The organism is Caballeronia sp. GAWG1-5s-s, assembly GCF_023631445.1.
GTDB lineage: Bacteria > Pseudomonadota > Gammaproteobacteria > Burkholderiales > Burkholderiaceae > Caballeronia.
Genome location: NZ_JALQDC010000012.1, coordinates 1 through 57,178, shown reverse-complemented (window position 1 = coordinate 57,178; position 57,178 = coordinate 1). Strand labels below are relative to the sequence as shown.

Below are 57,178 nucleotides of genomic sequence, written 5' to 3'. Positions count from 1 at the left end.
CTTCGTGGCGTCGACGCTATCGGCCTGCGCCATCGTCGTGAGAAAGCCTTGCGACAGCAACGCGCGGCGCGCGGCTTCGCAGGTTTCCTTCACCGTGGCGTCGAAGTTGTGCGCGTAGGGGCTGGCGCCGGTGTTGAACAACTCCTGCTGATAGCTGGGCGTGGTGGCGGTGCGGCCACCGCAGGCAGCGAGCGCGAAAAAACCGAGTGAAACGAAAGCGAGGCGCAACGACGACGGGATAGGCATGGCAGGCGGCAGAAACGAAACATGTGACAAGCAGACACACATTTTAGTGCGGTCCGAGCCTCCGATGAAAAAGCAGAATCCGAAAACGTCGAAAAATCCGAGGCTTACAGCGAGATGACCGTCGTAAAGCGCTTGTCCTGGCGCTCACGAAACGCGGACATGAACGCGAAAAAGCCCGGCGCAGGGCCGGGCTTCGCATTGGTCAATACCGCTTACGGACGATTGAAATCGACCGGGTTGACCTCGGCAGCCGCGCGATTCGCGCGTCCGGACGCCGACGCGCCGCCGTCCGAGCCGCCGAACGACGTCGCCGCAGCACCTTGCGACTCGTGAATGCGGGCTTCCGCCGCCTGGATCGCGGCCGGGTAGGTCGTCCGGTCGCTGGCGGGGTTGTAACCGGCGCGCTGCAGTTCGACCAGTTGCGCCTTCACTTCGGCGCGGGTCAGGGCGCCGTTTTCGTCCGCGTGGGCGAATGCCGGCGCAGCGAGTGCGGAAGCGATGACGATGGCGGGAACGATTGACTTGAACATGATGAACCTCCGTATCTCGTTGAGCGGGACGCCGCAGGAGCTTGGGGCTCGCACTGCGTTGTCGTTGAGAAGAAGTGTAGGCCTGTCACATATAGGTATAAACCCTGATCCGAAGAAGGCACCATTGATGAATCAGCATTAATCGATTCAATCGGTTCCGGGAGACCGATTGATTGATTGACGAGTTGTAAGGGACGCGGCAGCTTCACCGGGCGCGTGCCGACGCGAGCTTCTGCATATTTTTTGTCGCACCTCGCGTGTTATTGTCGTCTGCGTAGAGCGCCGGCCACTGACCTTTACGTCTGATGAATCGTTCGGTCTGCTTAGTGATGCGCACTGCGCGCCGAGCAGATTCTTGGCCATCGCAGCTTCAGCCATGAGAAACATCGCCTATGACGACGTTTGAACTCATCTCGCCGCGCATCCGGGCCTTTCGCGCCCGCGCCTCGTCTACACGCCCCCATCCGCACTGCACGCCGACGACTTCTGCCAACGAGGGACCGCGCGCGCGTCCCACCATCGGGGAGACGCCATGAACTTTCCGGTCGATCGCTCCGCGCCGGCGAGCGCGAACCTCGATGCGGCAGCCGCGCCCGCGCCGGGCTCGCGCGCCGGCCCGCTAGCCGCGATGCTGCCGCGCGTGCTTTTTTTCGCGACCGTGCTGTATGGCGCAGCGTTGTTCTGGATCTCGCCGCGTCCGCCGCTCGCCGATTTGCCTCAGCACGCCGGCCAAGTCATGTTGCTGCGCGATCTGCTCGAACATGCGTCACCGTGGCAAAGCCTCGTGCAACTCAATCTGCTCACGCCGTATCTCATCGGCTACGGGCTGGCTTTGCCGCTCACGTATCTGATGCCCGTGGCGGCCGCGCTCAAGTGCCTGATGACGGTCGCGTACCTCGGGTTCGTCGCATCGTGCGTGGGCTTTCGACGTCATCTGCATGGCGATGCGCGGCTCGACTGGCTCTTCGTTCCCGGATGTTTCGGCTTCGCATTCGGATGGGGCTTCTACACGTTTTTGGTCGCCGCGCCGCTGGGCATCCTGTTCATCTGGCTGACGTACGGTTACGCGACGGCGTTGTCGGTGGAGAAGGGTGTTGCCATCGCGCTGGCCGGCGCGGTGCTCTTCTTCTGCCACGGGCTCGTGTTTCTGTTCGCGTGCGCTGTCGGCGTCGGCTTCGTGCTTTTCAAGCAGAGGCCGCTCGCGCACGGCGTGAAGGCGCTCGCGCCGTTCGTGCCGCTCGGCCTGCTGTGCATTGCGTATGTGCTGCGCAGTCGCGCGACGGATCCGCTGCTCGGGCAAACCGTGCCGGACATCGTCGTATTCAAATGGGGCTGGAATCTGCACCGCGTGCTCTCGCTGCCCGTCTATGTCTGGGGCATGAGCAAGAGTGCCGCCATGTATCTGCCACTCGTCGCGTTGATGTTCGCGGCGCCGTGGCTTTGGCGCGACAGGATCAACCGGGACCGCGCGGTGATCGTCCCGATGCTGGCCGTCACCTTCATATGGTTCGCCGTGCCCGACGCGGCGCTCAAGACCGGCTATCTGTATCACCGGTTCGCGCTTTTCCTGCTGCCGGCCTATGCGCTGATGTTCTGTCCCGCGCCACGGTCGGCGAGCGATGGGCGCGCATCGGCGTCGGGTTCGCCTTGGACCGCATGGCGAGGCGTCGGCGTGCAGGCCGCGATCATCGCGGGATGCTGGATTTTTCTCACCGATCAAGCGGTCCGCCTGCATCGCTTCGCCGCCGAGAACGCGCCGCTCGAAAAGCTCCTCGCGCGAGCGGAGCCGGGCCAGCGCGCGCTGAATCTCGTGTTCGATCGAGACAGTCCCGCGTACGGAAGCATTGCCGCTTACATGCATCAGGCGCTGTGGTATCAGGCTGAGAAACACGGGTTCGTCGATTTCAACTTCGCGACGTTCGTGCCGCAGATCGTCCGTTTCAAACCGGGGATGCTGCCGCTGCAACCCCCGGCGCTCGAGGGCGATCCCCGGCGCTTCGACTGGACGAGAGACAACGGCCGGCAGTATCGATATTTTTTCGTGCACAAGGCCGGGCCCCTGCCAGCGAACTTCTTCGCCAACAAGGAATGCGACGTCGTTCAGGTCGTGCAAGAGGGCGAATGGTCGCTATATGAGCGGCGCGATTGTCGCTGAGGCGGGGCGCCGAGTCGCGCGATGTGGGGTGGTATCGCGCGCGTGGTTCGGCTCGCCAATGTACCGTGCGTTGTTGATGGCGTGAGCAGACGACGCAGAATCAAGCGACGCGATGTTTTGCTCAGAGATCGGCTGGCGCGGCAGCGCCGCGTCTGGGGTTGCCAAGCCGATTCCCGTGCTCACGCCGCAGGCGGTTCGGGAACCCTCCAGTCGCGTCCGACGGATGCAGCGACCGCACCCACAGGCTCGACGACAGGCGCCATCAGCGACGGCCGCATGGCGGGCAACCTCCATCCGCGCAAGCGAACGCGCGGTTGCCGTGCCGAAGGCGGCGGCGTTTCTTGGAGAACTCGCCGCGATGAAACACTTCTAGTTCTTCGGATGCGCTAAAAAGAAGCGCAGCATCTCTGCGCTGGCGTCCGGTCCGCTCGGGTCGGTGTAAGTTCCGCGCGCGCTGCCGCCGGACCACGCGTGCGGTGCGCCGTGAAGCGTCCACAGTTCCGCAGGCACGCCATCGGGCGATACGAACTGCTGCACTGAATGCTGCCGAGTTCCCGCCACGCCCGCTATGCGGCGCTCCGGCCCGCTAGCGCGGAAGCCTTCAAGGACTCTGCGCGCGTTGACGTGATTCACGGTGGCGTCCGCATCGCCGTGAAAGACGATCAGCGGGCAACGCGGCGCGCCGGACGCCGCCGCTTTACCTTCGCCGCCGCGCATGAGGGCAAGCGCGGACGGCAGATCGTGCGCGCGTCCGGCAGGCAGCCCTGAGTGAACGCCCGCTGCCGCATACAAGTCGGGGTAACGTTGCGCCAAGATCGCCGCCATCGCGCCGCCCGCCGACAAACCGGCGACGTAGACGCGCTTCGCATCCACGTTGTGAGTGGCCATGATTTCGCGCGTGATGCCGGCTATCAGCGACGGCTCGCCCGCGTCCCGCTGCTGGTCGGACGGCTTGAACCAGTTCCAGCATTTCGATGCATTCGCGCTTTGCGGCTGAATCGGATAGGCGACGATGCACGACTGCCGTTCGGCGAGCGCGTTCATTTGCGTGCCGGCCGCGAAGTCGTCGGCGTTCTGCGTGCAGCCGTGCAGCATCACGACGAGCGGCAATGGCTCGTTGCGATAAGCGCTCGGCACATATAGTTTGTAGTCGCGCTGCCCGGCGGCATTCGCGTAGCGGCGCGTGCTGAAGTGCCCGCGATCTTCCACTTCGGGCTGCGGTTCGGCGCGCGGCGGTGTCTTGAAGAGTTCGCTAGAGCGCGAGGGGCGGGATTCGTGCGAGGCGGGCGCTGCGTCGGCAGCGTCTCCGCGCATCGCGCGCTTGACGATGTCGGTGGCGGCGTCGCTATTGCCGTTCTGAAAGAGTTGAAAAGCCTCTTTCATCGAGTCGAGAAAACCTTCGTTCAGTTTCATGTCTTGTCCGGTTTCGGATGCGCGGCGGTCGAGCCGCATTCAGCGGATCCGGTCTGCAAGCGCGGCTTTGACGGCCGGCGATGCGTGGAGGGCACCTCGAACCAGAATCGATTCGATGGTGGCAAGCGCGAGTTCGGGCGAAACGTCGGCGGCAATACTCGCGAGGCCGAGCACCTGAATCTTCAGCCGCTCATTGGCTGCGCGCACCGCTTCCAGGTCCTGTCTGGAGAAGTATTGAAGCCCGAGCACGAGCGCACGCCGGGTCGCCGTTTCCTTGACGACGGACGCGTGCACCGCGAGCTGATTGCGGATGGCCGTGCGGATCAGGTCCGTGCGGTTTGAGTAAAAGCCTTCTTCGACGAGCAGGTCGATCTGGCCGAGATCGACGGGGCCGAGGTTGATCGTGATCTTTTCGGTGTCGCCGCCTTTGGGGCGGGTGAGGTCGGGAAGCGGTGCGGTCATGTGATTCTCCATCCTGTTGCCATCTAGCTGGATGGTAAAGGCTGCGTTTCAAGAGGCAATGCCCTTTATTTTTTTGAAACGCGCGGTCGCATCGCACAGCGGGCATTGGGGCGCGAGTGCGCTCCTGCGGCGAGGGAAAACTCGTTTTCTCGCGATAACAGCTAGCTTTTTCGGCGTCGTGCGGCGATCTGGGTTTCGGCTCGAGCGGCGCGGCGCACATCGAGATTAGTTCCAAGCGCCTGTTGCATCGCGGCGCAACAAGGCTGTCGACGCGAGGCCCGCATTGCGAGCAGAGGAAACGCTTGTCGGTTGCGGGCTCGTGCGGCCGTACACGAAACAATCGGCCGCCAGCGAATGGCACTCGTCAGTTCGGAGACGCATCGTGCAAACGCTCTTGCCGGCCGCGATACCGGATTCCCAGCGCGCTCCAGCGCGCTTTAACGTATGCGATTCCTCAACGCATCGTCGGTAATCAGGCGGCGCATCGCGCTGGCGAGTTCCTCGTCCGCTTCGACCGCGAATTCAGTTGCCAAGCGCCACTCGCGTGGCGGCGCGGCAAGGCTGTCGACGCGAGCCGCATGGCGAGCAGAGGAAATGCTCGTCGGTAGCCCGGCCCGTGCGGCCGTACAGAAAGCAAGCGGCGCTAGCGCCTCGCACTCGTCAGTTCCGACACGCATCGCGCAAAACGCTCGTTGCTGGCTGCAATGCCGTACTCTTCAGCGCGTTCGAGCGCACGCGCGCGCATGCGATGCATCAACGCTTCGTCAGTGATCAGGCTGCGCATGGCATCGGCGAGTTCGTCGTCCGCTCCGATCGGAAACAGAATCCCGAAGCGGCCGTCGCCGAGAATCTCGCGCGGGCCGGTCGGGCAATCGCTCGCTATCACGGGCGTGCCTAGCGCGAGCGCCTCGAGCAGCACCATCGGCATGCCCTCGTAGCGCGAACTCAGCACCTGAAGGCGCGCGCCGGCGACCAGCGCGTGCGGGTTGTTGCGATAACCCGCGAAGTGCACGCGCGCGGCGATACCGAGCTCCTCTGCGAGCCCTTCGAGTTCGCCGCGAAAAGCGCCATCGCCGACGATCACCAGATGTTCCGCGATATCGCCGGCACTCACGAGCCGCGCGTAAGCCCGCAGCAATGTGCGATGGTCCTTCTGAATTTCATCGAGTCGCGCGACAGATACGATGTACGGCGCATCGCAAAGCGGCGGTTCGGTCGCCAGCGCATCGCGGCGAATGCGTTCGATATCGATGGCATTCGGCAGCACGGACAGTCGCTGCAACCCGTCGCCGAACATCCGACGCGCTTCCTCGGCCATGTGCTGATTCAGCGCGGCCACCCCGTCGTAACGCGCGAACTGCGCCGCGAGCCGGCGTTTCTTGCGCGGACGGGCGCCCAGCCGCGCATCGAAGCTGAAGTGGTTGACGCCGAGCCACGCCGTGCCGAACTGGCCGGCGAGGCGGCGCAGCGACATGTCGAAATCGACGATCAGCGCATGCCGGCGTGCCAGCGCTTCGATGCGTCGCTTCACATAAGGCCGCACGGCGAGCGTGTTGAAGACGTCGCGCCCCACGCGCCCGAGCTTGCTCAGCTTGCGCGCGTAACGCCGGGTCTGGAAGTAGTTGAGCCACTCCTTGTCAGCCAGGATCTCGATGCCGACATCGGGTGGCACGAGCGTGCGAAACCGGTTTTCGAACGCCGGCGAGGAATGCATCACCGAGAGCGTGACGCTGAAGCGCTCACGGTCGAAGACGCGCAGCCACTGGATAAGCGACGATTCGATCCCGCCGTCGTTGAAGTCGACGATATGGAAAAGCACCGGCACGGGTTCGCTCGCCGGCGGGGGCGCGTTGGATTCCGTATCAGCTTGATTTGCGGTTGAGCTTCGAGCTGGACAGGCAATTGGCACTGAGGGACATCCTCCTTTGAGAGAGCGTAATGAAGTTTCGAAATGTTCTAACGCTACCGCAGTCGCCCGGCAGTGCAAAGACGACGGAGTGCGTGCGTTCTGGCGGACGCACTTGTTTGCATGGGCCTGTTGCTGTTAGGAGAGCGTCGATCCCGACCGCTTGTCAGCGCGGCCGAACCTAGTCCGCGGAGCGTTGGTCTTTCACCGTTGGTGCGGTGTCGCAACCTGACGCTGCGACGTCGGAAAGGTGCCGCCACCCGGCATTTTATTAATTCCCTCGAGGTCAAGACTTCGGCACCGGCTCCTCGCCAAAGCAAATGTCTAAGTTCATCAAACATTGAATCCGGCCGGCAAGCCAGCACGAGTTTACGAGCGACAGACCGTCTAGTTTTGAACTGCGTTCATCTACTCTTTTTATGTTATCAAAGCTCGTTGTTTCAACGTTGACTGACAGTTGAGCAGGCGCGACGTACCGCCGCCCGCAGTTCGCGGCTTAGACGAGCGAGCACCGTGGGCCCCGACGAGCGGTGCCGGCAATCTGGTCTCAGCGAACGTCGGAGGGGGCTGTCTGGGACGACAGTGACACTAACAGCTTCCCCTGCTGTACCGGGCCGCGGCCAATGGACGCGAATAACTCTGAGCCCCTGGCTTTGGATCCTCGACAATGGCGCCGCGTGTCGCAAGCTGAGGAATAGATGCACATACTTGGGTCGCTTATCCGGGAGGCTAGCAGACCACCAGTGTGTCTGCGGACAACGATCGTTGCGACGTGCGCAGGCGCAACTGCGTGCTCGCGCCATCGGGGGCTACTTCGAACATTGTCCGAAACAGCCGCCGCCAGCGCCTCAGCCCAGTTTCGGCCAGTTGTCATTCGCGTGGTGCGCGAACAGGAACGCCTAACGGCCCCGCAGGATCGGAACGTGTCGGTCGGCTGCCAGTTGACGCGACCAGATGAGCGGCGCCGCATGCATCCGAGCAGAGGGAGGAGGGGGCGTAGCCGCCCAAGCGGGGCGTTCTACGGCGAGAGTTCAACTGGGCAGGGCCGTCGTCGTCGACGTAAGACAGATGACAGCCTACAAGCAGATCAAGAATTCCAACCAGGCGGCATGCGATGTAAAGCGCTTCGCGCAGAGCGCGAGTCCGGCGAGCATCAGCGCGCTCCGTTCGCCGCCAGCGTGCGCCCCCTCACACGCAAGCCGATGCGATGTCCCGCATCGATCATCGGTCGCTCGACAGTCACGTGAATTACGGCGGCGACCGCGCAGAGCGTGAACATCCCGAAGCAGGCGGCGAGCCAGAACGCAGCAGTCGATTGCACGATCACCCGCGCGATCACATGGTTCGCGAAGCCGAGCGAGAAGACGAAGCCTTGAAACAGATAGATGCCGTAACTGATGTGCCCGAGGCGTACCGCGGGCCTCGATGTTAGTAGCCCGAGGAGGGTGGTTCCATTGCAGAGCAGAAAGAAGACCAGCCCGAGAATTAGGCTTTGTTCACGCGCGTACGGAAGCGGCCGTAGCTCAAATACGAGCACCAGAAGCACGATGACAGCGAGCGACCGTGCCACATCGGGCAGGCGCACAATTGGGCTGACCTCGCCGATCGACGCGTTCAGCATGCCTATCGCGAACAGCAGCCAGAGCGGCGGCGCTTCGGCTGTAGAGACGCTACTCCAGATGAGTGCACCGATGAATGCAACGCCCGCAGCGGCGAGATGCAGCTTCGGCCGTGCAAACAGCGCCGCTGGCAGCAGCGCGATATAAAACCGCCACTCATACTTCAAGGTCCACACGACGCCGGCGAGAATGATCCAAACGTTTGGATAGGCGTTGAAGTCGTGGCCGACTAAGAGGCCCACGCCATACCAGTGCACGATCTTGTCGAGCAGCGGGCCGACTGGCTCGCGGGTCTGGAAGCCGGAACGCCACATTACCACCAGTACCATCCCGGTGACAGCGATCCAGTACACTGGAGCGATGCGGAACACGCGACTGATATAGAGCGCAACAAAATTGGGCCTACCGTGGGCCTTGATTAACTTGCCCCAGAACAGGTAGCCGGTAATCATGAAGAATATAGCGACTCCCGCGCTGCCTAGCCGGCTATAGAAAAAGTCGGGCGGCAAGGCCCAGACGCCCGTTTTGATCCACAGGCCCGCTACCACCGCGTGATGCACCATCACGCTCAACGCGAGATATCCGCGTGTGCCGTCGAGGGAATTAGTGCGCCGTGCCTGCGCCGCTTTAGATTCGTCGATGAAGCGCCAGAACGGCAACGCGAACACGACGGTCACAAGGATCATCAAGACGAAATACGGAGCGACGAGCAGCATGGCGACTTAGACCGGCGGGAACCTACGTAGCCCGCGATCGTAGCAGACCGCGCGATCCCCGGTCATTGATGAGGCAATCTACTGTTCCGCGCAATATTTCCTCTCGCTCGGCGAGCGCCCTGTCAGCTCGCGCAGATGTGTTGCATCGGCCGGTTGTATCCAGGATGTAGCACATGCATTCTCCCAAATCGACACGAGGCGCACGCATACCCGACGAAGAATTTCCCTCCTTTCTTCGCATCGAGAGTATCAGCGATGTCATGATTTACGGGCCGGGTATGTCGCTCGAGGCCGAGCTATTCGCCGGAACAGACGAAGGTGGCCGTCGATCATCACCTGAGTCAAGGCTCCTGCGCTGCTGCAACTTTGAGGGCTCTGGGGTAACCGAGTCGCGAGATTCTTGCAGCACGGATCGAAGAACTGTGCCCAGACGTCAGAAAAGCGTAGCCACGCCCAGCCTTCGCCGCCACAACGCCGATCGGCAACTGCCGCCATGACGCTGGAGCGTCGCAATAACTGCAGCACGTCACCGGGAAGCGGTGCATCGCATCACAAGCGCACAGAGATCTTAAGGCCCGTACCGCCGACGTTTTCGTGCATCGACACGCTTCGAGAATTAGGGCTTTTACTGAACGAGGTGGACGCAAGTCGACAAAACAACACTGATAAAGCCAGAGGCTCGATTGTTAACATGCTTATCTTTTTGATAAGTAGAATGAGGCACAGCCCGCGGTGAAGGCCGCCGCGACGTCTCACTACTCGCCTTTGCACCGGTTGAAGTCATGCGTCCAAAAAAAATCAAGACTGTTCCCAGCATCGTAACTACCGTCATATTTTCGGCAACCCTTGGTGCCTGCGGCGGAGGTGGCTCGTCTAGCACCGCAACGTCTTCCAACCCTGGAAGCGGTTCCGCGGTCCCTCCGGCAGCACCGACGTCATACACTATTGGCGGGACCGCCATTGGACTCAACGGGGGCGTTCTAAAGCTGCAGAACAACGGCACAGACACGCAGACACTGACTTCTGAAGGGGGGTTCCAGTTCTCGTCGATAACGTCGGGCAGCCCATATAGCGTTGCGGTTAGTCAACATCCAGCCGCGAGGCAATGCAACGTCGCAAACGGATCGGGCAATGCAACCGCCAATGTCAACAACGTGAGCGTCAGTTGCAGCCCAGGTCAGGTCAGCACCCTGTACTCCTTCACCGGCGCGAATGGCGATGGCCAGTATCCCGAGGCGGGCCTAGCACAGGACAGTGCTGGCAACCTTTTCGGTACCACCTATGGCGGCGGAAGTGCAGGACCTGGCACGGTATTCCAGTTGAAGCGAAACGCCGACGGGACATATGCATCGCCCGTCACGCTGTATGCGTTCACCGGCGCAGGTGCCGGTGGGACCACATTGAACGCTGGGTTAATTGTCGATCGCGCAGGGAACCTCATCGGCACAACCAACACCGGCGGCAGCTCAAACGCCGGGACAATATTTGAGCTAACCCGAAACGCCGACGGGTCATATTCCCCGGCTGTGACGCTTCACTCCTTCACGGGCGTCGGCACCGATGGTGCATATCCCGATGCAAGCCTCGTCCAGGACGGTGCGGGCAATCTATTCGGCACGACCATCCAAGGGGGAAGTGCCAACGCAGGCACGGTTTTCGAGCTTGCGCGCAAAAGTGACGGGACGTACGCGACGCCGACCACACTGTATTCGTTCACCGGTACCGCCTCGGACGGGAAGGCACCAGAGGCAGGGCTGGTTCTAGACAGCGCCGGAAATTTGTTCGGCACAACAAGCGCGGGTGGTGCCGCCAACAGCGGGACCGTCTTTGAACTTGTGCGCGGCAGTAACGGGACGTTCGGTCCGGCGGTCGTGCTTCACTCATTCTCAGGCACGGGATCAGACGGCGCGATTCCGAACTCCCCCCTCGTCGCTGACGCTGCGGGAAATCTGTTTGGCACAAGCAGTGCGGGCGGCGCGGCGAGCCTCGGTACTGTATTCATGCTTAGGCGAAGCGGCGACGGAACATATACGCCGGCGACGACGCTTCACTCGTTCGCGGGCGGCTCGGCAGACGGGGCCTATCCGGATGCAGGCCTCGTCTTGGATGGCGCTGGGAACATTTTTGGCACTACAAACGCAGGCGGCAGCGCTAACTCCGGAACCGTATTCGAAATTAGGCGCAACAGTGACGGCACTTACGCGTCGGCAATCTCACTGCTGCACGTGTTCACGGGGGTGGGCTCCGATGGCAACGCGCCAAGTGCCGGTCTAATTCTGGACAGCACGGGCAACCTGCTGGGCACAACCAACATGGGCGGAACCGCTGGTCTCGGCACGGTGTTCGTGCTGAACTAAATGCGTGTTCGCGGATACCCGGCTCCTGCCGGGCTGGGTGTCGCGTCTAACCGTCTATTTGACTGGTCTGACAGAAGATCCTACGCCGTCAGATCGTGCGCTCGCAGTCTAGCGGTTCAACGTTCGCTGAACTTCGGCACGTGTCGGAGCTGTCTCTGCCCATCCCTCCTTGAAATTGTCAAATCTGGTCCATATAATTGGCACTCACTGCACGAGAGTGCTAACAAGATTTCCGTCCGGCGGGCTCCGCCCAAAAGACGGGCTTTCCCGCGTTTTCAGTCTCATTCAAGAGAGGAGTGTGTATGAACCTTCGTCCTTTGCACGATCGCGTCATCGTCAAACGTCTGGACCAGGAAACCAAGACCGCATCGGGCATCGTGATCCCGGAAGCAGCGGCAGAAAAGCCGGATCAAGGCGAAGTCCTGGCCGTCGGCCCGGGCAAGCGCGATGACAAGGGCACGCAAAACGCCCTCGACGTGAAGGTGGGCGACCGCGTGCTCTTCGGCAAATACGCCGGCCAGACCGTCAAGGTCGACGGGCAGGAACTGCTCGTCATGCGCGAAGAAGACATCATGGCCGTTCTGGTCAACAAGTAAGCATTCTTCCTGTACGCCGGGCTTCGCGCCGAAAGGGCGGCGAGCCGGCACACTGAATCGAATCAAGGAGTCTGGATATGGCAGCTAAAGAAGTCACTTTCGGCGATTCCGCACGCGCCAAGATGGTCGAAGGCGTGAACATCCTGGCCAACGCGGTCAAGGTCACGCTGGGTCCGAAGGGCCGCAATGTCGTGCTCGAGCGTTCGTTCGGCGGCCCGACGGTCACCAAGGACGGTGTCTCGGTCGCGAAGGAAATCGAACTGAAGGACAAGCTCCAGAACATGGGCGCGCAAATGGTCAAGGAAGTTGCTTCCAAGACCAGCGACAACGCAGGTGACGGCACCACGACCGCTACCGTGCTCGCACAGTCCATCGTTCGCGAAGGCATGAAGTACGTCGCATCGGGCATGAACCCGATGGACCTGAAGCGCGGCATCGACAAGGCCGTCGCAGCAGCAATCGAAGAACTGCGCAAGATCAGCAAGCCCTGCACGACGAACAAGGAAATCGCGCAAGTCGGCTCGATCTCGGCGAACAGCGACACCTCCATCGGCGAGCGCATCGCTGAAGCCATGGACAAGGTCGGCAAGGAAGGCGTGATCACCGTCGAAGACGGCAAGTCGCTGCAAGACGAGCTGGACGTCGTGGAAGGCATGCAGTTCGACCGCGGCTACCTGTCGCCGTACTTCATCAACAACCCGGACAAGCAAGTCGCCGTTCTGGAAAACCCGTTCGTGCTGCTGCACGACAAGAAGGTTTCCAACATCCGCGATCTGCTGCCGGTGCTGGAGCAAGTCGCGAAGGCCGGCCGTCCGCTCTTGATCATCGCTGAAGACGTCGAAGGCGAAGCACTCGCAACGCTGGTCGTCAACAACATCCGCGGCATCCTGAAGACCGTTGCTGTGAAGGCTCCGGGCTTCGGCGACCGTCGCAAGGCCATGCTGGAAGACATCGCGATCCTGACCGGCGGTCAAGTCATCGCGGAAGAAACCGGCCTGACGCTGGAAAAGGCGACGCTGCAAGAGCTGGGTCAAGCGAAGCGCATCGAAGTGGGCAAGGAAAACACGACGATCATCGACGGCGCTGGCGAAGCCGTGAACATCGAAGCTCGCGTGAAGCAAGTGCGCAAGCAGATCGAAGAAGCGACGTCGGACTACGACCGTGAAAAGCTGCAAGAGCGCGTGGCCAAGCTGGCCGGCGGTGTTGCGGTGATCAAGGTCGGCGCTGCGACCGAAGTCGAAATGAAGGAAAAGAAGGCACGTGTCGAAGACGCGCTGCACGCCACGCGCGCAGCAGTGGAAGAAGGCATCGTGGCTGGCGGCGGCGTCGCGCTGATCCGTGCTCGCAAGGCAATCGACGGCCTGAAGGGCGCTAACGCCGACCAGGACGCAGGTATCAAGATCGTCCTGCGTGCGATGGAAGAGCCGCTGCGCCAGATCGTCACGAACGGCGGCGAAGAAGCTTCCGTCGTGGTGGCGGCTGTTGCTCAAGGTTCGGGCAACTATGGCTACAACGCGGCAACCGGCGAGTACGGTGACCTGGTGGAAGCCGGTGTCGTCGACCCGACCAAGGTGACGCGCACGGCGCTGCAAAACGCGGCATCGGTGGCAGGCCTGCTGCTGACGACCGACGCAGCCGTCGCCGAACTGCCGAAGGAAGATGCTCCGATGCCTGGCGGCATGCCCGGCGGCATGGGCGGCATGGGCATGGACATGTAAGACGGCTCCGGCCCCATTACATCGGTGCGAGTCTCGCAAGGGGCTCGCGCCATGCCAGAAAAAACCTGCAGCGATGCAGGTTTTTTTTTGCCCATCGACAAGCTATTTGTTCATCTCGTCGCGCAGCTTTTGCGCGGCGGCTTTGTAGTCGTAGGTCGGGTAGAACTCCGTGTGATATCCGCCCCACGCGGTCGTCTCGATCGCGCGATTCACTTCCCGCAGCCTGTCCGCCGGCACGCGCAAGGTCACCACCTGGCCGATGCCCATCATCACGTACCACGACACCACTTCGACGCCCGGCGGCGGAAACGTCTTGAAGTAGCCCTGTTCCTTCAATTGCTGGTTGATTTTCGGCAGCGGCTTGGACTCGTCGTGCTTGAGGAAGATGGTCAGCAGGAACGTGCCGTCGCCCGCAGGCGTGGCCGGCGGCGGCGATGCATCCTGCGCACGGACAGGCAGCGCCGCCGAGACAATCGTGGCGAGCATCGTGGCTTGGATCAGGCGAGCGAAGCGTCGTGCCGGCTTGTGCATCAGCGAATCTCCTTCGGAAGCAATGAGCAGCAGCGGAAAGGCACTACGCCTTCCGATGATGAAGATGCAGACGCTCCATCACATGCAGCGCGTTGGGCTGCGCGTGGCCGAGCGTCGTGTTGTCGAAGATGCACCACACCTCGGGCGTCTTTTTCGCGCGGGCTTGCAGCGTGCGCGCGAGATCGTCGAGATACGGGAAGTCGTACGAAGACTTGTACATGTCCGGCGAGCCGTGCAGCCGCACATAGACGAGCGACGTGTCCGCCCGATGCTTGATTTCGCAGTCGTCGGGAATCGGATCGGCGTCCACATACGCGATGTGATGCGCTTTCAGAAGCGCCGCCGCATCCTTGGTGAACCAGCTCGGATGGCGCGCCTCGCATGCGACCGGCAGCTTGGTGCGCTCGCGCAGCGCCTTGAAGAAGGCATCGGCCAGATCGTGTTCGAACGCGAGGCTCGGCGGCAGTTGCGCGAGCCAGCAGCCGAGCTTGTCGCCCAGCTTGCCGGCGGCGGCCAGAAATTCGTCGATGAGCGCGTTGGTGTCGGCGAGCCGCGCGTCGTGCGTGATCGCCTTGGGCAGCTTTACCGAAAAGCGGAACGAGTCGGGCACGCTTTGCGCCCACTTCTCGTAAGTCTGCTCGCGATGCGGCTTATAGAAGCTCGAGTTGATTTCGACGCACGTGAGCACGCGTGCGTAGCGTTCGAGATGCGTGCCTTCGTCGGGAAAGCTCGACTGGACCGAGCTCGAAAGCGCCCAGCCCGCGCAGCCGACGCGGATGGCGCCTTGCGGGCCGGGCTTGTGCAAATGGGGCAGTCGATACGGCATGCGCTCGCAAAGCCTCCCTTCGTTGGTCTCCGAACTCCGTTCGTGTCGCTTCGTTCACTGCATCGTCGGCGCGCGATTTCGTCTAATGCCGGGCTTCTCCGGGCAATCCGGCCGAATCGTCGGGCAACGACGCGGCGTCGGTTTCGTCGTCCGCGTCGTTCGAGCGGGCCCAGAAAAAGCGATCCGGCAAATACGCGCCCATGCCCGGACGGAACGCGGCGCGCGCCGCCTGGAACACGTATTCCTGCGCCTCGCGCGCGGCCTCGGCGGGCTCCTGACCGTTCGCGAGCAGCGCGGCAACCGCGGCGCCGAGCGTGTCGGTAAGCCCCATCACGCGATGCAGCCCGCGATCCCACAAGTCCTGCCGCACCTGTCCTTCCTCGCTGTACAGCGTGTTCACATGCCGGTGCGTGCCCGTTTCCATCGCCAGCACGTACTCGCAGCCCTGCGCGAGAATGTGCGAGATGGCGGAATCCAGCGTCGGCGCTTCGGCGTCGCTGTCCGGCTGCGCAAGCTGCAAAAGCGTCGCATGATCGGCGATCAGCATGGTCGTCTGCGGCACGAGCAGATCGGCGAGCGATTCGCGCAACTCGTCGGCGGACAGCACGTGTTCGTCGTCGAGCGTGAAGTCGGGCGCGAGGATCAGCGGAACGTCGTCGTAGTCGGACACCACTTCCGCGATCGCGGACACCACTTCGGCTCGCGTGGCCGCGCCGATCTTGAACGCGGCGATCGGCATGTCTTCTAGCAACATGCGCGCCTGCGCGGCGACCGCGTCGGGGTCGAGTCCGTTGACTTCATCGCATGTTGCGGAATCGCGCACGGCGTAGCCGGTGAGAACCGTTGCGCTGTGGCAGCCCATGCTGGCGAGCGTGAGCAAATCGGCTTGCAGGCCGGAGCCGCCCGTGGGGTCCGAGAGCCCGAAAGTCAGAACGATCGGTGGAGAGTCGCCGGTCATGGCAAGAGCGGACATTTTTGATTTGAATTGCACGAGTGAGACGATTCAGTTGCAGCGAACGCGAAAAAAGACGCGCACGCGCCCGGACACGGTTCGATTATGCGGCCTATTGCCGCCCGCCTGCCGTCCGTGCGCACCTTTTTGCAGAGCGGTGACGCACACATCCCGCTATTTGGGGGATGCACGTCGGGCCGGCGCCTTGCTAGGCATCAACCCGGCAACACGGTACCATCATGGCCTAATTTCAATCGACCAACGACGCGGCATAAGTATGGAATACAGAAGCTGGATGTGCCTGATCTGCGGCTGGATCTACGACGAAGAGGCGGGATTGCCGGAAGAGGGCATCGCGCCGGGTACCCGCTGGGAGGACGTTCCGATCAACTGGACCTGTCCCGAATGCGGAGCCCGCAAGGAAGATTTCGAGATGGTCCAGATCTGATCCGCATGCTCTACCGCGCCGCATGGCTCACGCCATGCGGCGCGTGTTTTTTGCGGCCTGCGATTCGTGCAGGCGTCGCAGGCGAGTCGGGTCGCGCGTCGGCGCCAATCCGGCAGGAACATTCGTTCCCGCCTGCGCTCGTAAAAGGCATACGCTTTGAGCACGACAGGCTCGGCGGCGCTTGACCGCCGAGCTCGTCGATAACGCAGTTCAACCGCGCGTCGAGGCGGCGTCGCCACGCGCGTTTCTGGCTTGTGAGCGCCCGTTATGACATCTCGTCCCGACCTTCCCGTTCCGATCGAAGCCTTGCCGAACCCGCGCGGCGGCTCAGTCCGGCTCGCCGAAATGGCGCTCACGGACGCCATGCACGCGTTCCAGCGGCAGGGCGAGATCGCGCCCGCGCTGAAGCGCGCGATTGCCGCGCTGCATTCGGCCGGATGGCTGCCCGCGCAACGTTTCGCCGAGGCGCTGGCGCTCGTCGCGCCGCTCGGCGATGAATCGGAGGGCACGCACGACCGCATCGCGCTCGCCATGTCCGCGTTCCGCGCGGCCGTCGAGCGCCATAACCTGCGCGAACTGTCGTGTTCGACGGAACTCTTCGATCACTATCGCGGGCTGCACGCGCTTCTGGCCGTGCATACGCGCATCGCGCCGGTTTCCTACGACGACCTCGCGCTCGCCGGGCGCGCCATCGCGCCGTCGACGCTGCGGGGCGTCGCGCTGGAAAGGCTCGCGCGGGTCCGGGCGCACTACGAGGCGGCGCTGCTCGCGTTGCTGCGCGCGGGCGCCGATCAGCCGCAAGCCGACATCGACGAAACCTTCTCGCGGCTCGATGCCTGTCTCGCCGAGCTCACCGGCCCGGATCCGTACGACTTCTGGCGGCTCGCGTCGTCCACGGTGCGGGCGCTGCGCGAGCGGGCCGGCCGTCATGCCGATCTTTCCAGCTACGCGGACGCCAAGCGGCTCTACGCCCGCTTCAACCTCGTGCTGGCGGATCAGGCGCACGCGTCGACGTTCGCGCCGCGTTCACTCGTGCGCGCGACGCTCGCGTTGCTATGGCGCGACTTCGCGCTCTACGGCGCGACGCCTGAAGACGCCGAACACGTCGACGTATTGCGCGACTACGGCCTGACCGTGGCGTGGCACGTGGCGGCGACGCCCGCGTCCGAAGCCGCGTGGGAGCAGGGCGCGGCTCAGGCGAGCGAAGAAAGCACGCGCGAGGCCGTCACGCGCGATCTGGGCGTGCTGCGCGTGAACGCGGCCGCGTACGAAGACTTTCTGCAAAGCGCGGAGGCATCGATCGAAGGGCTCGTCGAGCGCGGCACGCAGGCGAGCGAGACCGGCACCGTCGATTCCGCCGCCGCGCTGCATGCGGCGAACGCGTCGCATCGGCTGGGCGCGGCGGCGTGCGCGCTCGGGCTCGGGCACGTCTCGCTGCTCGCCGATACGCTCGGTCTCGCGTGGCGGCGCGTTGCGCATCAGGGCGAAGGCGCGGCCCAGAGCGATGCTCGCGGCCTCGACGCCTCCATTCCCGAACGCGCCGCGCAAACGCTGCGTTCGATGCTGCATCAGGCGGCGGCGGGCATCGCGCCGTCGGAAGGCCGCGCATCGATCGCCGCGCTGACCGCAATGATCGAGCGCCCCCCAGCCGTTACGCGATAGCGTCGTCCTCGTCCTCGTCTGGAGACGACGCCCGTTTGGCCGGCCCGCGCACGACGTCGTATCGCAGCAGTGTTCGCTTGCGCGCGGCGTCGTGATCGACGATCGGCGGCGGATAATCCGCGCCCAACGCGATTTTCGCGGCCTTCAGCGCGTCCGGCTTCGCAAGCCACGGCGCATGAATGTCGCGGTCGGACAGCGCCGCCAGCTCCGGCACATAGTGGCGGATGAACTTGCCGGCGGCATCGAATTTCTGCGACTGCGTGACCGGATTGAAGATGCGGAAGTACGGCTGCGCGTCGCATCCGCTGGACGCGGCCCACTGCCAGCCGCCGCTATTCGACGAAAGCTCGAAGTCGTTCAGCTGCGCCTCGAAATACGCCTCGCCGCGCCGCCAGTCGATGCCGAGATCCTTCGTCAGGAAACTCGCCGTCACCATGCGCAGCCGGTTGTGCATGTAGCCCGAGGTGTTGAGTTGGCGCATGGCGGCATCGACGAGCGGGTAGCCGGTCTGCCCGGCGCACCACGCGGCGAAATCGGCGTCGGCCGCCTCGCCGGTTTCCCATTGAATGCGGTCATATTCCGGCTTGAACGCGCGATGATCGCCCGGCATGCCCACGCGCGGGAAATGGTGCAGCACCGCGAAGTAGAAGTCCCGCCAGATAAGCTCGGAAAGCCACGTCTGCGCGCCGCGGTCGCCGTGGCGCTGCGCGTCGTGCGCGACGCGGGCGAGCGCGCGGATCGACACGGTGCCGTGCCGCAAGTGCACGCCCATGTAGCTCGGGCCTTTGACCGCCGGAAAGTCGCGCGTGCGGTCGTAATCCGTCATGCGGTCGCGGAAGTCGTCGAAGAGCGCGTACGCGCCGACCGTACCTGCCGGGAACGCGGGGCCTTCTGCATCAGCGAAACCGAGCGCGGCGAGCGACGGAATGCCCCGATCCGCCTGCGCGGGCGGCTTGCCGAGCGCGTGCAGATTGTCTTCCGACGCATACGGCTGCAACGCGTCGGGCGTGAGCGTTTCGAGCCACTTGCGCTTGTACGGCGTGAACACCGTGTACGGCTTGGCGCTGCCCGTCAGCACGTCGTCGCGGTCGAAGATCGCCTGATCCTTGAAATCGAAGAACGCGATGTTCGCGCCCGCGAGCCTTTGCGCGACCGCTTCGTCGCGTGCCTTCGCGGACGGCTCGTAGTCGCGGTTCACGAACACGGCGTTCGCGCCGCACTCGCGAGCGAGCGCCGGAATCGCGTCGAGCGGCATGGCGTGCCGCACCAGCAGCGCGCCGCCGGCCGCCCGAAGCGTGCGATCCAGCTCGATCACGCTCGCCTGAATAAAGGGCACCCGACGATCGTTTTTAGCGAGCGGAGCGAGGATTTCGCGGTCGAAAACGAACGCGCACAGCACGCGACGGCACCGTGTAAGCGCATGATAGAGTGCAGCATTGTCTGCCGCGCGCAGGTCCCGCCGAAACCAGACCAGCCCCACATCGAAGTCGGCCATCTCGCAGCGCCTTTGTTAAAATCCTGAATTATGTCCAAGACTTCCGATCGCATCAATTTGACGAACCAGTTCCTGATCGCCATGCCCTCCATGGTCGATCCGACGTTTTCCGGAACGGTGGTCTACCTTTGCGATCACACCGATCGCGGTGCGCTGGGTCTCGTCATCAACAGGCCGACCGACATCGACCTGCAATCGCTTTTCAATCGCATCGACCTCAAGCTCGAAATCGAGCCGCTCGTGCACTTGCCCGTGTATTACGGCGGTCCGGTGCAGACGGAGCGCGGCTTTGTCCTGCACGAGGCGGGCGAGGGCGAACCGTATAGCTCGTCCATGAGCGTGCCCGGCGGCCTTGCCATGACCACGTCGAAGGACGTGCTCGAAGCGGTCGCGAGCGGCAAGGGCCCCGAGCGCTTCCTGCTGACGCTCGGTCACGCGGGCTGGGGCGCGGGGCAGCTCGAAGAAGAAATCTCGAAGAACGGCTGGCTCACGGTCGAAGCGGATTCGCGCATCATTTTCGATGTGCCCGCCGAGGACCGCCTGGAAGCGGCGCTGTCGCTGCTCGGCGTGTCGCGCTCCATGCTTTCCGGCGAAGCAGGGCACGCATGAGCCGCGAAGCCACGCTGCTCGCATTCGATTATGGCGAAAAGCGCATCGGTGTCGCCGTCGGCAATACGTTGACGCGTAACGCGCGCGCGCTCGCCGTGCTCGAAAACCGCGACCGTGACTACCGCTTTCAGGAAGTGGGCAACCTCTTGCAAGAGTGGAAGCCGGACGCGGTGGTGGTCGGCATGCCGATGCATCCGGACGGCACGCCGCACGAAATGAGCGCGCTTGCGAAACGCTTCGGCAATCAGGTGAACGGCCGTTTCAACGTGCCGGTGCAGTGGGTGGACGAGCGATATTCGTCCGTCGATGCGAAAGCCGATCTGCGCGAGCGCGGCGTGCGCCCGAATGCGCGCGGCCGCTTCGACGGCATCGACGCCGAAGCCGCTCGCGTCATCCTCCAACAATATCTCGACGGACTTCCCGACGATCATGAGTTCCATTGACGCAGAGGCGCTGTATCGCGCGCTCGTCGAACAGATCCGCACGGCTTACGGCGCGTCGCTCGCGGCAGCAGACGGCGTGGCGCTCGCGGGCATCTACAGCGGCGGCGCGTGGCTGGCCGAGCGGCTCGCGAAAGACCTGGGCGCGCCGCATTTCGGCGTGGTGAACGTGGCGCTGCATCGCGACGACTACGCGAAAAAGGGCCTGCATAGTCAGGCGAGCCCGACTTCCTTGCCGTTCTCAGTCGAAGGCCGCCGCATTCTGCTGATCGACGACGTGCTCTCCACCGGCCGCACGGTGCGCGCGGCGATCAACGAACTCTACGATTACGGCCGTCCCGCTTCGATCGATTTCGCCGTGCTCGCCGACCGCGGCGGACGCGAAATGCCGATTGCGGCGCGCTTCACCGGCGGCATGGTGGACGTCGCGGCGAACGAAGACCTCGTCCTCGCGCGCCGCGACGACGGCACCTTCGGCTTCACGACCGAGCCGCGCACGCACTGACGCTCAAGCGGCACGCGTCTCACGCCCAAGCAGCAAGCCTTTTTTCAAAGCAACGCCTGGATCACCATGAACACCGCCACGCAGAGCGCAGCCGAACCGGGCGCGCAGCAAGCTGACAAGACGAGCGACACCTTCCGCTACGGCTTTCTCAAAGGCAACCCGCAGCTCACGAAAAACGGCGAGCTGAAGCACTTGCTGACCATCGAGGGCCTGCCGCGCAGCATCGTCACGCATATTCTCGATACCGCCGAGCAGTTCGTGAGCGTCACGGATCGCGAAGTCAAGAAGGTGCCGCTTCTGCGCGGCAAGTCGGTATTCAACCTCTTCTTCGAGAATTCGACGCGCACGCGCACCACGTTCGAAATCGCGGCGAAGCGTCTGTCGGCGGACGTGCTGAATCTGAACATCAACGCGTCGTCGACGAGCAAGGGCGAGTCGCTCCTCGACACCATCAACAATCTCTCCGCGATGCACGCCGACATGTTCGTCGTGCGTCATGCGTCGAGCGGCGCGCCGTATCTGATCGCCGAGCACTGCGCGCCGCACGTGCACGTGATCAACGCGGGCGATGGCCGTCACGCGCATCCGACGCAGGGCCTGCTCGACATGTACACCATTCGCCACTACAAGCGCGACTTCACGAAGCTGCGCGTGGCGATCGTCGGCGACATCCTGCATTCCCGCGTCGCACGCTCGGACATTCATGCGCTCACGACGTTGGGCGTGCCGGAAGTGCGGGCCATCGGTCCGCGCACGCTGTTGCCGAGCAACCTCGACCAGATGGGCGTGCACGTCTACCACAACCTCGACGAAGGTCTGAAGGGCGTGGACGTCATCATCATGCTGCGGCTGCAGAACGAGCGCATGAGCGGCGCGCTCTTGCCGTCCGCGCAGGAGTATTTCAAGAGCTGGGGCCTCACGCCCGAGCGTCTCGCGCTCGCCGCGCCGGATGCCATCGTGATGCACCCCGGCCCGATGAACCGCGGCGTGGAGATCGATTCGCAAGTGGCCGACGGGCCGCAGTCGGTCATTTTGAATCAGGTGACCTTCGGCATCGCCGTGCGCATGGCGGTGATGGGCATTGTGGCCGGCAACAGCGACTAATCAGAACGACATGAAGATCCAGATTCAAGGCGGCACCATCATCGATCCGGCCGCAGGCACCGAAACGCGCAACGACGTATTCATTGCGGCCGGACGCATCGTCGCGATCGGCGAAGCGCCCGCCGATTTCAGCGCGGCGAAGATCATCGACGCGAACGGCTTGCATATCGCGCCGGGCTTCGTCGATTTGTCGGCGCGTCTGCGCGAGCCGGGCTTCGAGCACAAGGCGACGCTCGAATCCGAAATGGCCGCCGCGATGGCGGGCGGCGTGACAAGCCTCGTCTGCCCGCCCGACACCGATCCGACGCTCGACGAACCGGGCCTCGTCGAGATGCTCAAGTTTCGCGCGCAGAAGCTGCATCAGGCGCATGTGTATCCGCTCGGCGCGCTGACCGTCGGGCTGAAGGGCGAGAGCATCACCGAAATGGTGGAACTGACGGAGGCCGGCTGCATCGGCTTCTCGCAGGCCGACAACCCGATTGTCGATACCCGCACGCTGCTGCGCGCGCTGCAATACGCGACGACCTACGGCTACACCGTGTGGCTGCGCCCGCAGGACGCGTTCATGGCGAAGGGCGGCGTGGCGGCGAGCGGCGCGGTGGCGTCGCGTCTCGGCTTGTCGGGCGTGCCGGTGTCGGCGGAAACCATCGCGCTGCATACCATTTTCGAACTGATGCGCGTGACCGGCGCGCGCGTGCATCTGTCGCATGTGTCGTCGGCGGCGGGCGTGGCGCTCGTGCGCGCGGCCAAAGCCGAAGGCCTCGCCGTTACGTGCGACATCACGATCAACCACGTCCATTTGACGGATGTGGACATCGGCTATTTCGATTCGCAATTCCGGCTCGACCCGCCGCTGCGCCAGCAACGCGACCGCGAAGCGATTCGCTCGGGTCTGGACGACGGCACCATCGACGCGATTTGCTCGGACCACACGCCGCTCGACGACGACGAGAAGCTCCTGCCCTTCGCCGAAGCGACGCCAGGCGCGACCGGTCTGGAACTGCTGCTCTCGCTGACGGTGAAGTGGGCGCGCGAAGCGAACCTGCCGCTCGCGAAGGCGCTTGCGCGCATCACGTCCGCGCCGGCCGACGTGCTGAAGCTGCCGGCGGGGCGCATTGCCGTGGGCGCGCTCGCGGATCTCTGCGTGTTCGATGCCGGTGCTTCGTGGCGCGTCGATCCGCGCAAGCTCAAGAGCCAGGGCCGCAATTCGCCGTTCCTCGGCTACGAACTGCCGGCCCGCGTGCGCGCGACCATCGTCGGCGGGCACCTCGCTTACGAAAGCCGCTGATTCATGAAGTTGATGTTGCGCAAGCTGCGCCTCGCTGCTCATTTGCTGCACGGCGCATGGATCGTGGCGCGGCGCTTTCCCCGCGCGACCGCAAGCGAACGCATGGCGATGAACCGCGCGTGGTCGCTTAAGATGCTGCGGCTAGCGGGCATGAAGCTCGTCGTCCATAACGACGAAGCGCGGCTCGATGCGGGCGTGCTCGTCGTCGGCAACCATGTGTCGTGGATCGATATTTACGTGATCAACGCGTGGCGGCCGACGCCGTTCGTATCGAAGGCTGAGATCCGCCAGTGGCCGGTGGTCGGCTGGCTCGCGCAACAGCTCGGCACCGTGTTCGTGCAGCGCGAGAAGCGCAGCGACGCGAAGCGCATCATGCATGAGCTGGCGGACCGGCTCGTCGCGGGCGAGATGATGTGCGTGTTCCCCGAAGGCACGACGAGCGACGGCGTATCGCTGCTGCCGTTCCACGCGAACATGTTTCAGGCGGCGGTGTCGGCGTCGTGTCCGGTGCAGCCCATCTGCCTGATGTACGAGGACGCGCGCGGCATGCAGACGACCGCGCCCGCGTATATCGGCGATATGTCGCTCAGCGATTCGCTCGATGCGCTCTTGCGCGGCGGGCCGATTACCGCGCATCTCTACGTGTGCGATGCGCTCGCGCCGGGCGCCGACCGGCGGCTGCTCGCGAGCGAAGCGCAAGCGGCGGTTCAGGCGGCGCTGGAGCGGATGCGGGGCGCGCCGGCCGTTGTGATGGAAGCGCCGCTGGCCCCGCCGATCACTTGCTCATCGAGCAACTCACCTGCGTGACGACGCGCTGCGCCGGGTCTTTCGTCAGCCGCACCGCCGAGAGCTTGTTGCCCCACACGCAGCCGGAATCGAGACACAGCACGTCGTCGCGGATCATAAGGCCGAGCGCGGCCCAGTGTCCGAAGACGATGGTCACGTCTCGCGTGCGGCGGCCAGGGACATCGAACCAGGGCATGTAGCCGGGCGGCGCGGTGTCAGGACCTCCGTTGCCGGCGAACTCCATCGCGCCTTCGGCCGTGCAGAAGCGGATGCGCGTGAGCGCGTTGTAGATCACGCGTAGCCGGTCCATGCCCGTCAGGGAATCTTCCCAGCGATGCGGCTCGTTGCCGTAGAGTTCGGCCAGTGTCTCTTTCCAGTCTGGCGCGCGCAGTGCGGTTTCGAGTTCGTGCGCGAGTTCGAGCGTCATCGTGACGTCCCATTGCGGCAAGACGCCCGCGTGAACCATCAGCGCACCGTCCTCGAAATGAGCGACCGGCTTGTGCCGCACCCATTCGATGAGGTCGGCGCAATCCGGTGCGGCGAGAATGTCGTCGAGCGTGTCGCCTTTCTTCGGCTTGCGCAGGCCGGCGGCGACGGACAGCAAATTCAGATCGTGATTGCCGAGCACGACGGTCGCGCGAGAGCCGAGCGCGATCACTTCGCGCAGCGTCTCCAGCGACTTCGGGCCGCGGTTGATGAGGTCGCCCGCGAACCAGAGCGGCGTGTCCGGATCGGGCGTGGCTTTCTTCAGCAGGCGTTGGAATGGGTCGCAGCAGCCTTGGAGGTCGCCGAAGACGAGGGGGGCGGAGGAGATGGCGAGGCTTGCGAAGAGTGCGTCAGTCATTGATTCGATTCGGATCTGCGACGCGGCTCAGGTTCCGCGCGCCGGAAGCACGTTAAGAAGCGATTAGGGGAATTATGCCGGTGATCATGAAAACGCGAGTGCGCGCGTCGGCTCCTGCTAATGCGGCAAGAGATGCCGTTTAGCACTGCCGCCACGGTGAATAACTAGCTGTATCGAGTTGTTATGCGTGTAGGTTTTGGGCATGGCTTTATAATGAGCGGTCGACTAAAGCTGAACGTAGTGCCTCCCATCCAGTGCGTGGGTGCGCCGATTCGGCGATTTCTTCCACAGACTGACCGAGTGCGTTCTTCGCGGCGCGCAAACAGAGTTGGCAAAGGTATCTATGATCCTCGTGACGGGCGGCGCCGGTTTCATCGGCGCGAATTTTGTTCTGGACTGGCTGAAAGGCTCCGATGAGCCCGTGCTCAACGTCGACAAGCTGACGTACGCGGGCAATCTCGGCACGCTGAAATCGCTCAAGGACGACGCCCGTCATGTGTTCGCGCGTGCGGACATCTGCGACCGCTCGGCAATCGACGCACTGTTCGCGAAGCACAAGCCGCGCGCCATCCTGCACTTCGCCGCCGAGAGCCACGTCGACCGTTCCATTCACGGTCCGGCGGACTTCGTGCAGACGAACGTCGTCGGCACGTTCACGTTGCTCGAAGCCGCGCGCATGTACTGGAGCGCGCTCCCCGAAGCGGAGAAGCAGGCGTTCCGTTTCCTCCACGTTTCGACCGACGAGGTCTTCGGCTCGCTGTCCGCCGCCGATCCGGCATTCTCGGAAGCAACGCCGTACGCGCCGAACAGCCCGTATTCGGCGACCAAGGCCGGCTCCGACCATCTCGTTCGCGCGTACCACCACACGTACGGCCTGCCGGTTCTCACGACGAACTGCTCGAACAACTACGGCCCGCACCAGTTCCCCGAGAAGCTGATCCCGCTGACGATCGCGAACGCGCTCGCGGGCAAGCCGCTGCCGGTCTATGGCGACGGTCAGAACGTGCGGGACTGGCTGTACGTCGGCGACCATTGCGCGGCGATTCGCGAAGTGCTGGTCAACGGCAAGCCTGGCGAGACGTACAACGTCGGCGGCTGGAACGAGAAGAAGAACCTGGAAGTCGTGCACACGCTCTGCGATCTGCTGGACGAGAAAAAGCCCAGGGCGAGCGGTTCGTATCGCGATCAGATCACATATGTGACGGATCGTCCGGGACACGACCGCCGCTACGCCATCGACGCGAGCAAGCTCGAGCGGGAACTCGGCTGGAAGCCGGCAGAGACGTTCGAGACGGGCCTCGCCAAGACCGTTCAGTGGTATCTCGACAACCACGAATGGGCGGACGAAGTGGCTTCCGGCGAATACCGGAAGTGGGTCGAGACCAACTACGCGCAGCGGGCGTAAGGAGCGGGGCATGGCGCGCAAAGGCATTATCCTCGCCGGCGGTTCCGGCACGCGGCTCTATCCGATCACGCATGCCGTATCGAAGCAGTTGCTGCCCGTGTACGACAAGCCGATGATCTACTATCCGCTGTCCACGCTGATGATCGCGGGCATTCGCGATGTCCTCGTGATTTCGACGCCGCAAGACACGCCGCGTTTCCAATCCATGCTGGGCGACGGCAGCCAGTGGGGCATGAACATCCGGTATGCGGTGCAGCCGTCGCCGGACGGGCTCGCGCAGGCGTTCATCATCGGCAAGCAGTTCGTCGGCAACGACCCGTCCGCGCTGATTCTCGGCGACAACATCTTCTACGGGCACGACCTGGCGAAGCAACTGGCGAGCGCCGACGCGCGTACCGACTGCGCCACCGTGTTTGCGTACCACGTGCATGACCCGGAGCGTTATGGCGTCGTGGAGTTCGATCAGAGCTTTCGCGCGCTGTCCATCGAAGAGAAGCCTCTGAAGCCGCGTTCCAGCTACGCGGTGACGGGTCTTTATTTCTACGACAACCAGGTCTGCGACATCGCCGCGGACATCAAGCCGTCCGCGCGCGGCGAACTCGAGATTACCGATGTCAACTCGCGCTATCTTCAGCAGGAAAAGCTGAACGTGGAGATCATGGGACGCGGATACGCGTGGCTCGACACGGGCACGCACGATTCGCTGATCGAGGCGGCAACCTTCATCGCGACGCTGCAGAGGCGGCAGGGGCTCGTCGTGGCCTGCCCGGAAGAGATCGCGTATCGCAAGCAATGGATAGACGAGGAGCAACTGTTTGCTTTGGCGGAGCCGCTCTCGAAGAACGCGTACGGCCAATATCTGCTCAATCTTCCGAGGGACCAAATAGCATGGCCATCCAGGTAACCGCTACTGCGCTGCCCGAAGTCAAGATCATCGAACCGCAAGCGTTCGGCGATGCACGCGGATTCTTTTACGAAAGCTTCAATGCGCGGGACTTCACCGAGCATGTGGTTGGCGGCTTCGAATTCGTGCAGGACAACCACTCGCGTTCTGTGAAGGGCGTGCTGCGTGGGCTGCATTATCAAATCCAGCACCCGCAGGGCAAACTCGTGCGCGTGACCGAAGGTGAAATCTTCGATGTCGCGGTCGATATTCGCAAGAGCTCCCCAAATTTCGGCAAGTGGGTCGGCGTGCATTTGTCGGCAAACAATCGACGGCAGATGTGGGTGCCGCCGGGTTTCGCACATGGCTTTTTTGTGGTGTCGGAAACGGCGGAGTGTCTCTACAAAACGACCGATTACTGGTATCAGGCGCATGAGCGCAGCATCGTGTGGAGCGATCCGGCAATCGGCATCAAATGGCCTATCGACTTGGAACCAATGCTTGCGGCCAAGGACGCGGCAGGCAAACTCCTCGCCGATGCAGAGTGTTTCGCATGAGCGCGGCGTCTCGCATGACCATCCTGCTGACCGGCGTGAACGGTCAGGTCGGCTTCGAACTGCAGCGCAGTCTTCAGGGTCTAGGCACGGTCGTCGCGCTAAATCGTCACGCGCTCGATCTCGACAAAGCAGAGCAGATCCGCCGCGCGGTGCGTGAAGTGAAGCCATCGCTGATCGTGAATCCGGCTGCGTACACGGCAGTCGATCGCGCCGAGACCGAGACGGACGCCGCCGTGCGCGCGAACGCCAAAGCGCCGGCGATTCTGGCGGAAGAAGCCAAGCGCCTGAACGCCGCACTGGTCCACTTCTCAACCGATTATGTTTTCGATGGCACAAAAGAAGGCGCGTACGTCGAAGACGATGTCACGAATCCGCAGAACGTCTACGGAAGCAGCAAGCTGGCGGGCGAGCAGGCGATTGCCGCAACCGGCTGCGATCATCTAATTTTCCGCACGAGCTGGGTGTACGGCACGCGCGGCAAAAACTTTCTGAACACCATGCTGCGTCTTGCCGCTGAGCGCGACGAACTGAGCGTCGTCGCAGATCAGCACGGCGCGCCGACGTGGTCGAACACCATCGCCGCGTTGACATCGAACGTGCTCGCCCAGTCGGTCGCGCTGCGAAATGACGACGCGCGCGAGTGGTGGCATGCGCATGGCGGCGTCTATCATCTGACCTCGTACGGCGCGACTACGTGGCACGGTTTCGCCGAAGCGATCTTCGAGTTGGCTGGCATCGACAAGAAGCCGGTCGTAAAGCCCATTCCCGCGTCCGCGTACCCGACGCTCGGGAAGCGCCCCGCCAACTCGCGCCTGTCGAACGATAAACTCGTTGCGGCATTCGGCGTGCGCGCGCCCGACTGGCGCGAGGCGCTGCGGCTGTGCCTCGCCGCTGACTAATTTCCGGAGAGCATATCGATGTCGAAGCGCAATCGCATCCGCAACATGACGGTCGAACAACTATCGAACGAGCATCGGCTGCTCGACGCCCACACGTTCGAATATGAGCGCGATGACGGCTCTACGCAAGTGCTCAATCGCGAGATCTATCACGTCGATGACGGCGCGACAGGTCTGCCGTACGATCCGGAGCGCCGCACCGTGCTGTTGGTCCGGCAGTTTCGGCTGCCGTCGTATTTGCGTGGCGAAGAAGGCTGGCTGCTGGAAGCGCCCGCGGGATTCGTGGACAACGCGCCGCCTGAGGAACGCGTTCGCGAGGAGATCGCGGAAGAGGCGGGTTATCGCGTCAGCGAAGTCACCAGAGTCTTCGAAGCGTCGATGATTCCGGGCTGCGTCACGCATGTCGTCCACGGCTTTATCGCCAAGTACTCGCCAGCCGATCGCATTAACAGCGGCGGCGGGCTAATCGAAGAGGGCGAGGACATCGAGGTCGTCGAACTCACGATCGACCGCGCCCTGGGGATGGTCGCGAACGGCGAGATCATCGATGCTAAGACCATCATGCTGTTGCAGCATCTTGCGCTGTTCGGGCTGCGTTGAGCCAGCGGCGTCGCCTTACTTCAGCTCGGGCACGATGAACCGGCTGGCCGGAAACGTCGCCGGCACGTTCGAGAAGTAAGCCGGCGCAACGCCGCATGAGCCGAGGAACGTGCCGTTCCACTCCGTGCTCTGCGGCTCCGGTTTGCGGTCGAAATGCAGGCGCTTCAGCGGCGAACAGCCCACATCTTCGTTATCCAGGTTCGACAGAAGATTCCATTCGACGCGCACGGTGCCGCGCGTCACTTCGCAGACTTTGCCTTGCAGCAGCAGGCGGCTTGCAGGCCGGGCGCAGACGTCCCGGCGATCTTCCAAAGGGGAGAACGCATACGCCACGCGGCTGCCCAGTTGCACGAAGCTGCCGGGCCTTGCCGTGAAATTGTCGGCCATCTCCTCGACATGCTGGACGCCGAGCAATTCTATGAATCGATTCCACACCCGCCGCTTGCGCGCCTGCTTCGCCAGTGCGACAGCTTGCCCCATTTGCAGCGCATCGTCGCGAACGAGCACGGACGGGAGAATATCGGCATCGTCGGCGATCACGGCTTCGATGGCTGCGGAGTGTCCATCCCGATTGAGCAGCGACAGATTCGGCTGATAGCGCATCAGCAGGTCGGACATCTCGCCGTCGTGAGAACGGATGGCGTGCATCAACGGTGTATCGCCCTGATCGTCCTGCACGTTCTGCGATGAGCCCTTCGTAATGAGCAATCGCACCAGCGGCGGATAATGCGCCGCGACGGCTTTCGAGAAGTCGTTGCCGTAGTCGTAGGCAAAGACCGGCGCGCTTGCGCACCATAGCGCGACAGACGCGAGACGAAGCGCCTTCTTCATTCGCGCGCCTCCAGAAAATTGCGAATCACGCGCTTGCCGAAATCCCTGCACGGCGTCTCGACGATCCGATAAGTCACTTCCGCGAGCGCAAGGGCCAGCAGCAGAAACACCGCGAACTGAATCAGATAGCCGACACGCGTAAGCTTGAGAAAGTCGGGAATGCGCTCGTAGAAGCGGAAGTAAAGATCGTTGTAGACGAGAATGAGCAGCACGTGGCCGAGATAGATCGAGTATGACCGGGCGCCGATATATTCGAGCACCGGCGCGAGCCATCTGATGTTCAGAATCCAGCCGCGTTCCAGCGAAGCGAGTATCACGAGCGCGACAGAGACGAGCGCGTAGCCGCAGAAGGCTGCGCTCGAAAAATAGAACTGCCCGGAGCCGCCGCCGAGAACGTCGGTGTTCAAGACGCCCGGCAGCAACGCGAGCAGCGCGCACAGCGCAATGCCGACCGTCGTCTTGAGCAAGGCCCGCAGTCGCGGCCCGTGCAGCACACGCATGAGTCCGGGACTCGCTGCGACGTTATCGCCGGCGAGCGTGTGATAACGCCACAAGGGCAGGTAGCGATATTTATGGATCAGCAGCGCAATGATCACGCCGTAGAGCAGCTCGTCCACGCGCGTATGCGTCAGATCCGCGATGCTTACCGACGTCAGCGGCCGCGCCACAAACAGCACCAGCGCGACCCCGATCGCACACACCGCGAGCCGATACGACGTGCGGCCGCACAGCACGAGCAGCATTGGCGCGAGCAGATAGAAATGCTCTTCGATCGACAGGCTGTAGTAATGCGACATGCTGGTCGGAATGCCGCCGAACACCATCGCATAGTTGTAGATGCCGCCCGCGAACGCGACGCCTTCACGAAAGATATCCGCCGGACGCGCGAAGGTCGCGATGCTGCCCGTTGCGCTCATCACATACGCGACGATCCAATAGAGGAAGATGTAGAAGAACGCGGAAGGCGCAATCCGGAACACGCGCCGCAGATAGAACGCGAGAATCGGTTGGCGGCTGCGTTCGAGTCTCTGCACCGGCGTATTGCCGAGCGGCGTAGGGAGCGTCGTCAGCAGCGATTGCGACACGACGAAACCGGAGATCACGAAGAACAGATCAACACCGGTGAACGACGAGTAGAGATATCGATGGAACAACTGCTTGAACGGCGCGTGCACGAGGATCGTCAACAGCACCGCAACCGCGCGTAATCGTTCAATCTCAGAATTCTTGCGAGTCATGCCTCGTCACATATCTTGATATCCGCTGTTGAAAGGAGGGGCGTGCCTGCGTGTCGTTGGTCGATCACGCGTGGCAGACGACGTCAGCCCGCTGGTTTGCGACGCAGTTTATTGACCGCGAAGTACACGCCACGTCGCAGGTCGCCGTTTGCGATCCTGCCGATAAGCGTGGCCATCATACCCCACGCAAGCGCGAGCGGGCGCGGCCAGCGGATGATAGGCGCGACCCACATGATGAACAGCGGGCGATTGCCGAAGCGCGCGTGAAAGCGTCGGTAAGTTGTTTGCAGATCGCCTTGTCTTGCGAGCCTCTGGCGCACAAGATTGAACGGATGGTATGACTTCAGCATCCGCGTCTCGAACTGCCTGATCTCTTCTTCCTTCAGTCCCGCCGGACGATACGAATCCAGAATGCGCCCGAGACGTTCGACGAACACTTCCGAGAAATCGTAACCACCGGAATTCGCACGCTTGCAGGCGAGGATATAGCGCTTCATATAGCTGTTGCGCTTCACCTGCAAGGCCGCATTCACGACGAGATGCACCTGCACGAGATTGCTGCCGCAGAACTGCCGCGCATCGATCTCTTCCTGCACGCGCTTGTTGATGATGCATGCCGAAATAAACGTGATATACGGGCCGATTGCCGCGAGAAAATCGCCGGTCGTGTGATACGTGTCGATATGCGAATCGCCGCCGCGCGGATATTCTTTCTCCGGATCGTTCTCGTAACCGAACGGACGCAGGCATACGATTCCATACTCGGCTTGCTGCAAATAATCGATCAGATACGAGAGCGTGCCGGTGACGTACATATCGTCATCGCCCATTATCTGCACATAGTGGCCGCGCGCTTCATTGAAGCATTGCGCAATATTCGCGTCCGACCCGACATCCACGTGATTGCGGATATAGCGGACCGGCAATCCGGCGGCCTGCGCGCGCGCGACGACGTCGGGCGTCGTGTCCGTCGAACAGTTATCGCTGACGACGACTTCGAGCACGCCCGGCGCGAGCGTGCGTGCTTCTTGTACCAGGCGTTGCAAATTCAGTTCGAGATAATTTGCTCGGGTTAACGTGGGAATGGCGATCGTCAGAAGGGGAAGGTGAGGGTCTGTCACGACTCTTGTCTCCAGACAAGGTTGCACCGCCGCCAGATGAAAACGGCGATGGGGAGGTTCACCAGAACATTGGTCAATACAAGCACGGTGACGAGCCCGGCAGATGAGTAGTGCGCGGCCGCCCAGAACAGTAGCGGCACGGTGATGAATGCGGAAAGCGTGAGGGGCGCAGCGAACGGCTCTCTCCGATGACTGCGCAGATGCGCGGCCAGTCCGCCGATCAGTTGATTGCTGAACACGAAGAGAAGCAGGCCGGCGAGTTGCCAGAACGGCAGCACTCGCTGGACAAAATGCGTGTGCGAGAGCAACAGCGCGCCGCCGAGCACGCACAAGGCCATCAAAACGAAGATTCCCGACGATGCGGCGAAATCTCGCATGAAGAGCGTATCGAGCAGCACCCAGTTGCGTTCCGCGACGGCGCGGGCCATCAATGGGACGCGTCGCATCACCCACGACTGCGCAACGAGGCCGAGCGTGTTGGCGATCGTCAGTGACAGGCCGAGCTGGCCCGCCACCACGGCGCCCCGCGTTTGGAACAGGATCGGGATATTGATCTGCGTGAGTAGATAGCCGCAAAGCAGGCTGACGCCCAGACGCCATTGCAGCGGCCAGACTTCGCGCCGCCAGTCGAAAGTCTGCGTTGCGGGAAGCGATGCCGATGCCGTCGCCAGCAATCCGGGCCGATAGCGCAATAGCCAGAACAGCGGAATGAGCAGCGTCATGGCGGGGACCATCGCCGTGGCCCAGAGGCCTGCGCCGGACGCCAGCATGACCCAGCACGAGATCGATCCGCACATCGCGAGAGTCAGCCGCAGGCCGTAGACGTGCGCAATCTGGCCGCCGCCTTCGAGAATCGACAGGAACGGCGTGACGAGCAGGCCCGCAGCCGTGAAGCCGCACAAGGTCAGCCACGGCGCAAACCAGTTCTCGGCGGGCGTTGCCTTCTGTTCGAAGAAGAACATGCCGCCCGGCACGATGACGACGGCGAACAACAGCGCAATGCCCGCGTACCAGCGCGCGGCGCTGCGCACGAGCGCGCGAAACCACGGCGCGGTCTCGCCTTCTACGCGGCCATCCTCCTTCCACTTCAGCCCGGACGATCCATGCGCCGCCACCTGCACGAGCGTTACGGACAAGCCGAGATCGAATAGCGTATAGAGCGCCGCGACGCTCATGAAGCTGTAGTACCAGCCTTGTGTCTCCGGCGAAAGGAAGTGGACCGCGAGCACCGTCGTAAGCAATCCTGCGGCAGCCTGCCACAGCCGCAAGGAAAGGACGAGAACGAGATCGCGTGACAGTGCGGGGAGGCGCAACGGCAGGCTATTCACAGACAGAATACGCACGATGCGGCTCGCACAAGTGCGTCGGCACAAAGCATGAGACGCACCGTCAGAACAGCTTCGATGCTAGGTCGTAGTCGCTCGGACGGCCCACGTCGAGCCAGTGCTCGAAGATCGGGAAGCACGACACCGGCTGCTTCGCCGCGATCAGGTTGTTCGCGACATCGGTCATGTTGTACGCGCCAGAATCCGGCAGCGTTTCAAACACGCTCTTCGACAGGAAGTAGATGCCGCTATTCACCAGGAAGCTGAAATTCGGCTTCTCTTCAATGTTCGTCACCAGCGAGTCGCGCTCGGTGATGACGCCGAACGGGACCTGGAAGCTGTACTGCGTGGCCGCGATGGTCATGGCCGACCGGCTGCGCAAATGGAACGCGAGGAACATGCCGATATCCAGATTCGTCAGGATGTCGCCGTTGAACACGAGCGTGTTCTCGTCGCGAAACGGCACGAGCGACAGCGCGCCGCCGGTGCCGAGCGGCGTTTCTTCGTGCACATACTCGATTTCGACGCCGAAGCGCTCGCCATTGCCGAAGTGCTCGGTAATCTTCTCGGGCAAATAATGCGTGGTGATGATGATGCGGCTCGCACCATGCGCAACCAGCTTTTCGATGCTGATTTCCAGCATTGGCCTGCCGTTGACCTGCAACATGGGCTTCGGCGTATCCACCGTGAGCGGGCGCAGGCGCGTGCCGAATCCGCCCGCCATGACGACGGCCGTGAACTTGTGATCGATGAAGCTCGGTGAGTGATTGACCGCGTTATGGTCGATCACGGAGACGGGCCTGCCGTTGTCGTCCGTCAGCACGAGTTGACGAAGCGAATACTCGCGGAACAGGGCCTCGCGCTCATCGTTGTTGGCCCTTGCGTTGGCCGTGATCGGCTTCGGACGCGTGCTGCGCTCCTTGATAACCTGGATTTCCCTCGCCGAGTCGTCGAGCTTGCGACCTTCAAGAAACGCGCGGCGCACGTCGCCGTCCGTGATGATGTTGACGAACGTGTTCTGGTTGTCGTACAGCAGCGCGCACGCAACTGAACCACTCGCCTGTATGCAGGCAATAACGTCCGATATTTTCGAATCGAACGTTACTTTCAAGTGAATGAGATCGTCGAAAGCCGTCATGATTTCCGTGCAGCGATTGAGCAGTGTAATTGGTTGGGCGGCGGCTGAACTGTTTGATCAGTATCAGTTTCCGGGCAGCCTGCGAAAGTGCTGACCGTCGTGTCGAATGATCGTGGATAAACACGACGAGGCTGCTTTAGGACTGCTTCTGCGCAGCTTCACATAGCACATTCCACTATAGTGCCGATATGGGACGACTTCCATAATAACATGCGCCAAATCGCCTTCAAGCCCGGTCAGTTAGCCGGTGCGGAAGGCATGTCGTAGAAAGGTTTATGCAGTGCATCATGCGTATTCCAGGCCATCAAAGTCTCGACGATGCGCTGTGTCGTGCCCGTCCGGTCGTAAGGATTGACCGCTGCAGCGGCGCGTGCGCGGAACGCATCGCTCAACGCTTCGGCAATGGCTGCGCGTACCGATGGGCTGTCCGTGTCCGTATGGATCACGCTATCGCTGCGCACCCGTCCTTCTTGGCGGCTGCCGATATCGACGGTCGGCACGCCCAGGCTCGGCACTTCGATGATGCCGCTCGACGAGTTGCCCACGACCACATCCGCGAAGCGCGCGGCGGACAGGTACAAGGTCGTGCCGAGCGACATCGAAAAGCGAAAGCGCGCCGCCTGCGAACGCGTGTGATGCGCCAGCAGACGATTCACGCCCGCGCCGCCTGGGTCCGCATTCGCGCCCGTGAAAACGCAGACGTGATCGGGGAATGCATCGAGCGCGTCGAGCAGCGCTTTCAACTGCGTCTCGGGCGTTTGCGAGGCGAGCGTCGCCGGATGGAACGTGATCAGCAGATAACGCTGCCCTGGCGTCAGATCGAGACGTCGTTCGACTTCGGCGCGATCGAACAGCTTGAGCGTGCGGATGTTTTCCACGCCGAGCGCTCCGACGTTGAACACTCGCTCGGGCTGTTCGCCCAGTTGGATCACGCGTTGCCGATACGCCTCCGTGCTTGTGAAATGCAGGTGGCTCATCTTCGTGATCGAATGTCGGAACGCTTCGTCCATTGCGCCGAGCGTTAGTTCACCGCCATGAACATGCGCGACCGGAATCTTGCAGACAGTGGCTGCGATTGCAGCGGCAATCGCTTCGAAGCGGTCGCCGAGGATCACCAGCGCATTGGGCGCGAGGCGCATCAGCGCTTCGGCATAGCGCATGACGCCCAGCCCGATGGCCGTCGCGATGCTCTCGTCGCTGCCGCCGTCGAGCAGCACCTCGACGCGTTCGTCGATCGGCAGGCCATCGGCGGCGATCTGGCGCCACGTCGCACCCGTCGATTCGGCGAGATGCGCGCCCGTCACCAGCGTTCTGAGAGTCGCGCCGGGCGTTGCGGCGATTGCTTCCATCACCGGCCTGAGCAGGCCGTATTCGGCGCGTGTGCCTGTAAAAAAACAAATGGTCCGGCTCATGCGCTCTCCTTCAGGGCCATGCATCGTTACCAGTAGCGCGCATCGGACGTCCATACGCCGTAGCCGCCGCGCACAGGATCGAACAGCGCAGGGTGAGCCTGCTTTGCGTACGCCTGATCCAGCGCGTTCGCGTAGACCAGCTTGTAGTCGTTGCCATTCGATATATAAAGATAGTTCGGCTGATTCAGCGGGCGCGGGTGCATCGAATCCGGTCGCTCAAGGTATTGCGGAAAAAGATCCGGGATATCCCCGATGACGACCGGCGGACTCATATGGTCCGACGCATCGATTTGCAACGTGGGCAGGCTGCCGGACCTAGCTTCCGGAACGGTCGGATAGAGCTTGTGTTCCAGCCGGTAAGCTGCGAGCGCCTTCGCAATGCGGTTCATTTCGTCCACGCGCTGCTCGGTTTCGATGAACTCGTTCGCCAAGTCGAAGTGATAGTAGTTGTGCAGCAATTCTGCGCGCCAGTTCTCGCCCTGCAAATACGCGCCGACGAGATCGAGCACGCGCTCGTCGGTGAGCGGCACCTGCCCATCCGTGATCGAGACGATGACATGCGGCTTCTCGATCTTCCAGTCGCCGAAGTTGAAGCGGTGCATCATGTAAGGGTCCATCAATACCTGGACGCGCGGCGGCAGCGTGTTGTACTCGTGCAGCGAGATGCCGAGCCGGCTGCGGCCGCCGAACGTGTAGACGAGATTGCCCGTGTATTCGTAGTTGATCAGCGCGCGGCCGCGATAAGCGCCCTTCGAACTCGAATCGTTGAAGACGAAGGTGCCCACATTGCGGAGCGCGTCGCTTTGAGCGGAGAGCCAGGTCATTGTCGCCACTTGGCGGAACCAGTCGTGCCACAGTCCGAGTCCGCTGACGAAGCCGGCGCAGACCGACGCGCCGATCACATAGCCGATCAGCAGGTCGCGTCCATAGCGCCGCAGGAACGGCACATACGCAAAACCATAATCGATGAAATTGGCCAGTGCGACCATCACGAGCACGAGACCGGCGACGGCGGGCATGATGTTGCGCGCGTCGTAGAAGCTGGTCAGGTCCGGCGTCTTGTTGACGACGATATACGGATAGATTGCCGATGCGAAGATCAGCAGTCCCAGCACCAGTTGCATTAGAGCGGTCTTCCAGGTCGTACGTCCGCTGCGCTTCGGCAACAGGCGCAACAGTAGAAAGCAGACAATGCACGCAATCACCAGCGCGAGCGGCGGCACCGTGCGCGAGGAGGTCGAGAACCAGTCGCGCAGCACGGGCCGGATCAGCGTAAACGAATCCCCGATGGACCCGATGATGGCGCGCCGGTTCACATCGTTATAGTTGTTGTACAGCGGCGATTTGGCGGTCGTGAGCCGCTTTGCGATCACGAAGATGAACGGCAGCGCGAGGAACAGTACATGATCCTTCGCGAACACGCGCAACGGCGCGAGCGACTGCTTCCAGATCGCCTTCAGGTTCGGAGCGATGGTGTCGCGCTTCCACATGGCTCGCGGCGGCACGGTGACCGCGTGGCGGATCGCTTCAAGCCCCATCAGCGCGATCAGCAGGCCGTACATCAGGATGAGCGAATTCAGATAGAACGATAAGAAGAACAGCACCGCGCTCGCGATGCGCATGCCGGTCGCACGCCGTCCGGCGATCAGCAGCGCCGTCGCGCACCAGAACACCGCGATATACACGTTGTACAGCGCGACGCTCGTCAGGAAGCGAATCGGGACGATATGCGCCGCCGCGTAGATCAGAAACAGTTCGACGGCTTCCCTGCGCGATATCTGGTTGGTCCGGCGCAGGACGAAGCAAATTGCCGCACCGCTGATCAGCCACGTGATCAGCGCGACAGCGCGCAGGGCGAGAGAAGGGTACGCGAGCGCATTGATTGCATTCGTCAGATACCCGCCCCAGAACACGCCGAGTTCCTTGCCAATGCGAATGCTGTCGGCCGGGCTTTGGAACAGCCACACCCAGTCATCCCAGAAGTAGCCCGGATTGCAGACGATGAGTGCGGTGCCCCCGAAAATCGCCAACAAAAAAATGGGTAAGTGTCTTCCCAGAAGATTTACCGTCTTCATTCGGCAAAGTCCTTTTAGCTATTTGCGCGCCCATGCCGGGCGCCGCCGAATGTCACCAGGCGCACCAGCCGCCATCGACGACGATATTCTGTCCCGTCACATACGCAGACAGGTCGCTCGCGAGATAGAGCGCCGCGCCCTTGAAGTCTTCTTCTATCGCCATGCGGCCCATCGGCGTGCGTTCGACATAGCGCTTCGTGAACGTTTCGGGCTGATTGCGCCAGACGCCGCCGGGGCTGATGGTATTGACGCGCACGTTCGGCGCGAGCGTCGTCGAGAGCCAGTTGGTCAACTGAATGAGCGCGCCCTTGCTTGCGCCGTAGGCGGCGGGATTGCCCATCGCGGTGCCTTCGTAGAGACGCCAGTCCGGTCCCACCACGCCGTAGAGCGACGAGATATTGATGACCGAGCCTTTGCCCGAGCGCTTCAGCCACGGCAAGGACGCTTGCACGAGTTCAAACACGGAGGTCACGTTCACTTCAAACGCGGCGCGCCACGCCGGCGTCTTCTGCTGCTCGAACGGCACGGCCCAGCCCTCGAGTTGCGATGTACCGACGAACGCGGCGCAATTGACGAGAATGTCTAGCCCGCCGCACAGCTGCGCAACTTGTTCGGGTAGTGCGCGCACGGCGTATTCATCCGCGAGTTCGAGTTCGAAGGTTTCGACGCGCGCGGAGGTGCGCGAGCGGATGCCGTCCGCCGTCGGCTGAAGCTGATCGCGCTGGCGATCCACTAGCACGACGGTCGCGCCCGCTTCGGCGAGCGCTTCGGCCATCGCGGCCCCGATGTGGCCCGCACCGCCGGTGACGACGGCGGTACGTCCGGACAGCGACATCAATTGTTCGATTCGACGCATGGTTAGCTTGTGTAGTTGTGAAGTTCAGAGAGTGATCCACACGCCCGACGCCGCCGCCTGTTCCGCCGCGTCGACCAGTCGCACGACGTCGATGCCCTGCGAGAGGGTGCACAGTGTCGAGGCGTCGTCGTGAACGAAGGCCTGCAATTGCGCGATGTACGTGTGGTCGCGTTCGACGGTGAGCTGTATCGTCTCCCCGTTGATATCGAGCGAGCCGCGCACGAGATCGAGCGCGGCGGTCAGCCCCGGCCCGTTAACGATGATCGAGCGATGCGGCATGCGATCGAGATAATTGATCGAGACCATGACGGAGGGGCATCTGTCATTGGCCGACAGCAGGGAGAACACATCGTCCGACTGAATCTCCAGGTCGCTGAAATGCCCGCCAATGGCCGTCACGCGCTGCACCGGTCCGCACAGCCACAGCGCGAGATCGAGTTCGTGCGACAGATCTCGTAGCACGCCGCCGCCTTCTTCTACACGCGCCGAATATGACTGGCGGTAATCGCTGGCAGGACGCCATTGCGGCAAATACTGGCCCGCTGTGAACGATGCCGAATACAGCGCCGTCCGGGCCGCAATGCGTTCGCGCAGAAGCTGCACGAGCGGATGAAAGCGCAGGTTGTACGCCACATACGCGCGCATGTTGCTGATTTCGGGCTGTTCGTCATGCCGGCTGTAGACCGGCTTTTCGATCAGCACGCCGCCGCTAAAACCAGCCGTCGCGAGTTCGCTCAGCGTGGCCGCGTGCTTTGCCGTCGGATTTGCAATGACGACACGATCGGGCGCGAAGTCCGCGATGGCATCCGCGACGCGCGCAAAGCGCCGATGCGGACAATCGGCATTGGCCGACACGCAGGCGACGTCCATCCCGAGCGACGCCGCAATGCGGCTGTGACGCGCGCCGATCGAGCCGTAGCCGATGACGAGAATATGCATGAAGACTCCTTGAAACCTCGACGCCGTGTGCGATGAATCAGACGGGATCGTCCTGCGCGTAGTCGCGGGCGGCGGGCTTGCCGATGATTTCGTCCCAGCGCGCAGGCGACGTGCCGTTGCCCGGCCGCCGCACCGCCAGGTTGTCCGCCGAGAACAGTTCGCCGCGCGCAATCGCTGTGGCCGCGACAATGCTCTTGCGCGCGATCAGCCGGTTCGGAATCTCCGACGTCGTGGGCCGCTTGCGGCCATCGCCGAGGGCGCGCGTGACGCGGTGGATCGACTCGATCATCGCCGTCAGTTCGCCGGGCTCCAGGCTCGCGCGATGATCGGGACCTTCCATGCTGCGGTCGAGCGTGAAGTGCTTTTCGATGACCTGCGCGCCCAGCGCCGCCGCCGCGACAGGAATGTCGATGCCCTGCGTATGATCCGAATAGCCGATGATCGCGCCGGGAAACGCCGCGCGAATGGTGTTCATCGCCAGCAGATTCACTTCGTCCGGCGGCGCGGGATATTCAGTCGTGCAATGCAGAAGCGTAATCTTGCCGATGGGCAGCCCGACGTCTTCCAGCGCAATCACGGCGTCCTCGATTTCACCGAGCGTCGCCATGCCCGACGACAGAATCACCGGCCTGCCAATGCGCCCGATCTCGCGAATGAACGGAATGTTGGTCAGATCCCCCGACGAAACCTTGAAGGTCTTCATACCGAGATCGGTCAAAAAATGCGCGGCATCGAGGTCGAACGGCGTAGACATGAATTCAATGTTCTTCTGCTCGCAATACTTCTTCAGTCCGCCGAAGGCTTCGCGCGGCAGTTCGAGACGCTTGAGCATGTCGAACTGCGAGTCGGCGTCGCCGGTCGTCGCCTTCTGATATTCGGCCTTCGGTGCGCGGCGCGTGACGAGCGACTCCGCGCGGAAAGTCTGAAACTTCACGTAGTCCGCGCCGGATGCGGCGGCGGCATCGATGAGCTGGTAAGCCAGATCCAGCGATCCGTTGTGATTGACGCCTGCTTCGGCGATCACCGTGCAAGATGTATTCATCGGGATTATTCTCGGAAATAGAGCGTGCCGTCGGCGACCGGCTTGCGCACGCCTGAACCCATCGCAATCAGACAGTTCGATCCGATCGTGACGCCTTCGCGGCACACCGCGCCGCTGCCGACCAGCGTGCCGTCGCCGACTGTAACCGCGCCGTTGAGCACCGCCGTGGTAGCGATGTGGCAGTGATTGCCGACGACCGCATCATGTTCGACGACCGCGCGCGTATTGACAATGTTGTTCACGCCGACGCGCGCCGCAGGGCCGATGTGCGCGTAATGCATGACCACGGTGCCCGCGCCAACCTGCGCGCTGCGTGCGACATGCGCGAGCGGCGACACGATCACCGGCAGTTCGAAGTTGGCTTCCGTCAGACGCGCAAACAGACGCTGCCGGATGGCGGGCGACCGAATCTGTCCGACGGTCACGACGGCGTAGCTGCAACGGCGGCGCAGTTCGGTGATATCGTCGTCATGGCCTACGACGGGGTAGCCGAGGACGTCGGTGGTGGCGCTTCCGGGCGCTTCGACAATGCCTGCAATCCGCCATTGCCCGTTGCTTTCGAGCATGTCGATAACGGACTTGCAGTGGCCGCCGCCGCCAAACAGCAGGAGGTCTCTCATTTCACGGGACGGCGCACCACGCCGCTTGGAATGTTGATGAGTCGGCCTGCCACTTGCAGCGTTTCGACGAGCGTGTCGCGCGGCGCGGACGAGAACATCGGCAACGTGTGCAGCGGTTCCCAGACCGGACGCGTCATCACACCGGCTTCGTTGGTCACTTCGAGGCATTCGTCGCGCTCGGTGCGATCGTTCAGCAGGATCGCGCACAGCCAGTAGTTCGATGTCGTGCCCGGACGTTCGGTGACGAACGGAATGCCGGCTTTCGTGAACGCATCGTTGTAGCGTTCTGCGAGGGCACGCTTGTAAGCGAGGAAGTCGTCGAGACGTTCCAGCTGCGCGCAGCCCAGCGCCGCATTCAAATTCGGCAGCCGGAAATTGAAGCCGATGGCGTCGTGTTCGAAGCGCCAGCGGTGCGGCACCTTTGCCGTCGTCGTCAGATGCTTGGCGCGTTTGGCAATCTCGGGGTCGTTGGTCATAATCGCGCCGCCGCCGCCCGTCGTCACGACTTTGTTACCGTTGAAACTGAGCGTGCCGAGTTGCCCGAAGGTCCCGCAATGACGCGAGCCTACGCGGCTGCCAAGCGCTTCCGCTGCATCTTCAATGACCGGAATGCCGTGCTTGTCGCACACCCCGACGATCTCTTCGATGCGCGCCGGCAGGCCGAACGAATGCATTGGCACGCAGGCGGCCACGCGCCGTCCGCTTGCGCGATGGACGCAGCCATTCGACGTCATGTCGCATTCGCCTTCGAGGAACGCTTGCAGCGCCGTGGGCGACAGGCCGAACGAATCGGCGTCGATATCGACGAACGCCGGCAGCGCGCCTGCATGCGCAATTGAGTTCGCCGTCGCGACGAAGCTCAGCGACTGTGTGATGACTAGATCGTCGCGATTGACGCCTGCGAGCAGCAGCGCCATGTGCAACGCCGTGGTGCCGTTGGTCGTCGCGATCACGTGCTTTGCGCCGGTGATGTCGCGCAGCATGGCCTCGAACTGATCGACGTATGCGCCGACCGACGAAACGAACGTGGATTCAATGGTCGCCTGCACGTAGGCGCTCTCGTTGCCTTCGAAGACCGGCGCGTGCAGTGGAAGGAATCCTTCGATACCATCGTACGCGTCGCGCACGGTCTGAACGATGCTGGATGCTCGGCTCATGTTGAGTTCCGCCGTGATCAAACGTTGTAACGGTCTGCCTTGTATGCCGACAGGTTCGACGGGTCCGTGAACCATTCGACGGTCTTCGCCAGGCCCTTGCGGAAGCCCTCGACGCCGCCGAATTCGGGCTGCCAGCCCGTCAGTTCGCGCAGACGGCGATTGTCGGCAAGCAGGCGTTCCACTTCGCTCTTCTCGGGACGCAGACGCTGCTGATCCGTTTCGATGGTGACTTCCGCGCCCATGGTTTCCGCGATCATGCGCACGGTGTCGCCGATGCTCACTTCGAAGCCGCTGCCTGCGTTGAGCACGGTGCCGAGCGCGGCATCGCTTTTCATGACGGCTTCGAAGGCGCGGACCGTGTCGGTGACGAAGTTGAAGTCGCGCGTCGGATGAATGGCGCCGAGCTTCAAATCGCGCTGGCCGGTGGCGATCTGTGTGATGATGCTTGGAATCACCGCGCGCGCCGACTGACGCGGACCGTACGTATTGAACGGACGCAGCACGGCGACCGGCGTTTCGAACGACATATGGAACGACAGCGCGATCTGATCCGCGCCGATCTTCGACGCCGAATACGGCGACTGTCCCTGCAACGGATGCTCTTCGCTGATCGGCACTGTGCGCGCCGTGCCGTAGACCTCGCTGGTCGATGTGTGCACCACGCGCACGCCCAGATCGCGCGCGGCCTGCACGATATTCAGCGTGCCCTTGATGTTGGTGTCGACGTACGTATCGGGCGAATGATACGAGTAGGGGATAGCGATCAGCGCGGCCAGATGGAGGACGGTGTCGCAGTCTTGCATGGCCTTGCGCACGCCGTGCGGGTCGCGAACGTCGCCGGCGAACACATCGAGCGATGCCTTGATGTCAGCCGGCGCGCGATCGAGCCAGCCCCACGAATTGAACGAGTTGTACAGGACGAAAGCGCGGACGTCGTAGCCGGCACCCACCAGATATTCGGTGAGATGCGAACCGATGAAACCATCCGCTCCGGTAATTAGAATGCGTTTATTGACAGACATTGTGAGCTTTCCTCTATGTTGCAGCGATGCTTACTTTACCTTGCCTGCGGCGCCCGATGGCGACGGCGAATCAGCGACCCGTGGGTCCGCCGCTTGCGGCGCGGCCGGGGCCATGCCGTTACGGTAGAAAGTCATGATCCGGCGGCGCGCGGGCATTTCGATGATCCGCCACGATAGCCACGAAAGTACGAAGACGAGCGCCAGAAACGCGATCGAATGCCAGACCATCTGCGGCCATTGCGCGGCGAGACTGCCGGTCGGATGGATCATGAAAAACGGCCACAAATTGCCGTGCAGCAAATAGACCGAATAGCTAATCTCGCCGATGAACAAGGCCGGGGCGATGCGCGAGAGCCGTCCAAGCCAACGCCGGCTGCGGCAGATCGCGTAGATGGCGAGCGGCACGGCGACCGCGTAGCCGATGTAGAGGCGATAGTCATCGAACAGTCTGATGGGCCGCCAGGCGACGCCATCGCAGAATGATGCCGCGATATACAGCAAGCCGATCGCTCCCGCGATGCGCGCCATGCGCCGCTCGCACACCGATTCTTCGGCAGGGCCGCGCGCCATCCATATTTCCGCGAGGCCGAGGCCGGCGAGGAACTCGAAGAAGCGCCCGTACGGCGCGTAATAGATCAGCCAGTGCGAAGGATCGACGCCGTGTGCGGCGCCCAGCAGCCGCGACATCGCATGCGACAGCGCATCGATTTCCGCAATGCGGGTGTAGGCGGCGCGGGCGAGCATCGCGAAGACGCATATCATCAGGCCGCGACGGACCGTATGGCGCTGGAAGCCACCGTACAGCACGAACGGCACGAACAGCAGATACAGAAACAGCTCCGCGCTGATCGACCACGCGTTGTTGCCGAGTTCCTGCGCGATCGTCAGATTGAAGCCGTTGAAGGTCGAATAGAACCACGACTGCATGCCGGCCAAATTGACCGGCAACGCAGCGGTATAGGCGCTCGCCGACAATGAGTTGCCGCGCATGGCGGCGCGACCCATGTTGATCAGATAGTTGCCGAGCACGAACGGCAGATATAGCGGATAGAGCCGCGCGAAACGGGCAAACAGAAACGCAATCACGCCGCGCGCGCGATGCGCAACCAGCCGGTCAGCATAGTTGTAGTGAATGACAAATCCGCTTAGCACGAAAAAAGTCGTCATGCCGATCACGCCGGCCTTCTCTAGCGGCGGCGCGACGACGGTTCCGCGCAGCGGCAGCATCAGCAGACCCATGTGATGAATCACGAGCAGCAGCGCGGCGATACCGCGCAGGCTGGTCAGTGCTTCGATTGAAGGGCGGTTGCTGGTGAACGACATCTGTTACGGGACGATATGAGCGTTGCAGAAGGGGCTTTGAAACAACTACGGCGGGCTTCGTTTCCACGAAGCGCCGCCGTCCGGTCAGCGGTTAAACCGGCCGCAGGCATCTGCGGACCTTCGCAAGCCGTCCTCACTTCGAGGCCGGCCCGCACTGGATTCACTCGTCGTTGTCGAACATGGTCATGTTGCGTTCCAGTTCGTCACGCGGCAGGAGCGGGTCCATGTCTTCCATCGGGCGCGACGCGATCGTGCCGTCGGGCTTGCGGAACGAGCTTGCACGGAAGCGCTGCTGCTCCTGCGAAACGAGCATCTCAACAATCCACGGTTCCTTGTCCGCGAACACCGTCGCAATCTTTTCCTGCAACTGCTCGTTCTTCTCGATCAGCATGTACTTCAAGCCGAAAGCTTCCGCGAGCTTCTTAAAGTCCGGATTGCCCACGCCCGAGCGCGTGTCCGTGCCGACGTGACGGCCGTCGAAGAAGCGGTTTTGCGTATTGCGAATAGACTGGTAGCCGTCGTTGTTGCTGATGAACAGCTTCGCGTTCAGTTTGTTCTGCGCCAGGAACATGAGTTCCTGAATGTTGAACAGCACGCTGCCGTCGCCCGTGACGAGCACGCCGCGACGCGTCTGCTCATCTGCCACGCACGCGCCGACGAGCGCCGGCAGGTCCCAGCCCATTGCGCCCATGCAGGCGCTCGTGAATGCGACCTGACCGTCCTTCACGCGATGGTTCTGATAAGCGATGATGCAGCCGTCGAGCGAGTTGCCGCTCACGACGACGTCGGTGTCATCGAGCTGACGCGACAATTCGTCGTAAGCCGCGTAGATATCGACGTGATTCTTCTGCAGATGCTCGGGCGCGGGCATCGGCGGATAGTCGCGCTTCCAGTTCGCGCAGGCTTCGAGCCAGCGTTGCGTCGGCTGATAGGTCTGCTTCTCGAAGCGCGCGAGCAACGCTTCCATGAATTCCTTCACGTCCGCCAGAACCGGATGCTCGATCGTAATGTTCTTCTTTTCCAGATCGCCCGCGTCGATATTGACTAGCACCTTCTGCGCCTTCGGTGCGAACTTGTCGCTGAAGCCGATGGCCGAGATGGACAGGCTCGTGCCGAGCGCCAGCACCAGATCCGAGTTTTGCAGCGCGAAGTTCGCGCGGCGCTGACCGCCCGGCCCGATGCGGCCCTGAAACAGCGGATTGTCTTCCGACAGGAGGTCCATACCGCTGATGGTTGAGAGCGCCGGAATCTGCAACTTCGCCACCAGCTCGCGGAACACTTTGCGGCCATGACCCAGCACGATACCGTTGCCGCCGATGATTACCGGACGCTTCGACGCCAGCAGCAACTGAGCGATCTTGTCAACGACGGCGGAATCGAGATCCGGCGTGCCCTTGCCATCGGGGACGAACGTGCGCTGCTTTTCCGGCTCGATCATCGCCGACTGGATGTCCAGCGGCAGGTTCAGCCATACCGGACCCGGACGGCCTGCTGTCGCGAGATACAGGCACTTCTCGAGTTCGTAGCGCACGTCTTCCGGGTTCATCACGGTGACAGTGTGCTTCGTGACCGGCTCGGTCATCGGCGTAATGTTGATTTCCTGCGGGCCGACCTGACGCTGGTAGCTGTAGTCCGCCATGATTCCGGTCCGCACCTGGCCCGAGATCACTAGCACCGGGATCGAGTCCACGAACGCGCCGGCGACGCCGCTGAGCGCATTCGTGCTGCCGGGGCCGGTCGTCACGAGACAAACGCCGAGGTTTTCCGTGACGCGCGCGTAGCCTTCTGCGGCGATCGCGCAGGCCTGCTCGTGATAGTTACACCAGTAGCGCAGCTTGTCCGAGCGGCCGAGAGCGTCGCACAAATACATGATGCCGCCGCCCGACACCATGAAGACGTCCTTCACGCCAGCTTCCGCTACTCGCTGGAACACATAGTCTGAAACGCTGATTGCCATTCGCTCTGCCTGAAAAATGTAGGTGATCTCGCTCCGTTCCCCGGAGCATTCTTGCCGCTTTGTTTCGACTTTCGGCCGGACCGAAGTTTTGCGTCGAGTGTCGCGCGCTGCGTCACACCTTGTGTGCGATGCGTTCCCGGTTCCACTCCATCGTGCGCCGGATCGCTTCTTCGAGCGGGACCGACACCTTCAGCTTCAATTCAGACTCGGTGCGCACGAGCGACGGCAAATAAGCCGACGGTTTCGCGCCCGGCACCGGCGTGCCCTTGATGAGCACGTCGTCCGCCGCTCCGCCGATTCGCGCGGTCAGTCGCGCCAGTTCGCCGATCGAGACGATTTCGTTGCCGCCCACGTTATAAGGTACACCCGTGCGGCCGCGCACCAGAATCCGCATGAGCCATACGACCAGATCCGCCGCGTACAGATACGAGCGCAACGGCGTGCCGTCGCCATCCACGGTAACCGTGCGGCCCATCAGCGCGTCGCGCATGAAGTTGCCGATCGCGTAATTGCTATCGAGAGCAAGGTACGGGCCGACGAACGCGAAGCATCGCGCGATCAGCGCGCGATAGCCGTGCGATCGCGCGGCCACCGAGGTCATCACTTCCATCATGCGCTTGGCCTCGCCGTAGACCGTGCGCTCAGAGGCGTAGTCGGCGACGCCCGCCGGTCCTTCCACGCACAGGTTATCGACGACGGAATCCATCGGCGAATACACAGCGCCCGAGGTCGTGACGAGCACGGCTTCCGTGCAATGCTGCGCCGCCATGTCTAACAGACGACGCGTCCCGTCGATGGCCGCATGCAGGTGGCGCTGCGCCCAGTCGGACGACTGTTCGACGTTCGTTTCAGACGCCAAATGCAGGATATGCGTGACCGTTTCGGCAGGCGGCTCGAAAGTCGTCAGGCTGCCCGCGAGGAAGCTCAGGCCGTCGCGTTCGCGCAGATGCGGGGCGCGCTTCTCCAAAAACGCCTCCGGCGAGCGGCTCAGCACCGTCATGCGCAGTTTCAGGCCGCGCGTCTCTCTCGCCCACAGCAGGCATTCGAGCAGCCAGATGCCAAAGAATCCGGTGCCGCCAGTGATGAACATATGCGCATCGTTCAACTGGCGCAGATCGTCTTCGAGCAGCGACGCCGCCAGTTCCAGGTCGGTCTCAAACAGCGTGTAGCCCTGCGGAGTGGTAGGCGTCATACGCTGTTCTCGTCGAAGTTGATACGTTCGCGTTCGACGACCATCGGCCGTTTCACCGTATGCGTCACGAGCAGGCCGACGTATTCGCCGAGCAGGCCGAGCAGTAAGAACAGCATGCCCATGAAGAAGAACAGGCCGATCGCGAGCGGCGCGATTCCCATCTGAAACTCATCCCACGCAAGCAGCTTGCGCACGAAGTAGTAGATGCCGATGAGAAAGCTCAGCGCGCTCATGGTGATGCCGATCATCGTCGCGAGACGCAGCGGCGCCTTCGAGTGATTGACAATGCCAAGCAGCGCGCTGTCCAGATAGACGAGGAACGTGCCCTTCGAGATGCCGCGCTTGCGGACCGGCTTGTCGAACGGCACTTCGGCGCGCGCGTAACCGATCTCGCAGATCAGGCCGCGGAAATACGGATACGGGTCCTGGATCTGCCGGAGGATGTTCATCACGGCCTTGTCGTACAGACCAAAGCCGGTGAAATTGCGCACCTGATCGACATCGGAGATGCGCGTGATGAGCTTGTAGTAAGCCTTGCGCATCAGCGGCATCAGACCGCGTTCTTCATGCTTGCGGCGCACGCCGATGGCGATCTTGAAACCTTCTTCCCACTTGCGCACGAAGTCGAGAATGAGTTCGGGCGGGTCTTCGAGATCGGACGCCATGCCGATCACCGCATCGCCCTGAGCGAGGAGCAGAGCGTGATACGGCGAGCGGATATGCCCGAAGTTGCGCACGTTGACGATCGCGCGCAGGCGCTTGTCATATGCCGCGATTTCCCGGATGACCTCTACCGTGCCGTCGGTTGATGCGTTGTCGATCAGCAGAATCTCGTAGTCGTACTCCGGCAATTGGGCCATGACAGCCGTGATGCGCTGATGAAGTTCGGCGATGTTGTCGCGCTCGTTGAAACATCCCGCAACGATGCTAATCAGTTTTTTGTCGCTCATCCACGCTGTAATTTCTTGAAGGTGAATCGATCATGTCCGGCATAGGAAATGGCCACGCTAATGACCATGAGTAACGCCTGCGCCAGCCAGAAGGGAATGCCGAGCACGTTTACCAACAGCCACAGTCCGGCAATGCCAATGATCGCGCTCGTGCCGTACACGACATAGCAGCGCATGTATTCGCGCATCCAGTGTTCGGGCGATCTGAACACGAAAAGCTTGTAAGTGGTGAATGATTCGGTGATGCAGACGACGTTGGCAATCAGGCCGATCACCACGATGTGGAGATGCGGCCGCAGCAGATAGTAAAGCCCGACTGTGGCGATATACCCGAACGCGGTGTTGAAACCGCCGATGAAGAGATAGCGCAACATCTTGTTACGCGTCTCGCGATCGCACTTCAGAGCGGTTCTTAGCTTGCTCAGCATATTGTCAATGGCGTCTACTGGTCGATTGAGTTTCTCGATCTCAGAAGTTCACGCCGAGGAACGTTTCGATCTTCTCGGCGATATATTCAAGCTGCGGCTCCTTCAGGCCCGGGAACGTGCCAACCCAAAACGTATCGTTCATGATGATATCGGTGTTCGTTAGCTCGCCCGACACGCGATACTCGCGACCGATCATGTACGGCTGGCGCGTCAGGTTGCCGGCGAAGAGAAGGCGCGTGCCGATCTTGTTCTGATCGAGATAAGTCAGCATGTCTACCCGGCGCAGGCCGGCTTCGGGCTTGAGTGTGATTGGGAAACCGAACCACGATGGGTCCGAACTCGGTGTGGCTTCCGGCAGGATCAGGAGCTCGGCGCAGCTAGCGAGACGGTTCTTCAGATACGCAAAGTTGCGGCGGCGCGCCTCGACAAATTCGGCTGCGCGGTCCAGCTGCGCGAGACCGCAGGCGGCTTGCATGTCGGTAATCTTAAGGTTGTAGCCGAGGTGCGAGTACGTGTACTTGTGGTCGTAGCCTTCTGGCAGGTTGCCGAGCTTCCAGCAGAAACGTTTGCCGCAGGTGTTGTCTTTTCCCGGCGGGCAGTAGCAGTCACGTCCCCAGTCACGGAACGATTCAGCGATCAGACGCAGGTCCGGGTCGTTCGTGAAGACAGCGCCGCCTTCGCCCATTGTAATGTGGTGAGCGGGGTAGAAGCTCAGCGTGCCGATGTCGCCGAACGTCCCGACCATGCGGCCGTCGTAGGTCGAGCCGAGCGCGTCGCAGCAGTCTTCCACGAGCCACAGGTTGTGCTTCTTGCACAGTGCCGTTATTACTTCGAGGTTGTACGGGTTGCCGAGCGTGTGCGCCAGCATGATCGCTTTAGTCTTCGTGCTGATCGCTGCTTCGATCTTCGATGCATCGATGTTATACGTGCCGAGTTCGACATCGACGAACACCGGAATTGCGCCAAACTGGATGATCGGGTTGACCGTGGTTGGGAAGCCTGCGGCCACGCCGATCACTTCGTCGCCTTTCTTGATCGCGCGGTCGCCGAGCTTTGGTGAAGTCAAAGTCGAGAATGCGACGAGGTTCGCCGACGAGCCGGAGTTGACCGTGATCAGATGCTTCACGCCGATAAACTTCGCCAGGCGTTGCTCGAATTGCTCGTTGAAACGGCCAGTCGTGAGCCAGCCGTCGAGCGAGGCTTCGACCATCAGTTCGAGTTCGCGCGAACCGATCACTTTGCCCGAAGGCGGAACGGTGGTGACGCCGGGTTCGAAGTCCGGCGCTTTTGTTGAGAGAGCACCGTACTGACCGACCAGCTGGATGATTTGCTCGCGGAGCTGCTCTTTACTCTGATTCATTTCGCTTGATAAGTCTCGATTTGTGAAAGGGACAACGCGCGCATGTCGGCGTCTTTTCTATAGGCTTTATGCCAGTCGACGACAAAGTCGATGGCTTGCGACAGCGTGAGTCGCGGCGACCAACCCAGCAGGCTCTTCGCTTTCGAACAATCCAGCTTCAGATAAGTCGCTTCGTGCGGCTGCTGCGAGGGATCGCGACGCCAAGCGGCACCGTCGCCCCATTGGGCGACAAGATGCTCGACAATCCACTGGACCGCCTGAGTATCCGTGTCGTGCGGACCGAAGTTCCAGCCGCCGCAGAATTTCGCACCTTCTTCGTGCAGACGTTGCGCCAGCAGCAGATAGCCGCTCAGCGGTTCCAGGACATGCTGCCACGGGCGGATTGCGTGCGGATTGCGAATCTCGACGGGAACACTCGCGTTGATCGCGCGCATCATGTCGGGGATCAGGCGGTCCTCCGCCCAGTCGCCACCGCCGATGACATTGCCCGCGCGTCCACTCGCCAGCGCGACGCGATGTTGGGCGAACTTCTCGGGGTGAAAATACGAGTTGCGGAATGCATCCGTTACGAGTTCGGCGCAGCCCTTACTGTTGCTGTACGGGTCAAAGCCTCCCATTGGCTCCGTCTCGCGATAGCCCCAGACCCACTCGCGGTTCTCGTAGCACTTGTCGCTCGTCACGTTGACGACCGCGCGCACCGAGGGCGCGCGCCGCACCGCTTCAAGCAAGTGGACCGTGCCCATCACGTTGGTCGAATACGTCTCGACCGGCTGGCGATATGACAGTCGCACCAACGGTTGCGCCGCCAGATGTAGTACGATTTCAGGCTCATGCTCAGCGAGCGAGCGCGACAGATGATCTAAATCGCGCACATCGCCGATGATCGACGTCATGCCTTCCGCGACGCGCGCCGCTTCGAACATGGCCGGTTTTGTAGGTGAGGGCAGTGCGTAGCCCATGACCGTCGCGCCCATTTGCTGCAGCCACAGGCAAAGCCAGCTACCCTTGAAGCCAGTATGTCCGGTGACGAAAACGCGCTTGCCGCGCCAGAAAGACTGATCGATACCCACGCTCATGCCCACACTTTCCACGGCGCCTCGCCCGACTTCCACAGATCTTCGAGATGATTTTTGTCGCGCAGCGTGTCCATCGGCTGCCAAAATCCATGGTGTTGCCACGCCTGCATCTGCCCTTCGCGCGCGAGACGCTCCATGGGCTGACCTTCCCAGACGGTTTCATCTGAATCAATATAGTCGATGACCTTCGGCGACAACACGAAGAAGCCGCCGTTGATCCACGCACCGTCGCCGACCGGCTTCTCCTTGAAGCTGCGCACGAGACCTTCCCGCATGTCGAGCGCGCCGAAACGTCCGGGCGGTTGCGTTGCAGTAAGCGTAGCGAGCTTGCCGCCATTGCGGTGATGCTGTATCAGCTTCGTGATATCGACATTCCCCACGCCGTCACCGTAGGTGAAGCAGAAGTCTTCGTCGCCTAGATAAGATTTGACACGTTTTAGTCGGCCGCCAGTCTGAGTATGCTCGCCCGTGTCCACTAGAGTCACGCGCCACGACTCCGCGTTGTTCTGATGGACCTGCATCTTGTTGTCGCTCATGTCGAACGTCACGTCCGACATATGTAAGAAATAGTTCGCGAAGTACTCTTTGATGACGTACCCTTTGTAGCCGCAGCACACGATGAAATCGTTAACGCCGTGCGCCGAGTAGATCTTCATGATGTGCCAGAGAATCGGCCGACCGCCGATTTCGATCATCGGCTTGGGTTTCAAGTATGTTTCCTCTGAAATTCGGGTGCCGAGGCCACCCGCAAGCAGTACGGCTTTCATTTTGCTCTCATCCTGTTGCTTGTCTCAATATCGGCGCCAGGCGGCACGCTTTCACCAAAAACTGGTACGAAGACCGCGTCCACCTCAGAATTGACGACGACAAGCGATCGCATCAGAGAAAACGGCTCGCTAAGCAGTTAGCAACTATTCCCTAACACCCGACAGCGGAGTCGGGTGTTACCTCACGGGACCGACCATCTGGTTGATCCCGAGCTTGCAAGACGACAACGGCGAAGGTTCACAAGGGATTATACACAGGACACTTTGTCGGCAAGCGGGGTAGAGGCTTCAACGTTGCAGCAAACCATGTTCTGAGCGTCAACAAGCTACTAGCTGTATTCGGCCGGTTGACCGCGCGATACGGATTCTCAGCGGTGCGATAAACAGCAGAAGCACATTCTTGCTCGGGGGCAGACGCGGCTTCAGGCTTAAGTTACGCGCGGTTGGCGACGCAAAGCCAGAGGAACCGCCCCCAATACCAGTGACAGGGGGTGCAGCGGCAGGGAGATCTGCGTAACGAACCTGCGGCCAGGTGTCGCCGCGGTCAGGCTGTCCTGCACGGAGAAACCATAGATATGGACGCCGTATGAAAAGTCGCCAACCGGCCGTACTGGCGAAGACGGTGGTCGACAACGGTACACTGGTCGGCGTGGACGAATCATGGTGCGGTGCCGCGATGCCGCAACTCTGCGGCGGCGCCTACGACCCGCGATACCGGCAGCGCTGTCAAGCAATCACTCGTACTTTCGATGTGGCGCTCATACCCCTCGTGCCCGCATGGCACGCAGTCGCCGTCGCCCTGCAGGAGATACACGTTGCCGCGACGTCCTGAGCCGTGCAACGGCCACGGCACCTCGCTAGCCGGCCAGTGCTGCGGCCACGGGCCCCAGCGCACAGGATGATCAGACGGCCCGAAGAGCGCAAGCGTCGGTGTCCCGCATGCGGCAGCCACGTGGGTCGCGCCCGTATCCGGACCGACAAAAAGCTTCGCTTCGCGGATCAGATCGGCCGTCTCGCCGAGGCTCAGTTCCCCGACGAAGTTCACCAGCGGCTCGCCCGCCGCCGCTATCACCTCATGAGCATAGGCGCGCTCGGCTTCGCCTGGGCCGCCCGTCAGCGCTACCAAATAGCCTTGCGAGCGCAGCCAGCGGACCAGGTCGGCGCAGCCGTCGACGCGCCACTGTTTGTAGCGGTAACGCGGCGAAGGATGCACGACAGCGAGCGGCTGCCCGTCCCGCGCTGCAGGCGGCGCAGTCAGGCGCGCGCGCACAATTTCGCGGCGCCGCGGATCAATGCCCGACGGCGCCACCAACTCAGGCATCGGGGCGACGCCAAGGAGCGTCGCGAGCGACAGGCCACCGCGACGGTGTGAGTGGATCGCCCGGCGGTCGGGCACAATCCCATGCAACATCATTCGTGCGAGCGCTTGATTCGCTGTGAATCGACGAGCCCGATCCGCTTGCGGCCCGCGATCCATGCATAAGTTCGTGCGCGGTGGGAACTGATCGCCGCGCACGACAGGTCATACCGACGCCACAACCGAAGCATAGCGAGCCACTCGCTAAACGTGGCGCGCCGCTCGACTGCGATTACGTTCCTGATGTCGTGATTTCCTTCAAGCACGCTTTCGGTGCCACGAAAGACGACCATGCCGATCTGAACATCTGGCCATTGCCGCTTGAACGAACGAGCGGCGTCGCAAGAAGGACGTCGCCGATACGTTGGGTACACGCGATGAGAATGGTCCGCGAGGGACGGGTGAAAGACAGCGAGGATTTCACGGTGGTCCGCACAGGTCGCACAGATGTCGGCACAGAGATTGAAATCGATTCTAGCGCAATGCCCGCCAGAAGGCCGACGTCTGCCCCGCGCGCTGAAGCACTCAGCGGCCGGCCGCCACGAGCTCCTTTCCGCGCGCCTCGATCCACGCGAGCAACGTGACCGACGTGAGCCCGAAAAAGGCAGCGTTCATTACGAGTGTCAGCACGTCTATCGTGAGCCCGTAGAGAATTGTCGAGCCAACGAGCGACAGCCCGAGATAGGCGGCGGCGACGGTTTCCGGATCAGCGCTGCGACGCGCACGCCAGAAGGTGGCGAAGGTCGCGCCATATAAGGTCAGCAGCGCAGCAACGCCGAGACTGCCCATCTCAGCGAGGACCGAGAAGAACTCGCTATGCGCGCGCCCATTGACGACAAACCTCGGAACCTCGCCACGCGCGGCGAGCGTTCCGAGAGCGTGTTCGAGACTGCCCCTCCCGACGCCTAGAACGGGATGCGCGGAGTACAGTCGCACCGACGCGCGCCACAGGTCCAGCCGAGCGCCCGTCGACGTCTTGCTGTTACCTTCGCTCATCTCCTGCAGATCCGCGCTAATTGCAGCGAGCCGCGTTCGAACTCCATGCGTCGACGTCGCCGCAATCGCGCAGCCAACCAGCACCGCGGCGAGTACGAAGCGCGCTCGCCGGTCCGCGAGCCAGTGCTCTCCGGCAATGGCGAACCAGAGCAACAGCGGGAGTGCAATCCAGCCGCCTCGTGATCCAGAAAGATAGGATGCGTACATGCCGCCGATGAGGGCGATGAGCTTGATCGCGACTTCCGCAAGTTGCACGGGGGTCTCGGTACGTCGAATCGACGTAATTGAGAGAAACGCCAACAAAAGTGCAGTGTCGCCGAACGGAATCGGATTCGTGAAGGAATTCCCGAGACGCCCCGGCCCATACCAGACCTCCGGGTGGAACGTCGCGTAGATGGCCCATGCGCCCGTCGCGAGCGCGCCGGCGACGAACCCCCATTGCACTAGCCGTAGTTGGCGCGACGGCAAGGACGCAAGAAAAAAGAAGCACGGAATCGAAAGCGCGAGGCGCAGCAACGGATCGAGGTCGGGAAACTTGCCTGTACGCGTGACGAGAATCTGGAACAGCACCAGACACGGCAGCCCAAGCAGCGACATCAGGAACCAGCGATGAGCCCGCCACAGGCGCGCCGCTTCGCGACGATTTCCCTGACACCGCAGATGGATGAGCGACAGCGTGAGCACCATAAAGAAGCAGTACCCGGTCCCTCCTTTGATCGACAGCATCAAGGCCGGCGATAACACAATCGCCGCAGTCCCAACGATGTTCAGTAGCGACTTAGTAAGGGTCAAGATTGTTGAAGGAACCAGATGGATTGGCACGGCGCGTAGGTCACGAAACACCGCCGCCGAAACTCAGCTTTTGCGGCTAGGCATGATTATATCGAGAGCTGCTGAGCTGACGACGAATCGCCGAACCTATGCCCAACTTTGATGACTGATGATCTACCGGATTCCGCCCCCTCCGATCGACGCCTGCTTGTTTCGGTGCTGCTCGTCGCCCACCGTCAGAAGGATCTGATCGCGGATGCGCTTGAAAGCGTGCTTGCCCAGGATTATTCGTCCCTCGAGATCATTGCGTCGGACAATTGCTCCCCGGCCGATCCGTCGACGTGATGGCTGACGTCGTGCGCCGCTATGCTGGTCCGCACCGGGTCACCTCAACCGCAACGAAAAGAACGAGGGTATCAGCGCTCATCTGTCAAAACTGGCCGCAATGAGCCACGGAGAGTTGCTCGTCGTCGCCGGCGACGACGTATCTAAACCGCAACGATGCACGCGGCTCGTCGAGTTTCGGCTTGCGCGTGATTGCTAGCCCGACCTGATCGCGAGCGCCCTCATCGAACACGACGCGCAAGGCACCACGCACGCGCGTATCGCCGGCGGCGGGGGGGGGGGGGGGGTGGGGGGGGGGGGGGGGGGGGGGGGGGGGGGGGGGGGGGGG

At 62.3% G+C, this 57,178-nt stretch carries 52 protein-coding genes and 2 pseudogenes (1 of these 54 cut by a window edge); 19 read left to right on the top strand and 35 right to left on the bottom strand.

What is annotated here, in order from left to right; translation table 11 throughout:
• Positions 1-246, bottom strand: the start of a protein-coding gene (locus tag NCR34_RS11120; RefSeq protein ID WP_250499889.1) for a DUF2242 domain-containing protein. The gene continues 525 nt to the left of window position 1, outside the view; 246 of the gene's 771 nt are visible here — the first part of the coding sequence; its start codon is at positions 244-246; its stop codon lies off the left edge, out of view.
• Between the two features lie 212 nt (positions 247-458).
• The gene (locus tag NCR34_RS11115; RefSeq protein ID WP_250499888.1) at positions 459-776 is read right to left on the bottom strand and encodes a DUF4148 domain-containing protein; all 318 of its coding nucleotides are present in this window, start codon (positions 774-776) and stop codon (positions 459-461) included.
• A gap of 532 nt (positions 777-1,308) precedes the next feature.
• Between NCR34_RS11115 and NCR34_RS11110 the strand changes: the two genes are divergently transcribed.
• Positions 1,309-2,931, top strand: a complete 1,623-nt coding sequence (locus tag NCR34_RS11110) for a hypothetical protein (RefSeq protein WP_250499887.1) — start codon at positions 1,309-1,311, stop codon at positions 2,929-2,931.
• Between the two features lie 369 nt (positions 2,932-3,300).
• Here NCR34_RS11110 and NCR34_RS11105 read toward each other — a convergent pair whose 3' ends face one another.
• The 4 genes from NCR34_RS11105 to NCR34_RS11090 all read right to left on the bottom strand — a co-directional run bounded on the left by NCR34_RS11105 (position 3,301) and on the right by NCR34_RS11090 (position 9,047).
• The gene (locus NCR34_RS11105) at positions 3,301-4,344 is read right to left on the bottom strand and encodes an extracellular catalytic domain type 1 short-chain-length polyhydroxyalkanoate depolymerase (RefSeq protein WP_250499886.1); all 1,044 of its coding nucleotides are present in this window, start codon (positions 4,342-4,344) and stop codon (positions 3,301-3,303) included.
• Between the two features lie 39 nt (positions 4,345-4,383).
• Positions 4,384-4,806 carry a ribbon-helix-helix domain-containing protein gene (locus tag NCR34_RS11100; protein ID WP_250499885.1) on the bottom strand — a complete coding sequence of 141 codons (423 nt, stop codon included), beginning with the start codon at positions 4,804-4,806 and terminating at the stop codon, positions 4,384-4,386.
• Between the two features lie 643 nt (positions 4,807-5,449).
• Positions 5,450-6,631, bottom strand: coding sequence for a glycosyltransferase (locus NCR34_RS11095; RefSeq protein ID WP_350029430.1), 1,182 nt, complete (start codon positions 6,629-6,631; stop codon positions 5,450-5,452).
• A 1,234-nt stretch (positions 6,632-7,865) separates the two neighbouring features.
• Positions 7,866-9,047, bottom strand: a complete 1,182-nt coding sequence (locus tag NCR34_RS11090) for an acyltransferase family protein (protein ID WP_250499884.1) — start codon at positions 9,045-9,047, stop codon at positions 7,866-7,868.
• Between the two features lie 207 nt (positions 9,048-9,254).
• On the opposite strand from NCR34_RS11090, the pseudogene NCR34_RS11085 reads away from it, so the two are divergent.
• From NCR34_RS11085 to groL, 4 genes and pseudogenes are all read left to right on the top strand, one after another.
• Positions 9,255-9,428 (top strand): annotated as a pseudogene (locus tag NCR34_RS11085) (IS3 family transposase); the annotation flags it as partial.
• 401 nt (positions 9,429-9,829) lie between these two features.
• The gene (locus tag NCR34_RS11080) at positions 9,830-11,404 is read left to right on the top strand and encodes a choice-of-anchor tandem repeat GloVer-containing protein (RefSeq protein WP_250499883.1); all 1,575 of its coding nucleotides are present in this window, start codon (positions 9,830-9,832) and stop codon (positions 11,402-11,404) included.
• A gap of 302 nt (positions 11,405-11,706) precedes the next feature.
• Positions 11,707-12,000: a co-chaperone GroES gene (gene groES / locus NCR34_RS11075; RefSeq protein WP_159836846.1), complete on the top strand. Its 294-nt coding sequence runs from the start codon at positions 11,707-11,709 to the stop codon at positions 11,998-12,000.
• Positions 12,001-12,077: 77 nt separating this feature from the next.
• Complete coding sequence (gene groL, locus NCR34_RS11070; RefSeq protein WP_248320415.1) at positions 12,078-13,718, top strand: chaperonin GroEL; 1,641 nt, start codon at positions 12,078-12,080, stop codon at positions 13,716-13,718.
• 102 nt (positions 13,719-13,820) lie between these two features.
• On the opposite strand, the gene NCR34_RS11065 is transcribed toward groL, so the two are convergent.
• From NCR34_RS11065 to NCR34_RS11055, 3 genes are all read right to left on the bottom strand, one after another.
• Positions 13,821-14,249: a hypothetical protein gene (locus NCR34_RS11065; protein ID WP_502800070.1), complete on the bottom strand. Its 429-nt coding sequence runs from the start codon at positions 14,247-14,249 to the stop codon at positions 13,821-13,823.
• 43 nt (positions 14,250-14,292) lie between these two features.
• Positions 14,293-15,075 (bottom strand): DUF72 domain-containing protein, encoded by a 783-nt coding sequence (locus NCR34_RS11060; RefSeq protein WP_250499882.1) that lies wholly within the window; start codon positions 15,073-15,075, stop codon positions 14,293-14,295.
• Between the two features lie 82 nt (positions 15,076-15,157).
• Positions 15,158-16,033, bottom strand: a complete 876-nt coding sequence (locus tag NCR34_RS11055; protein WP_175945287.1) for a hydroxymethylpyrimidine/phosphomethylpyrimidine kinase — start codon at positions 16,031-16,033, stop codon at positions 15,158-15,160.
• A gap of 271 nt (positions 16,034-16,304) precedes the next feature.
• On the opposite strand from NCR34_RS11055, the gene NCR34_RS11050 reads away from it, so the two are divergent.
• Positions 16,305-16,475: a rubredoxin gene (locus NCR34_RS11050; protein WP_025527884.1), complete on the top strand. Its 171-nt coding sequence runs from the start codon at positions 16,305-16,307 to the stop codon at positions 16,473-16,475.
• A 267-nt stretch (positions 16,476-16,742) separates the two neighbouring features.
• Positions 16,743-18,137 carry a FimL-related protein gene (locus NCR34_RS11045; protein ID WP_250499881.1) on the top strand — a complete coding sequence of 465 codons (1,395 nt, stop codon included), beginning with the start codon at positions 16,743-16,745 and terminating at the stop codon, positions 18,135-18,137.
• Here NCR34_RS11045 and NCR34_RS11040 read toward each other — a convergent pair.
• Positions 18,127-19,632 carry a cryptochrome/photolyase family protein gene (locus NCR34_RS11040; protein ID WP_250499880.1) on the bottom strand — a complete coding sequence of 502 codons (1,506 nt, stop codon included), beginning with the start codon at positions 19,630-19,632 and terminating at the stop codon, positions 18,127-18,129. The two genes, NCR34_RS11045 and NCR34_RS11040, sit on opposite strands and share 11 nt — an antisense overlap.
• A 30-nt stretch (positions 19,633-19,662) precedes the next feature.
• Here NCR34_RS11040 and NCR34_RS11035 point away from each other — a divergent pair, with 30 nt between their 5' ends.
• The 6 genes from NCR34_RS11035 (at position 19,663) to NCR34_RS11010 (ending at position 24,385) form a co-directional block, all read left to right on the top strand.
• Positions 19,663-20,241: a YqgE/AlgH family protein gene (locus NCR34_RS11035; RefSeq protein WP_175944792.1), complete on the top strand. Its 579-nt coding sequence runs from the start codon at positions 19,663-19,665 to the stop codon at positions 20,239-20,241.
• Positions 20,238-20,684, top strand: coding sequence for a Holliday junction resolvase RuvX (gene ruvX / locus NCR34_RS11030; RefSeq protein WP_250499879.1), 447 nt, complete (start codon positions 20,238-20,240; stop codon positions 20,682-20,684). The genes NCR34_RS11035 and ruvX overlap by 4 nt, the downstream gene beginning before the upstream one ends.
• Positions 20,671-21,186 carry a bifunctional pyr operon transcriptional regulator/uracil phosphoribosyltransferase PyrR gene (gene pyrR / locus NCR34_RS11025; protein WP_250499878.1) on the top strand — a complete coding sequence of 172 codons (516 nt, stop codon included), beginning with the start codon at positions 20,671-20,673 and terminating at the stop codon, positions 21,184-21,186. The genes ruvX and pyrR overlap by 14 nt, the downstream gene beginning before the upstream one ends.
• Positions 21,187-21,252: 66 nt before the next feature.
• Entirely contained in the window at positions 21,253-22,290 is a 1,038-nt protein-coding gene (locus NCR34_RS11020) for an aspartate carbamoyltransferase catalytic subunit (RefSeq protein WP_175944786.1), read from the top strand.
• Positions 22,291-22,300: 10 nt separating this feature from the next.
• On the top strand, positions 22,301-23,578 hold the full coding sequence (locus NCR34_RS11015) for a dihydroorotase (protein WP_250499877.1): 1,278 nt from the start codon (positions 22,301-22,303) through the stop codon (positions 23,576-23,578).
• Between the two features lie 3 nt (positions 23,579-23,581).
• Positions 23,582-24,385 carry a lysophospholipid acyltransferase family protein gene (locus NCR34_RS11010; RefSeq protein WP_250499876.1) on the top strand — a complete coding sequence of 268 codons (804 nt, stop codon included), beginning with the start codon at positions 23,582-23,584 and terminating at the stop codon, positions 24,383-24,385.
• Here NCR34_RS11010 and NCR34_RS11005 read toward each other — a convergent pair.
• A complete protein-coding gene (locus tag NCR34_RS11005) occupies positions 24,354-25,208 on the bottom strand; it encodes a symmetrical bis(5'-nucleosyl)-tetraphosphatase (protein ID WP_250499875.1) in 855 nt (284 codons plus the stop codon). The two genes, NCR34_RS11010 and NCR34_RS11005, sit on opposite strands and share 32 nt — an antisense overlap.
• A gap of 343 nt (positions 25,209-25,551) precedes the next feature.
• On the opposite strand from NCR34_RS11005, the gene rfbB reads away from it, so the two are divergent.
• From rfbB to NCR34_RS10980, 5 genes are read left to right on the top strand one after another with little or no spacing between them, the layout of a single operon-like run.
• Positions 25,552-26,613, top strand: a complete 1,062-nt coding sequence (gene rfbB / locus NCR34_RS11000; protein ID WP_250500031.1) for a dTDP-glucose 4,6-dehydratase — start codon at positions 25,552-25,554, stop codon at positions 26,611-26,613.
• A 10-nt stretch (positions 26,614-26,623) separates the two neighbouring features.
• Complete coding sequence (rfbA, locus tag NCR34_RS10995) at positions 26,624-27,517, top strand: glucose-1-phosphate thymidylyltransferase RfbA (RefSeq protein ID WP_250499874.1); 894 nt, start codon at positions 26,624-26,626, stop codon at positions 27,515-27,517.
• The gene (rfbC, locus tag NCR34_RS10990) at positions 27,502-28,053 is read left to right on the top strand and encodes a dTDP-4-dehydrorhamnose 3,5-epimerase (RefSeq protein ID WP_250499873.1); all 552 of its coding nucleotides are present in this window, start codon (positions 27,502-27,504) and stop codon (positions 28,051-28,053) included. The genes rfbA and rfbC overlap by 16 nt, the downstream gene beginning before the upstream one ends.
• On the top strand, positions 28,050-28,952 hold the full coding sequence (gene rfbD, locus NCR34_RS10985) for a dTDP-4-dehydrorhamnose reductase (protein WP_250499872.1): 903 nt from the start codon (positions 28,050-28,052) through the stop codon (positions 28,950-28,952). Before rfbC ends, rfbD begins: the two co-directional genes overlap by 4 nt.
• A gap of 18 nt (positions 28,953-28,970) precedes the next feature.
• Positions 28,971-29,552: an NUDIX hydrolase gene (locus NCR34_RS10980; protein WP_250499871.1), complete on the top strand. Its 582-nt coding sequence runs from the start codon at positions 28,971-28,973 to the stop codon at positions 29,550-29,552.
• Positions 29,553-29,567: 15 nt separating this feature from the next.
• Here the strand turns inward: NCR34_RS10980 and NCR34_RS10975 are convergent, their stop codons facing one another.
• The 23 genes and pseudogenes from NCR34_RS10975 to NCR34_RS10865 form a co-directional block, all read right to left on the bottom strand.
• Complete coding sequence (locus NCR34_RS10975; RefSeq protein ID WP_250499870.1) at positions 29,568-30,383, bottom strand: ankyrin repeat domain-containing protein; 816 nt, start codon at positions 30,381-30,383, stop codon at positions 29,568-29,570.
• Positions 30,380-31,621, bottom strand: coding sequence for an acyltransferase family protein (locus NCR34_RS10970; protein WP_250499869.1), 1,242 nt, complete (start codon positions 31,619-31,621; stop codon positions 30,380-30,382). Before NCR34_RS10970 ends, NCR34_RS10975 begins: the two co-directional genes overlap by 4 nt.
• 83 nt (positions 31,622-31,704) lie before the next feature.
• Positions 31,705-32,742 (bottom strand): glycosyltransferase family 2 protein, encoded by a 1,038-nt coding sequence (locus NCR34_RS10965; RefSeq protein WP_350029429.1) that lies wholly within the window; start codon positions 32,740-32,742, stop codon positions 31,705-31,707.
• Positions 32,739-34,085: a hypothetical protein gene (locus NCR34_RS10960; protein WP_250499867.1), complete on the bottom strand. Its 1,347-nt coding sequence runs from the start codon at positions 34,083-34,085 to the stop codon at positions 32,739-32,741. The genes NCR34_RS10965 and NCR34_RS10960 overlap by 4 nt, the downstream gene beginning before the upstream one ends.
• 46 nt (positions 34,086-34,131) lie before the next feature.
• The gene (locus NCR34_RS10955; RefSeq protein ID WP_250499866.1) at positions 34,132-35,205 is read right to left on the bottom strand and encodes a nucleotidyltransferase family protein; all 1,074 of its coding nucleotides are present in this window, start codon (positions 35,203-35,205) and stop codon (positions 34,132-34,134) included.
• A gap of 236 nt (positions 35,206-35,441) precedes the next feature.
• Entirely contained in the window at positions 35,442-36,617 is a 1,176-nt protein-coding gene (neuC, locus tag NCR34_RS10950) for a UDP-N-acetylglucosamine 2-epimerase (protein ID WP_250499865.1), read from the bottom strand.
• A gap of 26 nt (positions 36,618-36,643) precedes the next feature.
• A complete protein-coding gene (locus tag NCR34_RS10945; RefSeq protein WP_250499864.1) occupies positions 36,644-38,647 on the bottom strand; it encodes a hypothetical protein in 2,004 nt (667 codons plus the stop codon).
• 97 nt (positions 38,648-38,744) lie between these two features.
• The gene (locus tag NCR34_RS10940; protein WP_250499863.1) at positions 38,745-39,548 is read right to left on the bottom strand and encodes an SDR family oxidoreductase; all 804 of its coding nucleotides are present in this window, start codon (positions 39,546-39,548) and stop codon (positions 38,745-38,747) included.
• Positions 39,549-39,572: 24 nt separating this feature from the next.
• A complete protein-coding gene (locus tag NCR34_RS10935) occupies positions 39,573-40,487 on the bottom strand; it encodes a Gfo/Idh/MocA family protein (protein WP_250499862.1) in 915 nt (304 codons plus the stop codon).
• 37 nt (positions 40,488-40,524) lie between these two features.
• Positions 40,525-41,529, bottom strand: a complete 1,005-nt coding sequence (gene neuB, locus NCR34_RS10930) for an N-acetylneuraminate synthase (RefSeq protein ID WP_250499861.1) — start codon at positions 41,527-41,529, stop codon at positions 40,525-40,527.
• A 5-nt stretch (positions 41,530-41,534) separates the two neighbouring features.
• Positions 41,535-42,149, bottom strand: a complete 615-nt coding sequence (locus NCR34_RS10925; protein WP_250499860.1) for an acetyltransferase — start codon at positions 42,147-42,149, stop codon at positions 41,535-41,537.
• The gene (locus NCR34_RS10920) at positions 42,146-43,306 is read right to left on the bottom strand and encodes a LegC family aminotransferase (RefSeq protein WP_250499859.1); all 1,161 of its coding nucleotides are present in this window, start codon (positions 43,304-43,306) and stop codon (positions 42,146-42,148) included. Before NCR34_RS10920 ends, NCR34_RS10925 begins: the two co-directional genes overlap by 4 nt.
• Before the next feature lie 17 nt (positions 43,307-43,323).
• Positions 43,324-44,328, bottom strand: a complete 1,005-nt coding sequence (locus tag NCR34_RS10915) for an NAD-dependent 4,6-dehydratase LegB (RefSeq protein WP_250499858.1) — start codon at positions 44,326-44,328, stop codon at positions 43,324-43,326.
• 30 nt (positions 44,329-44,358) lie between these two features.
• Positions 44,359-45,651, bottom strand: a complete 1,293-nt coding sequence (locus NCR34_RS10910; protein WP_250499857.1) for an acyltransferase family protein — start codon at positions 45,649-45,651, stop codon at positions 44,359-44,361.
• A gap of 160 nt (positions 45,652-45,811) precedes the next feature.
• Positions 45,812-47,608, bottom strand: a complete 1,797-nt coding sequence (locus tag NCR34_RS10905; RefSeq protein WP_250499856.1) for a thiamine pyrophosphate-binding protein — start codon at positions 47,606-47,608, stop codon at positions 45,812-45,814.
• A 112-nt stretch (positions 47,609-47,720) separates the two neighbouring features.
• On the bottom strand, positions 47,721-48,800 hold the full coding sequence (locus tag NCR34_RS10900; RefSeq protein ID WP_250499855.1) for an NAD-dependent epimerase/dehydratase family protein: 1,080 nt from the start codon (positions 48,798-48,800) through the stop codon (positions 47,721-47,723).
• Positions 48,797-49,750 (bottom strand): glycosyltransferase family 2 protein, encoded by a 954-nt coding sequence (locus tag NCR34_RS10895; RefSeq protein WP_250499854.1) that lies wholly within the window; start codon positions 49,748-49,750, stop codon positions 48,797-48,799. Before NCR34_RS10895 ends, NCR34_RS10900 begins: the two co-directional genes overlap by 4 nt.
• A complete protein-coding gene (locus tag NCR34_RS10890) occupies positions 49,747-50,124 on the bottom strand; it encodes a GtrA family protein (protein WP_250499853.1) in 378 nt (125 codons plus the stop codon). The genes NCR34_RS10895 and NCR34_RS10890 overlap by 4 nt, the downstream gene beginning before the upstream one ends.
• Before the next feature lie 94 nt (positions 50,125-50,218).
• The gene (gene rfbH, locus NCR34_RS10885; RefSeq protein WP_250499852.1) at positions 50,219-51,538 is read right to left on the bottom strand and encodes a lipopolysaccharide biosynthesis protein RfbH; all 1,320 of its coding nucleotides are present in this window, start codon (positions 51,536-51,538) and stop codon (positions 50,219-50,221) included.
• Positions 51,535-52,614 (bottom strand): CDP-glucose 4,6-dehydratase, encoded by a 1,080-nt coding sequence (gene rfbG, locus NCR34_RS10880; protein ID WP_250500030.1) that lies wholly within the window; start codon positions 52,612-52,614, stop codon positions 51,535-51,537. The genes rfbH and rfbG overlap by 4 nt, the downstream gene beginning before the upstream one ends.
• Positions 52,611-53,381 (bottom strand): glucose-1-phosphate cytidylyltransferase, encoded by a 771-nt coding sequence (gene rfbF / locus NCR34_RS10875; RefSeq protein ID WP_250499851.1) that lies wholly within the window; start codon positions 53,379-53,381, stop codon positions 52,611-52,613. The genes rfbG and rfbF overlap by 4 nt, the downstream gene beginning before the upstream one ends.
• A 682-nt stretch (positions 53,382-54,063) precedes the next feature.
• Positions 54,064-55,150, bottom strand: a pseudogene (locus NCR34_RS10870) (glycosyltransferase family 9 protein); the annotation flags it as partial.
• A gap of 113 nt (positions 55,151-55,263) precedes the next feature.
• Positions 55,264-56,556 carry an O-antigen ligase family protein gene (locus tag NCR34_RS10865; protein WP_250499850.1) on the bottom strand — a complete coding sequence of 431 codons (1,293 nt, stop codon included), beginning with the start codon at positions 56,554-56,556 and terminating at the stop codon, positions 55,264-55,266.
• Positions 56,557-56,667: 111 nt separating this feature from the next.
• On the opposite strand from NCR34_RS10865, the gene NCR34_RS10860 reads away from it, so the two are divergent.
• Positions 56,668-56,850, top strand: coding sequence for a glycosyltransferase (locus NCR34_RS10860; protein ID WP_250499849.1), 183 nt, complete (start codon positions 56,668-56,670; stop codon positions 56,848-56,850).
• Positions 56,851-56,935: 85 nt separating this feature from the next.
• Here the strand turns inward: NCR34_RS10860 and NCR34_RS10855 are convergent.
• A partial coding sequence (locus tag NCR34_RS10855) for a hypothetical protein (protein WP_250499848.1) occupies positions 56,936-57,178 on the bottom strand: 243 nt, incomplete at its 5' end.

Excerpts from the sequence above, each read along its gene's own strand:
- NCR34_RS11010 (WP_250499876.1), top strand. The coding sequence starts at position 23,582 with ATGAAGTTGATGTTGCGCAAGCTGCGCCTCGCTGCTCATTTGCTGCAC.
- NCR34_RS11115 (WP_250499888.1), bottom strand. The coding sequence starts at position 776 with ATGTTCAAGTCAATCGTTCCCGCCATCGTCATCGCTTCCGCACTCGCT.
- NCR34_RS10920 (WP_250499859.1), bottom strand. The coding sequence starts at position 43,306 with ATGAGCCGAGCATCCAGCATCGTTCAGACCGTGCGCGACGCGTACGAT.
- NCR34_RS11005 (WP_250499875.1), bottom strand. The coding sequence starts at position 25,208 with ATGACTGACGCACTCTTCGCAAGCCTCGCCATCTCCTCCGCCCCCCTC.
- NCR34_RS11065 (WP_502800070.1), bottom strand. The coding sequence starts at position 14,249 with ATGCACAAGCCGGCACGACGCTTCGCTCGCCTGATCCAAGCCACGATG.
- NCR34_RS11080 (WP_250499883.1), top strand. The coding sequence starts at position 9,830 with ATGCGTCCAAAAAAAATCAAGACTGTTCCCAGCATCGTAACTACCGTC.
- NCR34_RS10895 (WP_250499854.1), bottom strand. The coding sequence starts at position 49,750 with ATGAGCGACAAAAAACTGATTAGCATCGTTGCGGGATGTTTCAACGAG.
- pyrR (WP_250499878.1), top strand. The coding sequence starts at position 20,671 with ATGAGTTCCATTGACGCAGAGGCGCTGTATCGCGCGCTCGTCGAACAG.
- NCR34_RS10925 (WP_250499860.1), bottom strand. The coding sequence starts at position 42,149 with ATGAGAGACCTCCTGCTGTTTGGCGGCGGCGGCCACTGCAAGTCCGTT.
- NCR34_RS11110 (WP_250499887.1), top strand. The coding sequence starts at position 1,309 with ATGAACTTTCCGGTCGATCGCTCCGCGCCGGCGAGCGCGAACCTCGAT.
- NCR34_RS11040 (WP_250499880.1), bottom strand. The coding sequence starts at position 19,632 with ATGGCCGACTTCGATGTGGGGCTGGTCTGGTTTCGGCGGGACCTGCGC.
- NCR34_RS10975 (WP_250499870.1), bottom strand. The coding sequence starts at position 30,383 with ATGAAGAAGGCGCTTCGTCTCGCGTCTGTCGCGCTATGGTGCGCAAGC.
- NCR34_RS10900 (WP_250499855.1), bottom strand. The coding sequence starts at position 48,800 with ATGACGCCTACCACTCCGCAGGGCTACACGCTGTTTGAGACCGACCTG.
- NCR34_RS11055 (WP_175945287.1), bottom strand. The coding sequence starts at position 16,033 with ATGACCGGCGACTCTCCACCGATCGTTCTGACTTTCGGGCTCTCGGAC.
- rfbB (WP_250500031.1), top strand. The coding sequence starts at position 25,552 with ATGATCCTCGTGACGGGCGGCGCCGGTTTCATCGGCGCGAATTTTGTT.
- neuB (WP_250499861.1), bottom strand. The coding sequence starts at position 41,529 with ATGAATACATCTTGCACGGTGATCGCCGAAGCAGGCGTCAATCACAAC.
- NCR34_RS10940 (WP_250499863.1), bottom strand. The coding sequence starts at position 39,548 with ATGCGTCGAATCGAACAATTGATGTCGCTGTCCGGACGTACCGCCGTC.
- NCR34_RS11020 (WP_175944786.1), top strand. The coding sequence starts at position 21,253 with ATGAACACCGCCACGCAGAGCGCAGCCGAACCGGGCGCGCAGCAAGCT.
- NCR34_RS10915 (WP_250499858.1), bottom strand. The coding sequence starts at position 44,328 with ATGTCTGTCAATAAACGCATTCTAATTACCGGAGCGGATGGTTTCATC.
- NCR34_RS10860 (WP_250499849.1), top strand. The coding sequence starts at position 56,668 with ATGACTGATGATCTACCGGATTCCGCCCCCTCCGATCGACGCCTGCTT.
- groES (WP_159836846.1), top strand. The coding sequence starts at position 11,707 with ATGAACCTTCGTCCTTTGCACGATCGCGTCATCGTCAAACGTCTGGAC.
- neuC (WP_250499865.1), bottom strand. The coding sequence starts at position 36,617 with ATGAGCCGGACCATTTGTTTTTTTACAGGCACACGCGCCGAATACGGC.
- NCR34_RS10935 (WP_250499862.1), bottom strand. The coding sequence starts at position 40,487 with ATGCATATTCTCGTCATCGGCTACGGCTCGATCGGCGCGCGTCACAGC.
- NCR34_RS10980 (WP_250499871.1), top strand. The coding sequence starts at position 28,971 with ATGTCGAAGCGCAATCGCATCCGCAACATGACGGTCGAACAACTATCG.
- NCR34_RS11105 (WP_250499886.1), bottom strand. The coding sequence starts at position 4,344 with ATGAAACTGAACGAAGGTTTTCTCGACTCGATGAAAGAGGCTTTTCAA.
- NCR34_RS11035 (WP_175944792.1), top strand. The coding sequence starts at position 19,663 with ATGTCCAAGACTTCCGATCGCATCAATTTGACGAACCAGTTCCTGATC.
- rfbA (WP_250499874.1), top strand. The coding sequence starts at position 26,624 with ATGGCGCGCAAAGGCATTATCCTCGCCGGCGGTTCCGGCACGCGGCTC.
- NCR34_RS10970 (WP_250499869.1), bottom strand. The coding sequence starts at position 31,621 with ATGACTCGCAAGAATTCTGAGATTGAACGATTACGCGCGGTTGCGGTG.
- NCR34_RS11100 (WP_250499885.1), bottom strand. The coding sequence starts at position 4,806 with ATGACCGCACCGCTTCCCGACCTCACCCGCCCCAAAGGCGGCGACACC.
- groL (WP_248320415.1), top strand. The coding sequence starts at position 12,078 with ATGGCAGCTAAAGAAGTCACTTTCGGCGATTCCGCACGCGCCAAGATG.
- rfbG (WP_250500030.1), bottom strand. The coding sequence starts at position 52,614 with ATGAGCGTGGGTATCGATCAGTCTTTCTGGCGCGGCAAGCGCGTTTTC.
- NCR34_RS10910 (WP_250499857.1), bottom strand. The coding sequence starts at position 45,651 with ATGTCGTTCACCAGCAACCGCCCTTCAATCGAAGCACTGACCAGCCTG.
- NCR34_RS11015 (WP_250499877.1), top strand. The coding sequence starts at position 22,301 with ATGAAGATCCAGATTCAAGGCGGCACCATCATCGATCCGGCCGCAGGC.
- rfbD (WP_250499872.1), top strand. The coding sequence starts at position 28,050 with ATGAGCGCGGCGTCTCGCATGACCATCCTGCTGACCGGCGTGAACGGT.
- NCR34_RS10890 (WP_250499853.1), bottom strand. The coding sequence starts at position 50,124 with ATGTTGCGCTATCTCTTCATCGGCGGTTTCAACACCGCGTTCGGGTAT.
- NCR34_RS11090 (WP_250499884.1), bottom strand. The coding sequence starts at position 9,047 with ATGCTGCTCGTCGCTCCGTATTTCGTCTTGATGATCCTTGTGACCGTC.
- rfbH (WP_250499852.1), bottom strand. The coding sequence starts at position 51,538 with ATGAATCAGAGTAAAGAGCAGCTCCGCGAGCAAATCATCCAGCTGGTC.
- rfbC (WP_250499873.1), top strand. The coding sequence starts at position 27,502 with ATGGCCATCCAGGTAACCGCTACTGCGCTGCCCGAAGTCAAGATCATC.
- rfbF (WP_250499851.1), bottom strand. The coding sequence starts at position 53,381 with ATGAAAGCCGTACTGCTTGCGGGTGGCCTCGGCACCCGAATTTCAGAG.
- NCR34_RS11045 (WP_250499881.1), top strand. The coding sequence starts at position 16,743 with ATGACATCTCGTCCCGACCTTCCCGTTCCGATCGAAGCCTTGCCGAAC.
- ruvX (WP_250499879.1), top strand. The coding sequence starts at position 20,238 with ATGAGCCGCGAAGCCACGCTGCTCGCATTCGATTATGGCGAAAAGCGC.
- NCR34_RS11050 (WP_025527884.1), top strand. The coding sequence starts at position 16,305 with ATGGAATACAGAAGCTGGATGTGCCTGATCTGCGGCTGGATCTACGAC.
- NCR34_RS10955 (WP_250499866.1), bottom strand. The coding sequence starts at position 35,205 with ATGACGGCTTTCGACGATCTCATTCACTTGAAAGTAACGTTCGATTCG.
- NCR34_RS10905 (WP_250499856.1), bottom strand. The coding sequence starts at position 47,608 with ATGGCAATCAGCGTTTCAGACTATGTGTTCCAGCGAGTAGCGGAAGCT.
- NCR34_RS11060 (WP_250499882.1), bottom strand. The coding sequence starts at position 15,075 with ATGCCGTATCGACTGCCCCATTTGCACAAGCCCGGCCCGCAAGGCGCC.